This is a genomic window from Acidovorax sp. M14 (assembly GCF_049331375.1).
Classification (GTDB): Bacteria; Pseudomonadota; Gammaproteobacteria; order Burkholderiales; family Burkholderiaceae_C; genus Acidovorax.
The window spans coordinates 4,320,001-4,375,176 of the sequence record NZ_CP186263.1 but is presented as its reverse complement, the minus strand read 5'-3'; the positions used below and the strand labels follow the sequence as shown (position 1 = coordinate 4,375,176).

Annotated in this window: 57 protein-coding genes (1 of these 57 only partly in view); 34 read left to right on the top strand and 23 right to left on the bottom strand. The window is 62.5% G+C overall.

Going from position 1 to position 55,176, the window contains the following annotated elements; genetic code table 11:
* The 7 genes in view from ACOYR4_RS20410 to flgB are tightly spaced (at most 49 nt apart) and all read right to left on the bottom strand, a layout consistent with a single transcriptional unit that may run on beyond the window.
* Positions 1–24, bottom strand: the 5' end (the start) of a protein-coding gene (locus ACOYR4_RS20410; protein WP_238990898.1) for a flagellar basal body L-ring protein FlgH. It extends 699 nt beyond the left edge of the window; 24 of the gene's 723 nt are visible here — the first part of the coding sequence; it begins with the start codon at positions 22–24; its stop codon lies beyond the left edge, outside the window.
* Positions 25–62: 38 nt separating this feature from the next.
* A complete protein-coding gene (gene flgG / locus ACOYR4_RS20405) occupies positions 63–845 on the bottom strand; it encodes a flagellar basal-body rod protein FlgG (RefSeq protein WP_422847861.1) in 783 nt (260 codons plus the stop codon).
* A gap of 43 nt (positions 846–888) precedes the next feature.
* Positions 889–1,629, bottom strand: coding sequence for a flagellar basal-body rod protein FlgF (flgF, locus tag ACOYR4_RS20400; protein WP_015015835.1), 741 nt, complete (start codon positions 1,627–1,629; stop codon positions 889–891).
* Positions 1,630–1,678: 49 nt separating this feature from the next.
* A complete protein-coding gene (gene flgE, locus ACOYR4_RS20395) occupies positions 1,679–2,959 on the bottom strand; it encodes a flagellar hook protein FlgE (RefSeq protein ID WP_116748071.1) in 1,281 nt (426 codons plus the stop codon).
* Between the two features lie 38 nt (positions 2,960–2,997).
* On the bottom strand, positions 2,998–3,651 hold the full coding sequence (locus ACOYR4_RS20390; RefSeq protein ID WP_209820602.1) for a flagellar hook assembly protein FlgD: 654 nt from the start codon (positions 3,649–3,651) through the stop codon (positions 2,998–3,000).
* Between the two features lie 18 nt (positions 3,652–3,669).
* On the bottom strand, positions 3,670–4,074 hold the full coding sequence (gene flgC / locus ACOYR4_RS20385; RefSeq protein WP_015015832.1) for a flagellar basal body rod protein FlgC: 405 nt from the start codon (positions 4,072–4,074) through the stop codon (positions 3,670–3,672).
* A gap of 36 nt (positions 4,075–4,110) precedes the next feature.
* Complete coding sequence (gene flgB / locus ACOYR4_RS20380; protein ID WP_060987142.1) at positions 4,111–4,581, bottom strand: flagellar basal body rod protein FlgB; 471 nt, start codon at positions 4,579–4,581, stop codon at positions 4,111–4,113.
* Positions 4,582–4,913: 332 nt separating this feature from the next.
* On the opposite strand from flgB, the gene flgA reads away from it, so the two are divergent.
* From flgA to ACOYR4_RS20365, 3 genes are all read left to right on the top strand, one after another.
* Positions 4,914–5,627: a flagellar basal body P-ring formation chaperone FlgA gene (flgA, locus tag ACOYR4_RS20375; RefSeq protein ID WP_060987147.1), complete on the top strand. Its 714-nt coding sequence runs from the start codon at positions 4,914–4,916 to the stop codon at positions 5,625–5,627.
* A gap of 94 nt (positions 5,628–5,721) precedes the next feature.
* Positions 5,722–6,042: a flagellar biosynthesis anti-sigma factor FlgM gene (gene flgM, locus ACOYR4_RS20370; RefSeq protein ID WP_422847860.1), complete on the top strand. Its 321-nt coding sequence runs from the start codon at positions 5,722–5,724 to the stop codon at positions 6,040–6,042.
* Between the two features lie 42 nt (positions 6,043–6,084).
* On the top strand, positions 6,085–6,459 hold the full coding sequence (locus tag ACOYR4_RS20365; protein WP_422847859.1) for a hypothetical protein: 375 nt from the start codon (positions 6,085–6,087) through the stop codon (positions 6,457–6,459).
* Positions 6,460–6,576: 117 nt separating this feature from the next.
* Here the strand turns inward: ACOYR4_RS20365 and ACOYR4_RS20360 are convergent, their stop codons facing one another.
* From ACOYR4_RS20360 to motA, 9 genes are all read right to left on the bottom strand, one after another.
* Entirely contained in the window at positions 6,577–7,293 is a 717-nt protein-coding gene (locus tag ACOYR4_RS20360) for an RNA polymerase sigma factor FliA (RefSeq protein ID WP_015015827.1), read from the bottom strand.
* 166 nt (positions 7,294–7,459) lie between these two features.
* Positions 7,460–8,257 carry a hypothetical protein gene (locus ACOYR4_RS20355; RefSeq protein ID WP_422847858.1) on the bottom strand — a complete coding sequence of 266 codons (798 nt, stop codon included), beginning with the start codon at positions 8,255–8,257 and terminating at the stop codon, positions 7,460–7,462.
* Positions 8,250–9,746, bottom strand: coding sequence for a flagellar biosynthesis protein FlhF (gene flhF / locus ACOYR4_RS20350; protein WP_422847857.1), 1,497 nt, complete (start codon positions 9,744–9,746; stop codon positions 8,250–8,252). Before flhF ends, ACOYR4_RS20355 begins: the two co-directional genes overlap by 8 nt.
* Complete coding sequence (gene flhA / locus ACOYR4_RS20345; protein ID WP_015015824.1) at positions 9,743–11,824, bottom strand: flagellar biosynthesis protein FlhA; 2,082 nt, start codon at positions 11,822–11,824, stop codon at positions 9,743–9,745. The genes flhF and flhA overlap by 4 nt, the downstream gene beginning before the upstream one ends.
* Positions 11,821–12,975 (bottom strand): EscU/YscU/HrcU family type III secretion system export apparatus switch protein, encoded by a 1,155-nt coding sequence (locus ACOYR4_RS20340; RefSeq protein WP_422847856.1) that lies wholly within the window; start codon positions 12,973–12,975, stop codon positions 11,821–11,823. Before ACOYR4_RS20340 ends, flhA begins: the two co-directional genes overlap by 4 nt.
* A gap of 222 nt (positions 12,976–13,197) precedes the next feature.
* Positions 13,198–13,824: a protein phosphatase CheZ gene (locus ACOYR4_RS20335; RefSeq protein ID WP_110961869.1), complete on the bottom strand. Its 627-nt coding sequence runs from the start codon at positions 13,822–13,824 to the stop codon at positions 13,198–13,200.
* 4 nt (positions 13,825–13,828) lie between these two features.
* Positions 13,829–14,215: a chemotaxis response regulator CheY gene (gene cheY / locus ACOYR4_RS20330; RefSeq protein WP_015015821.1), complete on the bottom strand. Its 387-nt coding sequence runs from the start codon at positions 14,213–14,215 to the stop codon at positions 13,829–13,831.
* Between the two features lie 72 nt (positions 14,216–14,287).
* Entirely contained in the window at positions 14,288–15,220 is a 933-nt protein-coding gene (gene motB / locus ACOYR4_RS20325; RefSeq protein ID WP_056065694.1) for a flagellar motor protein MotB, read from the bottom strand.
* Between the two features lie 42 nt (positions 15,221–15,262).
* The gene (gene motA / locus ACOYR4_RS20320) at positions 15,263–16,123 is read right to left on the bottom strand and encodes a flagellar motor stator protein MotA (protein WP_422847855.1); all 861 of its coding nucleotides are present in this window, start codon (positions 16,121–16,123) and stop codon (positions 15,263–15,265) included.
* A 394-nt stretch (positions 16,124–16,517) separates the two neighbouring features.
* Here motA and rfbF point away from each other — a divergent pair, with 394 nt between their 5' ends.
* The 7 genes from rfbF (at position 16,518) to ACOYR4_RS20285 (ending at position 22,817) form a co-directional block, all read left to right on the top strand.
* A complete protein-coding gene (gene rfbF / locus ACOYR4_RS20315) occupies positions 16,518–17,288 on the top strand; it encodes a glucose-1-phosphate cytidylyltransferase (protein WP_422847854.1) in 771 nt (256 codons plus the stop codon).
* Positions 17,288–18,361: a CDP-glucose 4,6-dehydratase gene (gene rfbG, locus ACOYR4_RS20310; protein WP_422847853.1), complete on the top strand. Its 1,074-nt coding sequence runs from the start codon at positions 17,288–17,290 to the stop codon at positions 18,359–18,361. Before rfbF ends, rfbG begins: the two co-directional genes overlap by 1 nt.
* Positions 18,358–18,921 carry a dTDP-4-dehydrorhamnose 3,5-epimerase family protein gene (locus ACOYR4_RS20305; protein WP_422847852.1) on the top strand — a complete coding sequence of 188 codons (564 nt, stop codon included), beginning with the start codon at positions 18,358–18,360 and terminating at the stop codon, positions 18,919–18,921. The genes rfbG and ACOYR4_RS20305 overlap by 4 nt, the downstream gene beginning before the upstream one ends.
* A complete protein-coding gene (locus ACOYR4_RS20300; protein ID WP_422847851.1) occupies positions 18,918–20,162 on the top strand; it encodes a methyltransferase domain-containing protein in 1,245 nt (414 codons plus the stop codon). The genes ACOYR4_RS20305 and ACOYR4_RS20300 overlap by 4 nt, the downstream gene beginning before the upstream one ends.
* Positions 20,159–21,277 (top strand): DegT/DnrJ/EryC1/StrS family aminotransferase, encoded by a 1,119-nt coding sequence (locus ACOYR4_RS20295; protein ID WP_422847850.1) that lies wholly within the window; start codon positions 20,159–20,161, stop codon positions 21,275–21,277. Before ACOYR4_RS20300 ends, ACOYR4_RS20295 begins: the two co-directional genes overlap by 4 nt.
* Positions 21,267–21,938, top strand: coding sequence for a NeuD/PglB/VioB family sugar acetyltransferase (locus ACOYR4_RS20290; protein ID WP_422847849.1), 672 nt, complete (start codon positions 21,267–21,269; stop codon positions 21,936–21,938). Before ACOYR4_RS20295 ends, ACOYR4_RS20290 begins: the two co-directional genes overlap by 11 nt.
* Positions 21,939–22,013: 75 nt before the next feature.
* Positions 22,014–22,817, top strand: coding sequence for a cephalosporin hydroxylase family protein (locus ACOYR4_RS20285; protein ID WP_422847848.1), 804 nt, complete (start codon positions 22,014–22,016; stop codon positions 22,815–22,817).
* Between the two features lie 111 nt (positions 22,818–22,928).
* Here ACOYR4_RS20285 and ACOYR4_RS20280 read toward each other — a convergent pair whose 3' ends face one another.
* Together ACOYR4_RS20280 and ACOYR4_RS20275 are read right to left on the bottom strand one after the other, a co-directional pair.
* Positions 22,929–25,034, bottom strand: coding sequence for a tetratricopeptide repeat protein (locus ACOYR4_RS20280; protein ID WP_422847847.1), 2,106 nt, complete (start codon positions 25,032–25,034; stop codon positions 22,929–22,931).
* Positions 25,035–25,221: 187 nt separating this feature from the next.
* Entirely contained in the window at positions 25,222–26,730 is a 1,509-nt protein-coding gene (locus tag ACOYR4_RS20275) for a flagellin (protein WP_422847846.1), read from the bottom strand.
* Between the two features lie 428 nt (positions 26,731–27,158).
* Between ACOYR4_RS20275 and ACOYR4_RS20270 the strand changes: the two genes are divergently transcribed.
* The 4 genes from ACOYR4_RS20270 (at position 27,159) to ACOYR4_RS20255 (ending at position 31,184) form a co-directional block, all read left to right on the top strand.
* A complete protein-coding gene (locus ACOYR4_RS20270; protein WP_422847845.1) occupies positions 27,159–28,670 on the top strand; it encodes a flagellin in 1,512 nt (503 codons plus the stop codon).
* Between the two features lie 263 nt (positions 28,671–28,933).
* Entirely contained in the window at positions 28,934–30,367 is a 1,434-nt protein-coding gene (gene fliD / locus ACOYR4_RS20265; RefSeq protein WP_422847844.1) for a flagellar filament capping protein FliD, read from the top strand.
* A 65-nt stretch (positions 30,368–30,432) separates the two neighbouring features.
* Positions 30,433–30,882 (top strand): flagellar export chaperone FliS, encoded by a 450-nt coding sequence (gene fliS, locus ACOYR4_RS20260; protein ID WP_422847843.1) that lies wholly within the window; start codon positions 30,433–30,435, stop codon positions 30,880–30,882.
* A gap of 2 nt (positions 30,883–30,884) precedes the next feature.
* Complete coding sequence (locus ACOYR4_RS20255; protein ID WP_007860919.1) at positions 30,885–31,184, top strand: flagellar protein FliT; 300 nt, start codon at positions 30,885–30,887, stop codon at positions 31,182–31,184.
* A gap of 309 nt (positions 31,185–31,493) precedes the next feature.
* Here the strand turns inward: ACOYR4_RS20255 and fliE are convergent, their stop codons facing one another.
* Complete coding sequence (gene fliE, locus ACOYR4_RS20250; RefSeq protein ID WP_015015813.1) at positions 31,494–31,805, bottom strand: flagellar hook-basal body complex protein FliE; 312 nt, start codon at positions 31,803–31,805, stop codon at positions 31,494–31,496.
* A 175-nt stretch (positions 31,806–31,980) separates the two neighbouring features.
* Between fliE and fliF the strand changes: the two genes are divergently transcribed.
* The 13 genes from fliF (at position 31,981) to fliR (ending at position 43,169) form a co-directional block, all read left to right on the top strand.
* The gene (gene fliF, locus ACOYR4_RS20245; protein ID WP_295943547.1) at positions 31,981–33,675 is read left to right on the top strand and encodes a flagellar basal-body MS-ring/collar protein FliF; all 1,695 of its coding nucleotides are present in this window, start codon (positions 31,981–31,983) and stop codon (positions 33,673–33,675) included.
* A gap of 21 nt (positions 33,676–33,696) precedes the next feature.
* Positions 33,697–34,692, top strand: coding sequence for a flagellar motor switch protein FliG (gene fliG / locus ACOYR4_RS20240; protein ID WP_060984674.1), 996 nt, complete (start codon positions 33,697–33,699; stop codon positions 34,690–34,692).
* Positions 34,679–35,413, top strand: a complete 735-nt coding sequence (locus ACOYR4_RS20235; RefSeq protein WP_422849691.1) for a FliH/SctL family protein — start codon at positions 34,679–34,681, stop codon at positions 35,411–35,413. Before fliG ends, ACOYR4_RS20235 begins: the two co-directional genes overlap by 14 nt.
* Positions 35,403–36,797, top strand: a complete 1,395-nt coding sequence (gene fliI, locus ACOYR4_RS20230) for a flagellar protein export ATPase FliI (protein WP_422847842.1) — start codon at positions 35,403–35,405, stop codon at positions 36,795–36,797. Before ACOYR4_RS20235 ends, fliI begins: the two co-directional genes overlap by 11 nt.
* A gap of 21 nt (positions 36,798–36,818) precedes the next feature.
* On the top strand, positions 36,819–37,268 hold the full coding sequence (locus ACOYR4_RS20225) for a flagellar export protein FliJ (RefSeq protein ID WP_422847841.1): 450 nt from the start codon (positions 36,819–36,821) through the stop codon (positions 37,266–37,268).
* A 941-nt stretch (positions 37,269–38,209) separates the two neighbouring features.
* Positions 38,210–38,599, top strand: coding sequence for a flagellar hook-length control protein FliK (locus ACOYR4_RS20220; RefSeq protein ID WP_422847840.1), 390 nt, complete (start codon positions 38,210–38,212; stop codon positions 38,597–38,599).
* 193 nt (positions 38,600–38,792) lie between these two features.
* Positions 38,793–39,386 carry a flagellar basal body-associated FliL family protein gene (locus ACOYR4_RS20215; protein ID WP_110961877.1) on the top strand — a complete coding sequence of 198 codons (594 nt, stop codon included), beginning with the start codon at positions 38,793–38,795 and terminating at the stop codon, positions 39,384–39,386.
* Positions 39,387–39,408: 22 nt separating this feature from the next.
* Positions 39,409–40,413 carry a flagellar motor switch protein FliM gene (gene fliM / locus ACOYR4_RS20210; RefSeq protein ID WP_015015805.1) on the top strand — a complete coding sequence of 335 codons (1,005 nt, stop codon included), beginning with the start codon at positions 39,409–39,411 and terminating at the stop codon, positions 40,411–40,413.
* Positions 40,403–40,843: a flagellar motor switch protein FliN gene (gene fliN, locus ACOYR4_RS20205; RefSeq protein ID WP_110961878.1), complete on the top strand. Its 441-nt coding sequence runs from the start codon at positions 40,403–40,405 to the stop codon at positions 40,841–40,843. The genes fliM and fliN overlap by 11 nt, the downstream gene beginning before the upstream one ends.
* Before the next feature lie 7 nt (positions 40,844–40,850).
* On the top strand, positions 40,851–41,216 hold the full coding sequence (locus ACOYR4_RS20200) for a FliO/MopB family protein (protein ID WP_422847839.1): 366 nt from the start codon (positions 40,851–40,853) through the stop codon (positions 41,214–41,216).
* Complete coding sequence (gene fliP, locus ACOYR4_RS20195) at positions 41,209–41,991, top strand: flagellar type III secretion system pore protein FliP (protein WP_422847838.1); 783 nt, start codon at positions 41,209–41,211, stop codon at positions 41,989–41,991. Before ACOYR4_RS20200 ends, fliP begins: the two co-directional genes overlap by 8 nt.
* Before the next feature lie 11 nt (positions 41,992–42,002).
* Positions 42,003–42,272, top strand: a complete 270-nt coding sequence (fliQ, locus tag ACOYR4_RS20190; RefSeq protein WP_015015801.1) for a flagellar biosynthesis protein FliQ — start codon at positions 42,003–42,005, stop codon at positions 42,270–42,272.
* 126 nt (positions 42,273–42,398) lie between these two features.
* A complete protein-coding gene (fliR, locus tag ACOYR4_RS20185; RefSeq protein ID WP_295943561.1) occupies positions 42,399–43,169 on the top strand; it encodes a flagellar biosynthetic protein FliR in 771 nt (256 codons plus the stop codon).
* 9 nt (positions 43,170–43,178) lie between these two features.
* On the opposite strand, the gene ACOYR4_RS20180 is transcribed toward fliR, so the two are convergent.
* Together ACOYR4_RS20180 and ACOYR4_RS20175 are read right to left on the bottom strand one after the other, a co-directional pair.
* Entirely contained in the window at positions 43,179–43,808 is a 630-nt protein-coding gene (locus ACOYR4_RS20180; RefSeq protein WP_260668601.1) for a response regulator, read from the bottom strand.
* Positions 43,805–44,914 (bottom strand): ATP-binding protein, encoded by a 1,110-nt coding sequence (locus ACOYR4_RS20175; RefSeq protein ID WP_422847837.1) that lies wholly within the window; start codon positions 44,912–44,914, stop codon positions 43,805–43,807. The genes ACOYR4_RS20180 and ACOYR4_RS20175 overlap by 4 nt, the downstream gene beginning before the upstream one ends.
* Before the next feature lie 188 nt (positions 44,915–45,102).
* Between ACOYR4_RS20175 and ACOYR4_RS20170 the strand changes: the two genes are divergently transcribed.
* The 7 genes from ACOYR4_RS20170 to ACOYR4_RS20140 all read left to right on the top strand — a co-directional run bounded on the left by ACOYR4_RS20170 (position 45,103) and on the right by ACOYR4_RS20140 (position 51,600).
* Entirely contained in the window at positions 45,103–45,549 is a 447-nt protein-coding gene (locus tag ACOYR4_RS20170; protein ID WP_056065760.1) for a hypothetical protein, read from the top strand.
* Between the two features lie 49 nt (positions 45,550–45,598).
* On the top strand, positions 45,599–45,961 hold the full coding sequence (locus ACOYR4_RS20165) for a response regulator (protein WP_015015796.1): 363 nt from the start codon (positions 45,599–45,601) through the stop codon (positions 45,959–45,961).
* Between the two features lie 40 nt (positions 45,962–46,001).
* Positions 46,002–48,146, top strand: coding sequence for a chemotaxis protein CheA (locus tag ACOYR4_RS20160; RefSeq protein WP_422847836.1), 2,145 nt, complete (start codon positions 46,002–46,004; stop codon positions 48,144–48,146).
* Between the two features lie 54 nt (positions 48,147–48,200).
* Positions 48,201–48,689, top strand: coding sequence for a chemotaxis protein CheW (locus ACOYR4_RS20155; protein ID WP_015015794.1), 489 nt, complete (start codon positions 48,201–48,203; stop codon positions 48,687–48,689).
* A gap of 103 nt (positions 48,690–48,792) precedes the next feature.
* A complete protein-coding gene (locus ACOYR4_RS20150; protein ID WP_043565699.1) occupies positions 48,793–49,698 on the top strand; it encodes a CheR family methyltransferase in 906 nt (301 codons plus the stop codon).
* 30 nt (positions 49,699–49,728) lie between these two features.
* On the top strand, positions 49,729–50,478 hold the full coding sequence (cheD, locus tag ACOYR4_RS20145) for a chemoreceptor glutamine deamidase CheD (RefSeq protein ID WP_422847835.1): 750 nt from the start codon (positions 49,729–49,731) through the stop codon (positions 50,476–50,478).
* 15 nt (positions 50,479–50,493) lie between these two features.
* Positions 50,494–51,600 (top strand): protein-glutamate methylesterase/protein-glutamine glutaminase, encoded by a 1,107-nt coding sequence (locus ACOYR4_RS20140; protein WP_422847834.1) that lies wholly within the window; start codon positions 50,494–50,496, stop codon positions 51,598–51,600.
* A 72-nt stretch (positions 51,601–51,672) separates the two neighbouring features.
* Here ACOYR4_RS20140 and ACOYR4_RS20135 read toward each other — a convergent pair whose 3' ends face one another.
* Positions 51,673–53,574 carry an ATP-binding cassette domain-containing protein gene (locus ACOYR4_RS20135; protein ID WP_422847833.1) on the bottom strand — a complete coding sequence of 634 codons (1,902 nt, stop codon included), beginning with the start codon at positions 53,572–53,574 and terminating at the stop codon, positions 51,673–51,675.
* A 125-nt stretch (positions 53,575–53,699) separates the two neighbouring features.
* A complete protein-coding gene (gene ribD / locus ACOYR4_RS20130; protein ID WP_422847832.1) occupies positions 53,700–54,797 on the bottom strand; it encodes a bifunctional diaminohydroxyphosphoribosylaminopyrimidine deaminase/5-amino-6-(5-phosphoribosylamino)uracil reductase RibD in 1,098 nt (365 codons plus the stop codon).
* Between the last annotated feature and the right edge of the window lie 379 nt (positions 54,798–55,176).

Sequence of the window (55,176 nt, the reverse complement as noted above, 5' to 3'; positions counted from 1 at the left end):
AAGGGAGCGTGTGAAAGTGCGCATGGCGAAGATCCTGGGCAAAAGCGCGGGGCGTGTTCCGGTCACAGCTGGGCGAGCTTGGCCAGCATCTGGTCCGAGGTCTGGATGGCCTTGGAATTCATCTCGTAGGCGCGCTGGGTCTGGATCATGGTGACCAGCTCTTCCACCACGTTGACGTTGGAGGCTTCCAGAAACCCTTGCTTGATGATGCCCAGGCCGTTCGTGCCGGGGGTGCCTTGCTGGGGCTGGCCGGACGCGGCGGATTCCTTGAAGAGGTTCTGTCCGATCGGCTCCAGGCCGGCCGGGTTGATGAAGCTGGCCATGGCCAGGTTGCCCACGGTCTGCGGCTGTGTGTTGCCCGGCACCGTGACCGCCACGGCACCTTCGGCGCTGATGGTGAGGCTGGTGGCGTTGGCCGGAATGGTGATGCCGTTGACCACAGGCAGCCCGCTGGATGTGACCATGCGGCCCTGGGCATCGACCTGGAACGAGCCGTCGCGGGTGTAGCCAACGGTGCCATCGGGCATGGTCACTTCAAAGAAGCCGTTGCCGTTGATGGCGACATCCAGGTTGTTCTTGGACTCCTGCAGGCTGCCCTGCATGAAGTTACGGCTGGTGGCTACGGTGCGCACGCCCAGGCCCAGGTGCAGGCCGGTGGGCAGCTGGTTCTGCTCGGTGGTGTTGGCGCCCACCTGGCGCAGGTTTTGGTAGATCAGGTCTTCGAACACCGCGTTGTTGCGCTTGTAGCCGGTGGTGGAGACGTTGGCCAGGTTGTGCGAGATGACGTCGAGCTGGGTCTGCTGGGCAGACATGCCGGTCTTGGCGATCCAGAGGGAGTTGATCATGGTGCTTCCTTTTGGCGGGTGCGTGCAGGGTGGGGCAGCGGCATCAGCCGTTCATGCTCAGCAACTGGCTGGCGGTCTTGTCGTTGGTTTCGGCGGTCTGCAGCAGCTTCATCTGCTGCTCGAACTGGCGCGATGCAGCGATCATCCCGACCATGCATTCGACCGGGTTCACGTTCGAGCCCTCCAGCGCGCCCGACAGCATGCGGGCGTTGGCGTCGTTGGGCATGGGGTCGCCCGAGGTGGTGCGAAACAGCCCGTCGTCGCCGCGTTTGAGCGGGTCTTCGGGCGTGGGCGTGGCCAGCTTGAGGCGGCCAATGGCCTGGGCGGGCTGGCCCGGAATCTTGGAAGTCACGGTGCCGTCTGACCCGAGCGATACATCGGCTCCGGGTGGCACGTCGATGGGCGCGCCGCCGTCCGACAGCACGGGCAGTCCGGTCGGTGTGAGCAGCTGGCCCGTGGCCGACACTTCAAAGCTGCCGGCGCGGGTGTAGGCCTCGGTGCCATCCAGTCCCTGCACCGCAAACCAGGCATTGCCTGCGGCCATCGCGTCGAGGTTGCGGCCGGTGCGCTGCACGGGGCCGGGGGTGTTGACGTAGCCCGAGGTGGCCTCCAGCGCAAACACGCGCGTCTTGGCGCCGTCGCCCTGCAGCGGCACCGAGCGGAAGGTGGACATCTCGGCGCGGAACCCGCCGGTGGACACATTGGCGAGGTTGTTGGACAGCACCGCCTGCCGGTGGGCAGCGGCGTTGGCGCCTGTCATCGAGGTGTAGATGATGCGGTCCATGGGGGCTCTCCGGGGTCCTGTGCGGGTTCAGTATGGGGCGGTCAGCCGATCAGCGCAGGTTCACCAGGGTGGACATCACCTGGTCTTGCGTCTTGATGGTCTGTGCGTTGGCCTGGTAAGCGCGCTGGGCGGTCATCATGTTCACCAGCTCGGCGGTGAGGTCCACGTTGGAGTCTTCCAGGGCGCCCGAGCGCAGCGAACCAAAGCTGCCGTCGGTGGCCGTACCGACCACGGGCTGGCCCGACTCGAACGTGGCCACCCAGTTGTTGCTGCCCACCGATGCCAGGCCCTGCGTGTTGCGGAAGCTCGACAGTGCGAGCTGGCCCTCGGCACGCGTCACGCCGTTCGAGTAACGGGTCATGATCATCCCGTTGTTCTCGATGTTGATGCCGGTCAGCTCGCCCGAGGTGTAGCCGTCCTGGCTCAGGTTGGACACCGCGAACTTGGTGCCGAACTGGGTCACCTTGTCCAGGCTCACTTCCACGGTGTACGCAGGCAGGTTGTTGGGGTTGGGCGGCGTGGGGTTGACGGTGAGTGGCAGCGAAAAACCGGTGGCGGGTGGTGTGGCCACCGGGCCGGTGATGGCGCCGTTGTTGTCAAACGTGATCTGGCCGATGGGCGTGGCCACCACGGGCGGAACGGCCGTGGGGTCGTCCAGCGCGTCGTACACGTCCCAGGTGTTGTCGGTGGCGGTCTTCTGGAAGTACAGGCTCACTGGCTTGGCCACACCTTGGCTGTCGAACACGTTGATCGATGTGCCATAGGTGGCGCGTGGCGTGGCCGGGATGGGGGGCGTGGCCGTGGGGTCGCCAGCTGCATCGGTGGCGCGGGCGTCCAGGTTGAAGGCGGCTGTGATCTTGGTGGTCTGCTTGGCGGGGATCGGCTCGGCTGTCGGGAACACCATGGGAATGGGGTCGGTGCCCGTGCGCAGGCCCGTGACCGGGTCCACCGGGAAGCCCATCACCTTGGCGTTGTCGTTGGTGATCATGTTGCCTTCCTTGTCCAGCTTGAAGTTGCCGGAGCGGGTGTAGGCGGCGGTGCCATCGGGTAGCGTGAGGGTGAAGAACCCGTTGCCGTTGATGGCCACGTCCAGGCTGTTGCCGGTGATGGTCAGGTTGCCCTGCGTGAATTGCTGCGCCACGGCCGCCACTTCCACGCCAATACCTGCGTTGGAGCCGCCCGCAGAGCCAATGGCCGAAGCCACCATCTCTGCAAACTCCGCCCGCGAGGCCTTGAATCCGACGGTGTTGGAGTTGGCAATGTTGTGCCCGATGACATCGAGGTTCTTGCTGGCGGCGTTCAGGCCGGACAGGCCCTGCTGAAAACTCATGGTGTTCTCCTGTTGACGCGATACGAAGCGGGCTGGTGTTACACCAAGGCCTTGATCTGGCTGTAGTTGATGGTTTTGCCGTTGGACAGGCTCAGCACCAGTTGTCCGTCTTCGGCACCTGCGGCGGTGACCTTGGACAGGCTCAACGGGGTGGAGTCCAGCTTGGTGGAGCCGTTGACGGCCGTCACGCGGAACTGCAGTGCATCGGTGGAGCCGGTGTACTTGCTGGCATCCCAGTCAAAGGCATGGCGGCCTGCGGCCTTGGCGCCCAGGTCGATGGTGTCCACCACCTGGCCGCCTGCAGTCGTGACCTCGATCTTCACGTTGGTAGCCGCCGAGCCCAGCTCGAAGCCACCCTTGCCCGTCTTGTCCGCCACCGCGAGGCTGGAGCCTTCGGTCAGCACACTGCGGCCCACCAGGGCCGTGCCCTGCATGACTTGCAGCGAGTTGAACTGCGACGCCATGCTCTGCATGGTCTGGTTCAGTTGCTGGATGCCGGTCACCGTGTTGATCTGCGCGATCTGCGAAGTCATCTGGGCGTTGTCCAGGGGGTTCATCGGGTCTTGATTGTTCAACTGCGCCACCAGCAGCTTCAGGAAGCGGTCCTGCGCGGCCGAAGGGTCGCTGGCCGCGTTGGCTTTGGTGGACGCGTCTGTGGTGGTCGTGACGGCGTTGGTGGCACTGAGAATCATGGTGGGGTCTCCCGGGAATTACTGGCCCATCTGCAGGGTCTTGAGGAGCAGCGACTTGGCCGTGTTCATGACCTCGACGTTGTTCTGGTACGAGCGCGAGGCGGAGATCATGTTGACCATCTCTTCCACGGCATTGACGTTGGAGTGGGTCACGTAGCCCTCGGCGTCTGCTGAGGGGTGGCTGGGATCGTGCACGCGGCGGCCTGGCACATTGCTTTCGCTGATGCCGCTGACCTTGACGCCCGCAGAGCTGTCGGCGCCCATCGGCGCTGTCTGGAACACCACCTGGCGTGCCTTATAGGCCTGACCGTCGGGACCGGCCACAGCATCCACGTTGGCTAGGTTGCTGGCCACCACGTTGAGCCGCTGCGACTGCGCACTGATGGCGCTGCCGGACACATTGAAGATCGAGAACATGGACATGGGGTGGCTCGCTTTCTGCGCTGCTGGGCTGCGTGGTTATTGGCCCTGAATGGCGCTGAGCATGGTTTTGGCGTTGCCGTTGATGAACCGGAGCGTGGCTTCGTAGCGCACGGCGTTGTCCACGAAGTTGGCACGCTCGCGGTCCAGGTCCACCGAGTTGTTGTCCAGGCTGGGCTGCGTCTGCACGGCGTAGCCGAGAGCGCCTTGCCGGTCGATGCTGGTGCTGGAATTCACGGTGGGGAGCGGAATGTGGTGCGGATCGGTGGTGCCTGCGGTTCCGTACGAGCCGCTGGTGGCCAGCCGCGTGACAGCTGCGCCGGGCGTGCCGGTGGCCGAAGAGGTCACGCCTGTGGCCTCGCGCAGCGCATCGCCAAACTTGAAGTCCCGAGCCACATAGCCCGGCGTGTCGGCGTTGGCAATGTTGCTGGCGATGGCGCGCTGGCGTTCACCGCGCAGCACCAGGGCGTTGCCGTGAAAATTCAGCTGGTTGGTCATCTTGTCAAGCATGTGTGCCTCACACCGTCGGTTGCAAAGTCGCCAGCCCAAGGGGCCTTTTTGGCGTGGTTCGATTATGGAAACCGCGCCTTTTTTCTAAAGCGCGAAGAAGTGGCAAATGGATGCGCAGTTCCGGGTTTTGCGTTCAAGGCGCGTGCCTATAGTTCCAGGGGTGAAATGGCCTCTGCCTTCCTCTGCGCACTGTGCGCGGGCAGTCTGGCCCGTCGATGCCCAAGGAGGCCCACATGTCCACCCCTTCCCTTTTGATGCATGCCCGCCACGGCGCTGTACTGCACGGCGCGACCCGATCGCCCCTGGTGGCCCGTGCCCGCGCTGTACTGCGCATGCTGTGCTTGGTTGGTGGCGTGGCTGGGGCTCTGCTGGGTACTGCCGGTGTCGCTCACGCCCAGTCGGCGGCGGACCCTGCGGCAGACCTTGGCCCGCTCACCCAGCGCTGGCTGGACGATGCTTTGGCTCGCAACCAGTCCTCCGCACTGCCGCTGCGCATGGAAGTGAGTGTTGGCTCACTGGATTCGCGCCTGCGGCTGGCGCCCTGCGCGCGCGTTGAACCTTATCTCCCTGTGGGTGCTCGCCTGTGGGGCCGTACACGCCTGGGGCTGCGCTGTGTGGAAGGCGCGACCGCATGGAATGTGTTTTTACCCGTCACCATCAAAGCGTTTGGGCCCGCCTGGGTGCTGACGAACAATGTGGCGCCGGGCGCAGTATTGACTGCCAACGACGCCACCGAGGCCGAGGTGGATTGGGCGGCCGATGCCTCCCCCGTCCTGGCCAACCCCGACCTGTGGGTGGGTCAGACCGCCGCCCGGCAACTGGTGGCGGGCCAGGCGGTGCGCCAGGCCATGGTGCGGGCCCCGCTGCTGTTCAAGGCGGGTGCGCAGGTCAAGGTGGTGGCCCAGGGGCCCGGCTATGCAGTCAGCTCGGCGGGACAGGCGTTGACGGCGGGCTCGGCTGGACAGACTGTGCGCGTACGCATGGAGAATGGACGTATCGTGAGCGGAACTGTGAACGATTCTGGGACGGTGGACGTCACTCTGTGATGACGCCCCGGTAATAAATGGCTAAAGTCCGGGCCAAATGGGTCGAAAACATTGCTACTGATGCCCTACATCCAACGGGGTGGTGGAGAGAGCGATGAAGATAGGTCAAACACCGGAACTGCCGGGCGGGTTGCCGCCAACGGGGCTTGCCAAGCAAGCCAAGGCTCCCGCCAGCCCTGCGGAAGGAGCCACGAAGGACGCATTGGTTGCGTCATCCGCCGGTGTGCCCGTCACGGTGTCCACCGCAGCCCGTGCGCTCAGCCCCGCCACCCGCAGCACGGCCGATTTTGATGCGGGCAAGGTCAAGGCCGTGCGCGCTGCCATCGAGAAGGGTGAATTTTCGGTCGACGCGGAAGCCATTGCCGACAAACTGCTGTCCAATGCCCAGGAGATCCTGTCCCGCTCCCGGGGCTGATCTGCGTTTTGTTAGAGGGCGCAATCCATCGCACAATGCGCCATGACTCTGGAAGAATCTCTCTCAGCTGTTGAACAGCGGATCGAACAAGTCTCCGCCGCACTTCTCGCGGCAGATCCCCTCTCTCTGGAAAAACACAGTACGGCCTTGCGCGATGCAGCGGCCGATTTCTCGCGTGCGCTCGAACAAGCCGCTGCGCGTGGCATGCCGCTACCGGCTTCGCTACAGAAGCGTGTGGATGCCATCCGCACCATGCTGACTTTGCACCGTGACAGCCTGGCCCGGTTGGCCGCCGTCACCGACCGCCAGGCCGCGGGCTTGTTGCCTCCGTCCAACGCAGCTTCTACCTACGGGGATGGCCTGGGCGCGCGCGGAGCTGCGCCAGGCGTGGCGCGCATCTACCGCTCTGCGGGCTGAGCACCCAAGACTTTTCTGAGGGAGGGGCGGGCCGGGGCGCAAGAGTGCCCAGCACCCGTCCGATCTGTTGGCGCCGCAGTGCCTTTTGTTGCCCGGCTTGTGGCCCGACGCGCGGGCTCAGTGTGCGCGCATCTTGGCGCGCAGGCGGGCAATAGACTGGCTGTGCAACTGGCACACCCGAGACTCGGTCACACCCAGCACGGCGGCAATTTCCTTGAGGTTCATGTCATGTTCGTAGTACATGCCCATGATGTGCTGCTCGCGCTCCGGCAGGGTCTTGATGGCGTTGACCAGTGACGTCTTGAGCCGCTGATCACGCAGCAACTCCACCGGGTCGGCTGCGCTGTCGGCGACGTGGCGGTCCAGAAACCCGTCCTCGTCGTCGTTGCCATGTGTCATGTCTTCCAGGTACACCAGCTGGGTGCCCCGTACCTTGCCCAGCAGGTTCTGGTAGTCCGCCAGGCTCATGCCCATTTCGCCGGCTATTTCAGACTCCAGCGGGCTGCGGCCCAGCTTTTGTTCCAGCCGGTGCACGGCGTGCTCGATGTCTTTCTGGCTCTTGCGCGAGCTGCGGCTCATCCAGTCACCCTCACGCAGCTCGTCGAGCATGGCGCCCCGGATGCGCTGGGTGGCAAAGGTTTCAAACTGCACGCCCTGTGCCACTTCGTAGCGCGACAGGGCTTCGGCCAGCCCCATCATGCCGACCTGGATCAAGTCATCCAGCTCGACATTGGGAGGCAGCTTGGCGATCATGTGGTGCGCAATTCTCCGCACCAGCGGTACATGCTGGCGGATCATGGCATCGCGATCAAGCTGGCCTTTGGCGGTGTACATAGAGAGGGTGTTATGCACTGGTAGGGCGGGTATGCGATCTTGTTCTGGAGCCGCTTGGGGGTGCCGTCGCCCGATTTTTTTCCGCCTCCATGGGCCAGCAACTTGCCAGACCGTGGGAAGCTTTTCGGGTCAACGTGCGTACGTAGAGGTGCATCACAGGCTCTGGTCAGTGGCTCCGGACAAAATGCGCAGGCATGCCTGTCAAGTTGCTGGGTGTCAGCGCAGCCAGCGCTCCGTTCATGGTGCCCGCATTTTCCAGCAGTTGCAAGGCCAGACGCTGAAGCTCCTGGGGGTTCTGCGTGGCAATGGTGGTGGTGCGGATGGGGCCGCCCAGATGGCGTTCGGCGCAGGCCTGCAGTGTCATCAATTGGGACTGGGCCTTGCGGCGTTCGGCGGCCGTGTTGCTGTGCAGCAAGGCGGCCACCATGCAAGGCAAGCCCGTGTGCAGTGCAATCTGCTTGAGGCTCTTGTAGCTGGTCATCACGCCCGCTGCGCCACTGCCCATGACCACCAGCGGCACCGTGGCCGTGTGGGTGAGCAAGGGCCCCAGGGTGGACGCCGGTGCGTGAATCACCATCAGGCCGTAGGTCCTGAAGTAGGGCAACAGGCTTTCCATGGGGGATCGGGCGGTGTCACCGGCCTTGCGGCTCAGGTGTTGCAGCCCCTTGGCCGCCGGAATCACGGCGAGCGAAGACGCAGTGGCGCCCAGGTTCAGGCTGGCACCGTCATTCCATGTGGCGTGTTGCAGCAGGTGCAGCAGCCCGGGGCTGTCGTCGGACTCTTGTGCTGTACCGTCGAGCACTACCACCGGGTAGCCCAGCCGCTGCAGGCTGGCGCAGATCTGCCACAGCGTTTCGAGACCATTCGCCGTGTTGCCCTGGCTGGCGACCGCCAGCAGCCGCAGCTCCGCCTGCGGGGTGAGGCTGTGCAGGCTGGCGGCCTGGTGAAAACCGAGATCAAGCATCGACCAGCCCTCCCTCCGTCACGGTGTCGGGAGAGTGCGAGAAAAAGAAGTTCAGGTCGGTGGCCTTGGGGTCGAAGGCCGACTTGGCGGGCGACCGCATGGAGGCGCTGATGAGCTGGTGGGCGTTGGCACGCTCCCAGTCCTCGGGCACGCGCTGGCCGTTGGTCACGCCGCGCAGCACCATCTGGTGGCGGATCAGCGCGTCGATGGCGGGGCCCAGCTTCACGGCTTCGTCCACTTTGGACAGGATGGCTTGCTGCGAGCCGTCGGTCTTGAAAGCGGTGAGCACATCATCCAGCGTGTCGCCATGGCAGCCGGCGTTGAGCACCAGCAGGCGGTTGACATGGGGCAGGTCCAGCACGTCCAGCATATCGCGCTTGCGCGGGTCGCGCGGGGCCACGCCGGTGGTGTCGATGAGCACCATCTTCTTGCCAGACAGCAGGCCCAGCAGGTCTTGCAGCGCGGCACGGTCGTGCGCCAGATGCGCCACGATGCCCAGCATGCGGCCATACGTGCGCAGCTGCTCGTGGGCACCCACACGGTAGGTGTCGAGTGTGATCAGGCCCACGCTGCCCGGGCCGTGGATGCGTGCACACATCGCTGCCAGCTTGGCCGTGGTGGTGGTTTTGCCCACGCCGGTCGAGCCCACCATGGCGAATATGCCGCCCTGTTCATACAGCGGGGGATCGGTCTGGTCGGTCTTGAGGTTGCGTTCCAGCACCTCCATCAGCCAGCGGACCGATTCGCCCGCCGACAGGTCTTCGGGCATGCGTTCGAGCACGGCGCGGGCCAGCGACGGGGAGTATCCGGCACGGATCATCTTCAGCATCAGGTTGGACTGGATCGGGTTCTGGCGCGCCTGCCCCAGCCAGGCCAGCGTGTTGAAGCGGTCTTCGATCAGCTCTTTCATCGCGTGCAGCTCGTTCATCACGCTCTGCTGGTTGTTCGACTGGATCAGGTGGGCGCTGGGAGCTTCCTGTCGACGGCGCGGTGGCTCGGGCGGCATGTCCATCGGGATGGTGCGCAGCGGGTTGTGGCGCGCCACCGAGGGCGCGGGCATGCGTTCACGTTCTGGTTCCTGGTCGCGGCTGCGTTCAGACAGTGTCTGGGGTTCCGAGGGACCATTCAGTGCCTCGTGGCGGCGGCGCAGCATGCGTTCGCGCACATAGTCCTGGAACGACAGCGTGCTCATGGCCAGCTGTTCGGTGTCTTCCTCGACCGGGTTGCGGCCCAGGCCCGACGCTGCTGCCGGCTGGCTGGCGCGCTGTGCGGTGCTGCGCGGGGTGCCGGGTGCCAGCAGGGGCGCATTGGACGAAGAGGCGGGGGCACCACCATCCAAGGCCGACAGCGTGTCTTCGGCCGTGGCCACCACTTCCACGCCGTTGGCCGTGGGGCGGTTGGACAGGATCAGCGTGCCGTCGCCAAAGGCCATGCGCGCCTTGGCCAGAGCCTCCCGGGAGGTGGGGGCGGTAAAGCGTTTGATGTTCATGCTGATGCACCTTTAAGGATCGGCCCAATACGGATGGTGTGGGTCTCTGGAATTTCACTGTGTGCCAGCACCTGCAGGCGGGGCGCCACGCGGCGCACCAGACGGGAGATGGCATTGCGGATCTGGTCGGGAACCAGCAGGCAGGCGGGCAGGCCCATCTCTTCCTGCTTGAGGGCCACTTCGGCGGCCTTCTGTGTGAGGATGTCGGCCACACCGGGGTCGAGCGCAGGGCCCGCCGTGTTGCCCAGGGCCTGCACCAGAAGGCGCTCCAGGCCGGGTTCGATGGCGATGACGTTGAGCTCGCGGGTGGGACCGTAAATCTGCTGAACGATGGCGGGCGAGAGCGCAATGCGCACGCGGCGGGCCAGCTCGACGGGGTCGGAGACCGCACCGGCATGCTCGGCCAGCGTCTCGATGATGGTGCGGATGTCGCGGATGTGCACAGACTCTTCCAGCAGCAGCTGGAGGACCTTCTGGAACGTTGCGATGGAGACCATTTTCGGGACCACTTCTTCGATGAGCTTGGGAGCCAGCTTGGCCACGTGCTCCACCAGCTGCTGCGTTTCGGTGCGGCTGAGGAGCTTGGCGGCTTGCACTTGCATCAAGTGTGACAAATGGGTGGCCATCACGGTTTCGGAATCAACGACGGTAAAACCCGCCATTTGTGCGGCTTCCTTCTGCCGATCGTCGATCCAGTGTGCTGGCAGGCCAAAGGCGGGGTCGGTGGTGGCCGTGCCGATCAAGGGCGTGGTGATGCCGCCGGGGTTGATCGCCAGGAACATGCCGGGGAAGGCTTCGCCTTCGCCCACCACCACACCACGCAGCGTGATGCGGTAGCCGCTGGGTTTCAGTTCGAGGTTGTCGCGCACGTGCACTGCCGGGGGGAGGAAGCCCACTTCCTGCGCAAACTTGCGGCGCACGCCCTTGATGCGGGTGAGCAGGTCGCCCTGGCGGCTCTTGTCCACCAGGCTGATCAGGCGGTAGCCCAGCTCCAGGCCCAGCAGGTCCACGGGTTGCAGGTCGTCCCAGGTGGCTTCGCCGTCGGTGACCGGTGGCGGAGGGGCCTCGACGACGGGCGGTACCTTCTGGCGCTCGTACATCATCCAGGCGCCATACCCCAGCAGGCCGCCCATGGTCAGGAACACCACATGCGGCATGCCAGGAATCAGGCCCAGCAGGATCAAGATGCCGGCCGTGACACCCAGCACGCGCGGCGACATGAACAGCTGCTGCACGATCTGGCGGCCCATGTCGTGGTCCTTGCCCACGCGGGAGATCACCATGGCGGCGGCCACCGAGATCAGCAGGCCCGGAATCTGCGCCACCAGCGCATCGCCAATGGCCAGCAGGATGTAGCTGTCGGCCGCCTGCTTGGCCGACAGGTCGTGCTGCAACACGCCAATCGTGAAGCCGCCAATGATGTTGATGAGCAGAATCAGAATGCCCGCCACGGCGTCTCCGCGCACGAACTTGGAGGCACCGTCCATGGAACCGAAGAAGTTGGCTTCTTCCGCCACTTCGGCGCGGCGGCGCTTGGCTTCCTTCTCGTCGATCAGGCCGGCGTTCAGGTCGGCATCCACCGCCATCTGTTTGCCCGGCATGGCGTCCAGCGTGAAGCGGGCCGACACTTCGGCAATGCGCTCCGCACCCTTGGTGATCACCACGAAGTTGATCACCACGAGGATCGCAAACACGATCAGACCAACCGCGAAGTTGCCGCCGATCAGGAAGTGGCCGAAGGCCTCGATCACCGCACCGGCAGCACCCGGGCCCTGGTGGCCTTCGAGCAGCACCACGCGCGTGGAGGCCACGTTCAGCGACAGGCGCATCAGGGTGGTCAGCAGCAGCACCGAAGGGAAGGCTGCGAAGTCCAGGGGGCGCAGCATGTAGGCCGCGACCATCATCACCATCAGCGCAACGGCGATGTTGAGCGTGAAGAAGGCATCCAGCAGCCACGGCGGGATGGGCAGCACCATCAACGCCAGAATCGCCACCACCAGCAGGGGGGCCGACAGGCCCTGCAGGGCGCTGGCGTTGGTGCCCGCCCATTGCTGCAAAGACTTTACGGAGGTGTTCATACGGCAGCACCTTGCACCGTGGTGCGGTTCAGCGGATCGAGTTCAGGCGGCACAAAAGGCTCCACCAGGCTGTCGGGCATGCGGCCTTCGCCACGCAGCGCGGCCTTGAGGCGGTACACATACGCCAGCACCTGGGCCACGGCGGTGTAGAGCGTGGCGGGGATGGCCTGGTCCAGCTCTGCATGGGCATACAGCGCGCGGGCCAGCATGGGCGACTGCAGCACGGGCACGTTGTGCTCCCGGGCCACATCGCGGATCTTCATGGCGATGAGGTCGGTGCCGCGCGAGATCACCTGGGGCGCACTCATGGTCTTCTCGTCGTACTTGAGGGCCACCGCATAGTGGGTCGGGTTCATCACCACAAAATCGGCCTTGGGCACGGCGCTCACGCTGGCGCGGTCGGCGATTTCGCGCTGCTTCTGGCGGATGCGGCCCTTGATGTGGGGGTTGCCGTCCGACTCCTTGTGCTCCTGCTTGACTTCCTCGTGCGACATCTTCAGCCGCTCTTTGAAGAAGAACGCCTGCAAAGGCACGTCCACCAAAGCGGCCAGAAACACGACCAGCAACAACAGGCTCATGCCCGAAGTCAGCCAGTCGGCAATCTGGCGAAGGGCCATGGGTGAGGGTTGCAGCACCAGCATGGCAACGGTTTCGATGCTGTTGCCCAGGAACTTCCAGGCCACATAGGTCAGGATGGCCGTCATCAGCACCATCTTGGCCACGTTGGCCATCTGCTGCTTGGAAAACAGGTTGGCCAGCCCCGAGATCGGGTTGAGGCGGCTGAACTGGGGGGTGATGGGCTTGGCGCTGAGGATCCAGCCGCCCGCTCCGATGGCGCTGATCAGGGCCGCCGCGCTGGTCAGCGTGGCGAACACTGTGCTCGCGATCACGCCCACGATGACCATGTCCTGCAGCCGCGACAGCATGGTGCCCGGCGCCATCACCGTGGCCGCATTGAACGCCAGCTGCTGGCTCATGGCCCACTGCATGCGGTCCATCAGCTGCGGGGCCAGCAGCAGCATGCATACGGCGCCCGCGCCCAGAATGGCCAGGTGCGACAGGTCGCGCGAGCGTGCCCCTTGGCCGTCTTCGCGCGCTTTTTGCAGCTTGCGCTCTGACGCGGGGAGGCTTTTTTCTTGGCTGGATTCCATGATGGCATGACGGCTGGGGTCATGCCATTGTCGTGAGCGACCTGGAAATCTAAAGGTGGATAAGGGGGCTGCCGCCCCCTCTTTTCGGTGAGGCCCGGGGTGTTTTCAGTCGCGGGCGGGCGTCTGCCCGCTACGGCCGATGGTCATCAGTATTATCAAAAATGATAGCGGCTAGGGCATATTGCACTAGCGCTTGAAGCACATTGGGCTGAAAACAGCGTGTCAGAAGCCGAGACTGGCCAGCAGATCGTCCACCTGGGACTGGTCGGTGACCACGTCGGGCGTGTTGTCCGGGTCCACCACCGGGCCTTGCAGGTGGGCCGGGCGGGCGGGCTCGGCGGGTACCTGGGCGTTGGGCGGGGCCGTCTGGATGAGCAGTTGCACCAATTGCTCTTCAATAGTGGCTGCCAGATTCACCACGCGCGCAATCACCTGGCCGGTGAGGTCGTGAAAGTCCTGGGCCATCATGATTTCCGTGAGGTGCGTGTCGGCCTCTTTGGTCACACGCTCCACGTCGGTCAGGAAGTTGAAGATCTCGCCCTTGGCCACGGCAGCCACCGGGTCGGCGACCAGCGAATTGACGACCCTGCGTGTTTCCGCCGCAATGTAGTCGTGCTGCGCCTTGGCTTGCTCGACTCGGTTGAGTACCTTCTCGGCGGCCTCGCCCGTCAGCCGGGCGATGTACGACAGTCGGCTCTGGGCGTCGGGCAGTTCGCCCATGGAGCCGCGCAGCTTGTCGGCGTACCCCAATTCATTCAGTGAATCGTGAAGCTGGCGGGTCAGCAGGCCAATCTTGTGGTGAACATCGGCTTCGGCGGCCGGCTGGCTGTTGTCCGGTGTGTCGTCCATGGTGTCATAGCCCCATCTTCTTCAGAATCAAGGTCACCTTCTCTTCCAGAGTTGCCTTGGTGAAGGGTTTGACGATGTAACCCGCCGCGCCGCCCTGGGCGGCAGCAACGATGTCTTCCTTGCGCGCTTCGGCGGTCACCATCAGGACGGGCAGGTGCTTGAGCTTGTCGTCCTTCTTGATCTCGGCCAGCAGCTGGAAGCCGTTCATGTTGGGCATATTGATGTCGGTCACCACAAAATCAAACTTGCTGTTGCGCAGCTTGTTGAGTGCGGCGACACCATCCTCGGCCTCGTCAGCGTCTGAGAACCCGCTCTCCTTGAGCAGGTTGCGAACGATGCGTCGCATGGTGGAGAAGTCGTCAACGATCAAAAAACGAAGGGCTGTGGTCACTTGGGACCCTTTCAGTCGAGATTTACTGTAAGCATTGTCATGGGCGGCAGGTTTGGTGACAAGTCGTAACTGTTACCTGCTTGGGGGGGGATTTTCCCGCTTTTCAGTCAACAGTTCTGTGGACGTGATTTCGGGAATCCCTTTGCCCATGAGCCGTTCTTCGGCCTCCCGGGTCAACACCGTGATGGTGATGCGCCGGTTGGAGGGGGAGCGTGGGTTCTTGGGGTCCAGCAGATCGCTGGCGGCCAAGCCCACCACGCGGCCCAGTTTAGCGTCTGGCATGCCGGCAGAGACCAGCTCTCGGCGCGAGGCGTTGGCCCGGTCTGCTGACAGCTCCCAGTTGCTGTACCCCTTTTCGCTGTTGCCATAGGGCACGGCGTCGGTGTGGCCTGCCAGACTGATTCGGTTTTCAACGCCGCCGAGGGCCGCGCCAATTTCGCGCAGGATATCGCGCATGTAGGGTTTTACCAACGCGCTGCCGCTGTCGAACATGGGGCGGTTTTGGTCGTCAATGATCTGGATCTGCAGCCCGTCGGGCGTGATGTCGATGCGGATCTGCGATTTGTACTCGTTCAGGCGCGGGTTTTCGGTGATCAGCGCATCGATCTTGGCCTCCAGGGCCTTGATGCGTTCCTGGTCCTGCTTGGCGCGTTCCGCCCGCGCGGCATCGATGCTCATGCGGCGCTGCTTGGCCTCTTCCACATCGGAGCGGCGCACCTGGCCGTGCACCTTGGCCAGATCGTTGCCGCCGCCGGGGATGACGCTGGAGCTGTTGCCCGCGCCGTCGCCGCCGGTCATCGCCACTTTGAGCGGCGACGCGAAATACGCCGCAATGCCCTGCAGCTCCCCTTTGGCCGTGGAGCCGAGCAGCCACATCAACAGGAAGAACGCCATCATCGCCGTCACAAAGTCGGCATAAGCGATCTTCCAGGCGCCCCCATGCACCGCGTGCCCGCCTTTCTTGACGCGCTTGATGATGATGGGCTGGAGCTTCTTTTCTGCCATGGCGATGGGGACGTTGTGGCGCAGCTACTGCATTCGCGGCGTCTACTTCTTGCCCTTCACATGCCCTTCCAGCTCTGAGAAGCTGGGGCGGACGTTGGAGAACAGCACCTTGCGGCCAAACTCAATGGCCGTGGCCGGGTTGTAGCCCTGCATGCTGGCCAGCAGGGTGGACTTGATGCACTGCAGTTCCTTGGCGGCGTCCTCGGTCTTTTGCTCGACGAGTCCGCCCAAGGGCTCGACCACCCCGTAGGCCAGCAAAATGCCCAGGAACGTGCCCACCAGCGCCGAGCCGATCATGCCGCCCAGCACGGAGGGCGGCTGGCCCACCGAGCCCATGGTGTTCACCACACCCAGCACGGCGGCCACGATCCCGAAGGCGGGCAGGGCGCCCGCCAGCCGTGCCAGCGCAGCCACGGGAGCATGGGCCTCCTGGTGGTGGGTGTCGATCTCGCTGTCCATCAGCGCCTCAATTTCGTGGGAGTTGAGGTTGCCCGACACCATCATGCGCAGGTAATCGGTGGTGAATTCGATCACATGGTGGTCGCTGCCCACCGTGGGGTATTTCTTGAAGATATCGGATTCGTGGGGCGCTTCCACATCCTTCTCAATGGCCATCAGGCCTTCCTTGCGGGCCTTCTGCAGGATGTCATAGAGCATCGCCATCAGCTCCATGTAACGCTCCTTGGTGTACTTGGAGCCCTTGAGCGCCATCGGTAGCGCGGCCATGGTGGCCTTGATCACCTTGGGCTGGTTGTTCACTACAAAAGCACCCAGCGCGCCCCCCAGGATCGTGATGATCTCAAACGGCAGGGCCTTGAGGATCACGCTGATGTTGCCCCCGTGCATGATGTACACACCAAAGATGCAGCCCAGGCAGACGACGTAACCGATGATGACAAACATGCTTTAGACGTGTAGAGCGGCGGCAGGGGGCGACTGCAGGCCAGGGCTGCAATCCACGGATGAACCGAAGGTTACTGCAAATGTATCGGATTGCAGAACGCGAAATGCCCCATGAGAACGGTCAACAGGGGGCTTCTTGACGGAATGCCTCGAGCGTGATGCATGGTCGGAAGTCAGACAGTCAAGGAGCCAGTCTTAAGACTTGATATCGTTGAGGGTGTTTGGGTTTGAAAAATATTAAATATCTGCTGTTGAACGCGCAGCGTTTTGACTTCTGCGCTGCTCTGCAGCTTTGCGCTTCGAACGAGTGTCTTTAGGCCAATCTCCACATTTGGCACGCTTTTCTGTCGCCGTAACACCTTTTTTCGCGCAACGGCTGGTCTATGCTGTGGCTATGAAAGCTGTATTGCTCGCCGGCGGACTCGGAACCCGCATTTCCGAAGAGTCGCATCTCAAGCCCAAGCCGATGATCGAGATCGGCGGGCGTCCCATTCTTTGGCACATCATGAAAATCTACGCTGCGCACGGCGTCAATGAATTCATCATCTGCCTGGGCTACAAGGGCTATGTGATCAAGGAGTATTTCGCCAACTACTTCTTGCACATGTCCGACGTGACCTTTGACATGGCCAACAACCGCATGGAAGTGCACCACCGCCATGCCGAGCCCTGGCGCGTGACGCTGGTGGACACGGGCGAGAGCACCATGACCGGCGGGCGCCTGCGCCGCGTGCAGGAATACCTGGAGCCCGGACAGCCGTTTTGCTTCACCTACGGCGACGGCGTGGCCGACCTGGACATGGCGGCGCAATTTGCCTTCCACCGCGCCCATGGCCGCCAGGCCACCGTGACGGCCGTGCAGCCCCCGGGCCGCTACGGCGCGCTGGTGCGCAACGGCGATACGGTGGCGGGCTTTGAAGAAAAGCCCCGGGGCGATGGCGGCTGGATCAACGGTGGTTTCTTTGTGCTGCAGCCCGAGGTGATTGACCTGATCGACGGGGATGCGACGCCCTGGGAGGCAGAGCCCATGCAGCGCCTGGCCCAAAGCGGCCAACTGCAAGCGTTTGAGCACGCAGGCTTTTGGCAGCCCATGGACACTTTGCGCGAAAAGAATTTCCTCGAAGAGCTGTGGCAAAGCGGGCAAGCCCCGTGGAAGTGCTGGTAATGACAGCTGCAGCCAAGCCCGCCCCCTCTTTTTGGCACGGCAAGCGCGTGCTGCTGACCGGGCACACCGGCTTCAAAGGCAGCTGGCTGGCCCTGTGGCTGGCGCGCATGGGGGCGGAGGTGACGGGCCTGGCCTTGGCCCCCGCCACCGAACCCAATCTGTTCACTTTGGCTCGCGTGGCCGATGGGCTGCACCCCAGCCACGAGTGCGATGTGCGCGACGCCCAGGCCGTGGCCGCCCACGTGCAGGCCGCTCGCCCGCAGATCGTGCTGCACTTGGCCGCGCAGGCGCTGGTGCGCGCAGGCTATGCCGACCCACTGGGCACCCACGCCACCAACGTCATGGGCACGGCCCATGTGCTGGATGCGCTACGGGGCCAGGCCGATGTGCGCGCCGTGGTGGTGGTAACCACCGATAAGGTCTACCGCAACCGCGAGTGGGCCTACCCCTACCGCGAGGACGACCCGCTGGGCGGCCACGACCCCTACAGTGCCAGCAAGGCAGCAGCTGAGATCGTCACCGCCAGCTACCGCGATGCCTTTTTGGCCGTGCAGGGCGTAGCTGTAGCCACGGCGCGGGCAGGCAATGTGATTGGCGGGGGCGACTGGGCGGCCGACCGCCTGCTGCCCGACGCCGTGCGCGCCTGGAGCGCCGGGCAGACTTTGCACATTCGCCACCCCGAGGCCACGCGCCCCTGGCAGCATGTGATCGAGCCGCTGGCCGCCTACCTGTGCCTGGCCGAGCGGCTGTGGGCCGACCCCACCCGCGCCGGGGCCTACAACTTTGGCCCGCTGCCGCACGAGGCGGCCACCGTGGGGTATTTGGTCAAAATGGCCTCTAGCGCTTATCCAGAAAGCGCAACAAGCTATGAAAATCATAGTAAAGGCCCGCACGAGGCTGGCTGGCTGGCGCTGGAAACCGCCCACGCCCGCCAAACGGTGGGCGTGGCCCCCCGCTGGGGGCTCGACACCGCCGTGGCCCGCACCATGGCCTGGTACCGCGCCCAGCAGGGCGGGGCCGATGCCCGCGCCCTGTGCTTGGCCGACCTGGATGCCTGGGAGGCCGCGCAGTGAGTTCGCGTTTTACCAGCACCCCTTTGCCCCTGCACGGCCTGGTGCGCGTGCAGCGCCAGCCCTTGCAGGATGCGCGTGGCTTGTTTGAGCGCATGTTCTGCGCCGATGAGCTGGCCACCGTAGGCTGGACGCAGCCCATCGCCCAGATCAACCACAGCCTCACCCGCCAGCGCGGCAGCGTGCGCGGCTTGCACTACCAGCGCCCGCCCCATGCCGAGATGAAGCTGGTGAGTTGCCTGCGCGGCGAGGTGTGGGACGTGGCTGTGGACCTGCGCGCAGGCTCGCCCACCTTTTTGCAATGGCACGCTGAGCGTTTGTCTCCTGACAACGCCTGCGCGCTGCTCATCCCGCCCGGCTTTGCGCATGGCTTTCAGGCGCTGACCGACGACGCCGAGCTGCTGTACCTGCACTCTGCCGCCTACGCGCCGGGCGCAGAGGCGGGCCTGAACCCGCTGGACCCGCGCTTGGCGTTGCCCTGGCCGTTGCCTGTGGGCGAAATGTCTGAGCGCGACCGCAGCCATGCGCTGCTGACAGCATCGTTTGAAGGAGTGCCTTTGTGAAGTGCCGACACTGCGGCCAGCCGCTGCACCTGCCGTTTTTAGACCTGGGCAGCGCGCCACCCTCCAATGCCTACCTGAGCGAGGCCGCCCTGCGTGCGCCCGAAGTCTGGTTCCCCCTGCGCGTGCTGGTGTGCACACAATGCTGGCTGGTGCAGACCGAAGACCACGCCGGGCGCGAGGCGCTGTTCACGCACGACTACGCCTACTTCAGTTCGTTCTCCTCGTCGTGGCTCGCCCACGCCAAGGCATATGTGCAGACCATGCAGCAGCGCCTGGGTTTGGGCGCAGGCAGTTGTGTGGTCGAGGTCGCATCGAACGACGGCTACCTGCTGCAGTACGTGCAGCAGGCGGGCATTCCTTGCTACGGCATCGAGCCCACAGCCAGCACGGCCAAGGCGGCGTGGGCGCTGGGCTTGGAGGTGGTGGAGCGCTTTTTTGGTGTGGCCCTGGCCGATGAGCTTGCCAGCGCTGGCCGCCAGGCCGACCTGATCGCCGCCAACAACGTGCTGGCGCATGTGCCAGACATCAACGACTTTGTGGCCGGGTTCACCCGCCTGCTCAAGCCCCACGGCGTGGCGACGTTCGAGTTTCCGCACCTGCTGCGCATGGTGCAGGGCTGCCAGTTCGATACGGCTTACCACGAGCATTACTCGTATTTGTCGCTCACCGCCGTGCAGCGCATCTTTGCGGCCAACGGCTTGGTGGTGGTGGATGTGCAGGAGCTGCCCACCCACGGCGGTAGTCTACGCGTGTTCACCGCCCGCGCTGATGCGGTGGGTCACCCTCAGGTCAGCACGGAGGGGGCTGCCCGCGTGCGGCAGCTGTTGGCCACGGAGGCGTCAGCTGGCTTGCTGGATGCTGGTTTCTACAGCGGTTTTCATGCCCAGGCCATACGGGTCAAGCGCGAGCTACTCACTTTTTTATTGCAATGCCAAGCTCACGGCATCACAGTGGGCGCGTATGGTGCTGCAGCCAAGGGCAACACTCTGCTCAACTTTGCCGGCGTGAGGCCCGATTTGCTGCCGTATGTGGTGGACAAGAACCCCGCCAAGCAGGGCCAGTACCTGCCCGGCAGCCACATTCCGGTCGTCAGCGAAGCTCATTTGCGCGCCCACCGGCCCCAGCGCATACTGATCTTGCCTTGGAACCTGCGCAGCGAGGTGGCCGAGCAGCTGGACTATACGCGCAGCTGGGGCGCGCAGTTGGTGGTGGCCGTGCCGCGCCTAGAGGTACTTGAATGACTGCACTCTCTCGAATTATCTTGTCCCGGCCTTCCATCACGGAGTTGGAAGTGTCGTTGGCAGAAGATGCTGCCCGCAATGGCTGGGGCGAACACTGCTATGACTACATCCTCCGGTTCGAGAAGGCGTTTGCCGCTCATGTCGGGGTCCGGCATGCCATTGCGACGTCAAGCTGCACGGGCGCCTTGCACATGGGGCTGGCAGCCCTGGAGATTGGTGAAGGCGACGAAGTCATCCTTGCCGATACCAACTGGGTCGCGACGCTGGCGCCCGTCTTGCACTTGGGCGCCACGCCGGTGCTGGTTGATATCCTTGAGGACACATGGTGCATAGACCCGCAAGCCGTGCGCGCGGCCATTACGCCCCGCACGCGCGCCATCGTGGCGGTCCACCTGTACGGCAATCTGTGCGACATGGATGCATTACTCGCCATCGGCCGGGAGCACGGAATTCCGGTGATCGAGGATGCTGCGGAAGCTATCGGGTCCAGTCACCGTGGGCGAACAGCCGGCTCGATGGGCCTGTTTGGAGGTTTTTCGTTTCACGGATCAAAGACCATGACCACTGGCGAAGGGGGCATGTTCGTGACCGACGACTCAGACCTCTACGAAAAGGTGCTGACGTTGTCCAATCACGGCCGTTCGCGTCGGCAGACCCGGCAGTTCTGGCCCGATGAGCTGGGCTTCAAATACAAGATGTCCAACCTGCAGGCGGCGCTCGGATATGCACAGCTGCAGCGCGTGGGCGAGCTCATTGCCCGCAAACGCGCCATTCTGGAAACCTATCGACAGGCGCTGGCTAGCGAGCCGGCCCTGCGCATGAACCCCGAGCTGCCCGGTACGGTAATCGGAGCTTGGATGCCCACGGTGGTTCTACCGGACTCGCACCGCCTGACTGCAACATCGCTGCTGCGCTCGTTCAAGGAAAACAACATCGACGCCCGTCCCTTCTTCTACCCGCTTTCGATGCTGCCCTGGATGCAGGGGCATCCTTGCGGCCGCAATGCACTGCGTATCGCAGAGCGTGCCGTCAACCTGCCAAGTTACCACGACATGACCGAAGGCGACATCGCTCGCGTGGCTGGTGTCGTTCGCGAGGCGCTGCATGCGGTGTGACCAAGGTAGTCGGATAGAGGCACGCGGCTCCTGGGTACTCTGGGGCTGCTCGGGGCACGGTCGCGTACTGCTGGACGTGATCGCAGCGCATGCGGGGAACGTTGTCGCCTTCGTGGATGCGCGCCCCCTGCCGCCGCTGGTAGGCGGACGGCCAGTGTTGCCGGGCGAAGATGGTTTTGTCGCCTGGATGGCAAGCATCCCGCCATCCTTGGCTGAAGATTTGTGCGGAGCCGTCGCTATCGGCCGCCAAGGCCCAGACCGTCTCCGCGTCCTTCGAGAGTTTATTGGTCGTGGACTACGGGTGCCGGTGCTCTTGCATCCCGCCGCCAGCGTCAGCCCCTCGGCCGTGCTGGGGCGGGGCTCTCAGGTTCTTGCCCATGCCGTGGTTGCCGCTGGCGCTAGGCTGGGGGATGCCTGTATCGTCAACCATAAGGCATCGGTAGACCATGAATGCCACCTGGCCGACAGCGTGACGGTGGCACCCGGCGCTACCCTGTGTGGCAACGTCCAGGTAGGCCAGGACGTATTTATCGGTGCTGGCGCCACCATACTGCCGCGCATCACTATCGGCGCGGGCGCCATGGTGGGGGCGGGTGCTGTGGTCACGCGCGATGTCCCCGTCGGGGCTGTAGTGGTTGGCAACCCCGCGCGCGTGGTCTAACTGATTTCCTAGGCCTGACGCGCGCCCTCAGTGCGTCGCTAATCCATATTTTCCATCTTCCAGCAGGAGCAACCCATGTCAATCTCCAACGCAAAAGGCCCTGTCGAGTTGTTTCTTCAAGAAAGAGAGGATAGGCTTCAGCGCTATGCGGAAGATGTGTCCTTCCAGGCCCTCTCGGCCGAATGGCTCCAAGCATCCATGCAGCGCCAGTACGTCTACAACTTCGATTGGTTGGGCAGACCCATCATCCAGTATCCGCAGGACATCGTGGCTATGCAGGAGCTGGTGTGGCGCGTGCGACCCGACCTCATCATCGAGACGGGAATCGCCCACGGCGGATCACTGGTGCTCAGTGCATCGCTGCTGGCCATGCTCGATATGTGCGACGCCATTGAGGGGGGGGTCGCGCTGGATCCTCGGCAATCGAAGCGCAAGGTGCTCGGGGTCGACATCGATATCCGTCCTCATAATCGGTCTGCCATCGAGGGTCATCCCATGGCCAGTCGCATCGAGATGATTCAGGGCTCTTCCATCGCACCGGAGGTCGTCGCGCAGGTCCGTGAGTTCGCCAAGGGGTATGAGCGTGTGCTGGTGTGCCTGGATTCCATGCACACGCACGCCCACGTAGTTGCCGAATTAGAGGCTTACGCGCCTCTGGTGTCCGTAGGTAGTTACTGCGTGGTGTTCGACACCTTTGTGGAGGACATGCCTGCCAAGTTCTTTTCAGATCGCCCCTGGGATGTGGGTAACAACCCCAAGACCGCCGTGCGGGAGTGGCTCCAGGGGCATCCGGCGTTCGAGACCGATCCGCACTGGCCCGGCAAGCTAATGGTGACCGTTGCGCCGGAAGGATTCCTGCGTCGCTCCGCGAGGGACTAGTCCACTGAATCGGATAAATCGGCTGAATGTGAGGGGCTGGCAAAGCCGCAATCTAGCCACTGGGCGTTGCGGGGGCGTGTCCGCGACATCCGCAGCGTCCGGGCTTGCGCTTCAGGCTGAAGGGCCTTGGCTCAATGCCTGGGCCGCGTATCGCATGTAAGTTACAGCAAAATCCGTGTGCCCGTGGGCGAGTTCCACCTCCGCTAGGCAGGCGAGGGCTACCGGGTCGTGCGGAACGGCGCAAAGCACCATCTCGGCCAATTCCGTCACGTTGTACCAGAGCCGGTTTTCGATCTGCCCGCTCTCCGTCACTTGGCTGGCGGGCACTTCCCTGGCGCGGGCCAACAAGGTCTCAAGACGCTGGTGTGCTTCGTGGATCGTCACGCGCTGCCCCGGGGCTATGCCGACTCCCCGGATGGGCGGGCTCTCCCATTCGCGAGGCATGCTGGAGAGGTAACCTTGCATGACGCCCAGCTGTGCATCGAAATGCTCCTGGGTATTGCCTGGATGCTGCTGTTGGGCGAGCCACTGCAGCCACATGGTGCGCAAGCCTTCGCCAAAGTAGTGGCAAAACACGTCTTCCCTCATCAGCACGGAGGCTTCCAACTGCTGACGCAATTTCATCCGCGTCTCGTTGAGCCGATGGACATTGCTGGCAAGATCGACTGCGATGTCCACGTAGACGTTTTGTGTTTTTGCAAGCCACTGCGGCCTGCCCAGGTGCAGCAGAATGCCGGAGGTGAGCCGGCTCTTGAAACTAGTGCCTTCCAATCCGACTAGCGGAACACCCATCCAGAGAACGTCCATGGAGGTGGTGCCTCCATTCAACGGGAATGGGTCCAGTGCGATGTCGATTCGGTGGTAGGTGAGGTATTGATTGCTGGTGCTGAGTCCTACCAGTTCGACCCGGTCCGCCGGGAGTCCGAGTCGATTGCAGCGCTGCATGTACTCATGGGCAAAGTCCGGGTTGCCTAGGTTTTTACCTTCGATAAGGATCCGGGAGCCAGGAACCCTGCGGAGTATCTCCGCCCAGGTAGCAAGAACCGTGTCGGTGATTTTTCCGAGGTTGTTACAGGATCCGAACGTGATGTGCCCGTTTTCCAGCGCGGGCGTGGGACGCACGAGGTAGATCGGTTGATAGCGCCACAACGGGTTGCGGCTCATTGGTCGGTAAACGCAAAGACGAGTGGGCAGGCGAAACAGATGTTCGGTGTATTGAGGCTCCACGCCCGGTGGGTCGGTGATCTCGTCGGTAATCAGGTAGTCGATGGCAGACAGGCCAGTCGTGCCCGGGAAGCCGATCCAGGTCGCCTGCACAGGCGCCGCTTTGTGTGCCATCGCCATCAGGCCGTTGTGGCCGGTGTGGCCCGCCAAGTCGATCAGGATGTCGATCTGGTGGCTGCGGATAGTTTCCGCCTGGCTTTTGGGGGGCAGCCCAGCCAGATGGACGAAATGGTCTGCGTGCCGCTGAACACGTTCTGTGATGTAGTCGCTCCTGGGGAACAGGTAAAATGCGTACACCTCGAACTGACGACGGTCGAGCTGTGCGAGCACCCCTTCCATGAAATACATGACCGAATGCACCCGGAAGTCAGGGGAGAGGAAGCCAATGCGCAGCTTTTTCCACGGTCCTTGGTCGTGATCGGAGAAAGTGGGCCAGGAGGGTTTCAACGGTGGCTCGAAAACGGCGGCGTAGTCCCGTGCCGCAGCCGCCAAGCTTGAAGCATCAGCGTCCGGGTCGGCTAACATGAAGAGCAGCCGATTGGTGTGATTGGAGGGTTCGGCTGGCGTGAGGGCGATGGCGGCTAGGCAGTCCTGAACGGCCTCCTTCACCTGGCCAAGTTCGCGACGGTGGATGGCCTTTTGCGTCAACGCTGCCGATTTCTCGGGGATGGTGGATGCCAGGGCGGCGGCGCGCTCTGCAGCCTTGAAGCCCTGTTCATGCCGGGCAATGAGATAACAGCATTGCGAAAGGATCAGCCAGCACACAGACTGGTCGGCGCGCAGCTCGCACACTCGCTCCAGGATGGGCAGGGCTTCTGCGTTGCGCGCCAGACTCAGCAGCAGGTTACCGTAGTTGATCAGCAACTCAGCATCGCCCGGCGATTGTGCGGCTGCACGCTGGTAGACATCGACTGCCTCATCCTTGTGGCCCAGGCAGTCCAGCGCATGACCCAGGAAACGTTGAGCCTGCAGATGGCGGGAATTCTTGCGCAAGGCCTGTTTGCACAACCGTGCGAGAAGTTCCCACTGGCCCGACTCAAGCGCCTCCCGAAGCCTTGGGTCTGCGCGTACGTGCCCGTGTCCTTGCTGTTGTCTAACGCTCACATCGGTCCTTGCATCGTTTGCGCATGTTTACACGCGGGGCGCGCTGCGCCGGCCGATGCCCCGCGGATATCATGCCTTACTGCAGCAGCTTGAGCACGCCTTGCGGGATCTGGTTGGCCTGGGCCACCATTGCGGTGCCCGCTTGCTGCAGGATCTGCGCGCGCGACAGGTTGGCGGTTTCGGCCGCGAAGTCGGCGTCCAGGATGCGGCTGCGCGAGGCAGAGAGATTCTCGGACGTGATGTTTAGCGCGGAGATCGCCGTCTCGAAGCGCGCCTGCAGCGCACCCAGCTTGGCGCGTTCGCCGTTGATGAACGCCAGCGCCGAGTCTACCGTCTTGAGGGCTTCGGTCGCCTTCTTGAAGGTGGTCACATCCAGGTTGGCCACTTCCTGCAAGTCCGAGGCGGAATCGGCGGGCGCAGCAGTGCTGAACGCGTTGGTCGTGGTGGCCACGGTCGAGAATGACTTCTCGGAGTCGAGCACCACATAGCCGCTCGTGGTCGAGGCATCGGCGCCCGACGCGGCAGCCAGGGTGTCGGCAGCGCCGGTGGCGGTGCCGTCGGCCTGCAGCTTCTGGATGGTGATGGCGCCCGCGTTGGCACCCGAGGCTGCGCTTTTGTACAGTCCGATGTCCTGCCCCGTGGCGTTGGACAGCACGATGCCCGTGCTGGTGGCGTTCAGCGAAGCCGTCACGCCGGTCTTGGCCGATTGTTCGTTGATGGCAGAGATGGCATTGGAGAGGCCGTCCGACGTGTTCAGTGCCGACACGTTGAACGAAATCGACTGGCCCAGAGCTGGCGCGGTGGGCGTGTTTTCCGAGCGCAGCTCGAAGGTGTAGGAGCCGACGGAGGTGAACGAGAGGTCCAGTTCGGTCCGGGCCGAGGCGGTCACACCCGTGTTGGCCGTCTGCAGATTGATCTTATCTGCCATGGCCTTGGCGGTGTCGTTGGCCACGAGCGTGATGTTCTGCGAGCCCAGTGCGCCATTGACGGCCAGCGTGCCGCCGGTCACGCCGTTGGTGCCCCAGCTGGTCGCGCTGGCGGCGGCACCAGCGCCGTTGGCCGACGTGTTCTGGTTGTTGCCGTACACGCTGGTGCGCAGGTTGGCAGTGGCCGCCACGATGGTCTGGTTGGCATTCGCGCCCACCTGGAACTGCTGGGTGCCAAACGTCCCATTGAGCAGCTTGGCACCGTTGAACTCGGTGGTTTGCGAGATGCGGTCCAGTTCCGCCACCAGCTGACCTACTTCCTGGTTGAGCGCCTGACGGTCGCTGGGGCTGTTGGAGGCATTGGCCGATTGCACGGCCAGCTCACGAACGCGCTGCAGGATGTCGCCGGCCGCCTTCATGGCGCCTTCTGTCACCTGCGCCAGGGAGATACCGTCATTGGCGTTGCGTGCCGCCTGGTTCAGGCCGCGGATCTGGCTGGTGAAACGCTCGGAAATCGCCAGACCGGCAGCGTCGTCCTTGGCGCTGTTGATGCGCAGGCCCGACGACAGGCGCTGAATGGAGGTGTTGAGCGAAGTCTGGCTGGTGCCCAGATTGCGCTGGGCCGTCAGCGAAGCGACATTGGTATTGATGGTGGCCATGGAGTTGCTCCTTGGGGGCTCTGGATGGACATGGGTGCCTGTTCAGGGACTACCGTCCGCCAGGCAATGCGGGAACGATGGGTAATTGTGTGGAGGACCGCACTGCCGCGTTGCCGGGATAAAGCGTGGAAAAGCCGGTCAACTTGCTGGTTCGCGTGCCGAAACACCCTAAACACCCGAGTCGAGCCGGGGGGCGGCAGCCGTTTCGCGGGCTGAGCGCGGGGAGGGGACCACATGGTTGCGGATTTCGTGCAGAGCAGCCCTAAAGTTTCCAAATGCCTGGCCGAAAACATGTGCAACGGAAGGTAAATGCCTCCGCCGTCACCAGAGAGCCTGTCGGCGCTGTGGACCGTATAGCCGGGTGCCTTGCCTGGCACCCAGGTTGGCGGAAACGCCATATTCAGTGAGTTCTTTTCAGGAGATTTGCCATGGCATCCACCATCAACACCAACGTCGCCTCGCTGACGGCCCAGCGCAATCTGGGTGCAAGCCAGACTTCGCTCAACACCTCCATTCAGCGCCTGTCGTCGGGCCTGCGCATCAACAGCGCCAAGGACGACGCTGCCGGTCTGGCGATTTCCGAGCGTTTCACCAGCCAGATCCGCGGCCTGAACCAGGCGGTGCGCAATGCTAATGACGGCATCTCGCTGGCGCAAACCGCTGAAGGCGCGCTGAAGGCGTCGGGCGACATCCTGCAGCGCGTTCGTGAGCTGGCGGTGCAATCGGCCAATGCCTCCAACAGCGCTGGTGATCGCCAAGCCCTGCAACAGGAAGTGGGGCAGTTGGTGTCAGAACTGGACCGCATCTCGCAAACTACCGAATTCAACGGCGCCAAGCTGCTCAATGGCACCTTTGGCACCCAGCAGTTCCAAGTGGGCGCCAACGCTAATCAGACCATCGTGGCGGCCACGGCCAATCTGCGCACCAGCGTGTACGGCAACAACCAGAATACGTCTGCCAATGGCGCTGGCAGCGGCGCAAGCGCCACTAGCTGGGGTACCAATGGTGTCACGGCGGGTACGCTGGCCGTCAATGGCTCCCTGGGCTCCAAGAACATTACCATTGCGGCCAACGACACGGCCAAGGCCATGGCTGACAACATCAACTTGCAGACGGCCAACACAGGCGTGACGGCCTCGGCGCGCACGGAAGTGGAGCTGACGTTCGGTTCTGTGGGGTCTTACACGTTCGAATTGCGCTCGGACAACACGCCTACCGGTAGTGCGCTGGGTCAGTCTGTGTCGTTCAACGTGACCGCCCTCAATACAGCCGACGGCCTATCTGGCGCGGTGTCCGCCATCAACGAGCAATCTTCGAAGACGGGCGTGACTGCACGAGTGAATGACACCAATACCGGCGTGATTTTGACGAACGCTTCCGGCCAAGACATCACCTTGGCCAAGGGTGCCACCTCGGGTGCAAACTCCGGCGCGGTCAACATTCAGAAGCTGCAGGCGGACGGAACTGCCATCGGCGCACAAGACACGTTGGCCGCGGCATCAGGTGCCGATGCATCGACCATCAGCGGCTACGTGGTCCTGGATTCCGAAAAGGCTTTCTCGACCGTGGCCACAACGACCAACGCGTTTAACACGACTGCAGCGGCCGATTCGGCCTCCGATTTGCAGGAAGTGGCAAAACTAGACGTGACCACGTTCAAGAAGGCTACCGAAGCGCTGAAGACCGTAGACTCTGCTTTGTCATATATCAACGGTGAACGCGCTAAGCTCGGCGCTCTGCAATCGCGCTTCGAAACGTCGATCAGCAACCTGCAAGTGACGTCCGAGAACCTGTCTGCATCGCGCAGCCGTATTCTGGACGCTGACTTCGCGGCTGAAACCGCCAACCTGTCACGCTCGCAGATCCTGCAGCAAGCCGGCACGGCCATGGTGGCCCAGGCCAACCAGCTGCCGCAAGGTGTGTTGGCCCTGCTGCGTTAATTGCAGCAGGTGCGGGCGGCCGGGGCGTTGCAGCGTCCCGGTCGGACCTCGGCGGCGGCAGAAGCTTTCTGTCGCCGCCCTTTTGACTTTCAGAGTGTATTTACGATTTTCCTTTCGGCGCGCGAAAAAGAAATCGCAAGTACGTTCTCAGAGCCGGCGGGTGCCAGGACCGCTGGATAAGACGGGTTTCCTGGTGCGAATACGGACGATCCTGGCAGCCATTGCGCGCCATAATTTCCGCTGATCCAGTTCAGGAGGTTGCTATGGCCACGATTTCATCACCAGGCGTTGGTACCAACGGACTCGATGTCAAGAACATCATTTCTCAGTTGGTGGCCTTGGAAAAAAAGCCTCTGGACGCACTGAAGCTGCAGGCGGCCACCGTCAGCACCAAGATTTCCGCCTACGGACAAATCAAGTCGCTGGTGTCCACCTTGCAGGATGCTGCCAGTAAGCTGACCAGCGTGACGGGCTGGAACGGCGTCACCACCACTTCGTCGGATTCCAAATTTGTATCGACCTCGGCGATTGGTGGCACTTTGCCGACATCCTTCAGTGTCGAGGTGCAGGGCTTGGCCAAGGCACAAGCCACGGCGTCAGCGGCTCTGCTGCCTGTGGGTGGCGCGCTGGGGGCGGGGACGTTGCGGCTGGAACTGGGCAAGTGGAGCGTTGCGCCGGCATCCTTCACACCATCGAGCGGCCAGCCCGTGGATATCACCATCCTCGCTAGCGACAAACTTTCCGACGTGGCCAGCAAGATCAATGGCGCCAACGCGGGCGTGACCGCCTCCATCCTGACCGACGCTTCAGGCGAGCGCCTTCTGCTGCGCGGCAAGAACACCGGTGAAGAAGCTGGCTTCCGGTTGAGCGTGATGGAGGGCGGCGACACCGACCCCCAGAGCGCTGGCAACACCGACGCCACGGGTCTGTCTCGGCTGGTGGCGGGCACGACGGTTTCGCAGGCGGCCGCCAATGCCAAGGCGACGGTGAACGGCATAGCCGTCACGTCCGCCACCAACACCTTTGCCTCCACGGTGTCCGGCGTGACCTTCAAGGCCGAGCAGATCACCACGGCCCCGATCGAGATCACGGTCGCCAAGGACGAGGCGGCCATTCGCGCCAACATCGACGGCTTCGTGAAGGCCTACAACGCCATCAACGAAATCCTGCAGGACGCCACCAAGTACGATGCCAAGACCCAGTCGGCGGGCCTGCTGCAGGGCGACTCGACCGCGGTGGCGCTGCAGAACTCGCTGCGCAACGCCGTCCAGTCCATCACTACCGGCGGCGGGGTCTTCAGTCGGCTGGCCGACGTCGGCATCACCCAGCAGTTGGGCGGCAATCTGGCGGTTGACTCTGCCAAGCTGAGCAAGGCGTTGACCGAAAGCCCTGAAGACGTCAAAAACCTGTTCCGTAACACGGGTGGCGGCAAGGCGGACGGCATTGCCGTGCAGCTCAAGGCGCTGACCACCAACCTGCTATCCAGCGACGGCTTCTTCAAGTCCAAGGACGACACCCTGCAGCTCAATCTCAAGCGCAACGCACAGGACCAGAACCGCGTGAACGACAAGGTCGATGCGTTCGAGAAGCGCATTACCCAGCGCTACAACGCGCTGGACAAGCAGATGGCAAGCCTCAATGGCCTGAACGCCTACATCGCGCAGCAAGTGACCGCCTGGAACAAATCAAACGGTTAAACCGGGGCTTCAGTTTTCTGAGCGCAAGCCGATAACTTAAGCAATACCTCGGAAGGATTGACAGCATGTTCAGCGCCTACAGCCCCCGTGCAGCCAACGCATACCAGCGCATCAACGTAGAGACCAGCATGCACACGATGGACCAACATCAGTTGGTCAGCCTGTTGTATGAAGGCGTTCTCAACTCCATTGCCACGGCGCGTGGAGCGATGGCGCGTGGTGACGTGCTGGGCAAGGTGAACGCAATTTCCAAGGCGGTACGCATCCTTGAAGAGGGACTGAGCACTTCACTCGACAAGGTCGATGGTGGGGAGTTGGCTCAGAACCTCGGGGCTTTGTACGACTACTGCATCCACCGCCTGATCCTGGCCAATGCGCGCAACGATGACGCCTTGATGCAGGAGGTCATGCGACTGATTGAGCCCGTGGCAACCGGGTGGAACGAAATCAAGAAATCGGGTGCGAGTGCAGCCGAAACGCCTACGTCGGGCCTGCCAGTGCTGGTGGAGGCCTGACCATGTCCCACATGCTGATTGACTATTACAAGGCGATTGAAGACAGCAGCGCCAAGATGCTGGAGGCTGCCAAGCTGAAGGACTGGGATGGCGTGGTGCGCTATGAAGGCGCCTGCGCTGTGCTCATCGAGCAACTGCGCTTCAAGTCCCAGGAGCACGAACTGCTGCCTGAGCACCGCCGTGAAAAGACCCGCATCATGCAGCGCATCTTGCGCAACGATGCGCAAATCCGTTGCTTGGCTGAGCCTTGGCTTGCCCAATTCGAACATCTGTTCGAGGGGCAACCTCAGATGATGCATTGAGTGCAGTTGCCGGCGTGCCCGAGTTTTTCGATGGCGATGACCTGATACGAGGCATGGCTTGGTAGAGGGGGCAGTCGGGTAAGGGGGCTCCGGCCCTCTCGGGAGCTGATCGGTGCTTTGCCGAGGGGTTCTGCACACAGCAGGTGGGGTGTGGCAACCTGAATGAGCCCAAATTTCAGGAATTTGGATCCAATTGGCATCAAGCGCTAGCGCGATGTGCCTTTCAAGCTATTGAAAAGATAGCGATCGCGTGGGACTAGCGCAGTGCCACGCTTTTTAGTCGGGAGGCGCGGCAACATCTGTCCGCTGTTACACCTGCATGTTCATGATGTCGGTATACGCCTGCACCATGCGGTTGCGCACGTGCAAGGTGGCCTGAAAGCCGATTTGCGCCTTCTGGATGGCCACCATGGTTTCTTCCAGGCTCACGGAGGGGTTTTCCATTTGCACCTCCCTTTGCATCTCTGAAGACTTGTTCTGAGCGGCACTCACCGACTGCAACGCGCCCTTGAGCGCGCCAGAGAAGCCGACTTCATTGCCCGTGGTTTGCGGCGCTGCGGCACGGCGCGCGACGCCAGCGCCCGTCAGCGGGGCGGTTGAGCTGGAGATGCGAAGGTCCATGGCGGTATCCGTAGGGGAATGGCGGTATGCTGCGTATCCTAGCTACCGGCCCAGGATGCATCGCGCTGAATAGATGGCCAAACGGACGGCTTATCCAGCGAACATTGTGGGGGCGTGACCGAATAATCGACCCCACGCTAGGTCTGTTGCAGGGCCTGCTTTAATGGAAAGCAAGATGTCTGCTGTTGCTGAAGTCCCTCTCAATCCGCTCCCGACGCCGGCCAGCCCCAACTGGCTGCAGCGGCTGTCCGCCCTCGACCGGGCACAGCGCATGCGGCTGGGTGCGGGCGTGGCGCTGCTGGTGGCTGCTGCCGTTGCGGCCGTCGTGATGGGGCGCCAGCCCGACTACCGGGTGCTGTTTTCCAACCTGGGCGACAAGGATGGCGGGGCCGTGGTGGCCCAGTTGTCTCAGATGAACGTCCCCTACAAGTATTCCGAGGGTGGCGGCGCCATCCTGATTCCTGCAGAGCGCGTGCACGATGTACGTCTGCGGCTGGCCACGCAGGGTTTGCCCAAGGGCTCCGTCGCGGGTTTCGAACTGATGGAGTCCAACAAATTCGGGATGACGCAGTTTCAGGAGCGTCTGAACTTCCAGCGCGGGTTGGAGGGGGAACTCACCCGGTCCATCCAGGCACTGTCGTCGGTGCAAAGCGCTCGTGTGCACCTGGCCTTGCCCAACCAGAACGGCTTTTTCCGTGAGCAGCAAAAGCCTTCGGCCTCGGTGTTGGTGAGTCTGCATCCCGGGCGCATTCTGGATCGCGCGCAGCTCGCGGGCATCGTGCATCTGGTGGCATCCAGCGTTCCTGAGCTGGCACCGTCCGCCGTGAGCGTGCTGGACGACACTGGCAAACTGCTCTCCCAGTCGCCCGACAGCACGGCCGGCGCTGAAATCAATGCCCAGCAGTTGCTGTACGTGCAGCAACTGGAGCAGCAGTATTCCCGCCGCATTATGGACATCCTGGAACCCGTGGTCGGCCGCGACAACGTCAAGGCGCAGGTCACGGCCGAGGTGGATTTCTCGCAGACCGAATCCACCTCCGAGCAGTTCCGCCCCAACCAGACACCGGATTCGAGCGCCGTGCGCAGCCAGCAGGTGCTGGAGAGTCGCGGTAGCTCGACAAAGACAGCCACGGGCGTACCCGGCGCTGTCGCCAACCAGCCTCCCGCACCCTCTGCCGCTCCTATCAACGGTGCCAACCCCGCGCCCAACGCAGGTGGCCAACAGGGGGCTGAGGAGCAGACCAATAAGCGCGAGTCCACCACCAATTACGAAGTGGACAAGACCGTCAAGGTGGTCCGTGGCAGCACTGGCGCCGTCAAGCGCCTCAGCGCTGCCGTGGTGGTCAATTACCAGTCGGCCGAGGACAAGGGTAAGACCGTGACCAAGGCGCTCACGCCCGAGCAGATCGAGCAGATGACCGCACTGGTGCGTGAAACCATTGGCTTCAATCGGGAGCGTGGAGACTCGGTGAATCTGATGAATACACCGTTCCAAGTGACTGCGGTGCCAACGACGGACACCCCGCTGTGGAAGCAGCCTGAGGTGGTGGACTTGGCCAAGACCTTTGCCTGGCCGGTGGGTGCTGTTCTGTTTGCTGCGCTGGTTTTGATGGGGCTGGTGCGTCCCGCGCTCAAGGGCTCCGCGCCTGCCAAGGCCACGGCCGCCAAGCCGGTAGCGGGTGGCCAGCTCGACGCCCTGGAGGCCGAGACGCCCGAGCGCCCGGCCTTGGCTGCGCCCAGCCGCAAGGACGAAGTGTTGCCTGCGACCCCGGAACAGCTGCGCCTGGAAGACGCCCGCGTGCTGGCCAAGGAGAACCCGGTCGCCGTGGCGAACATTCTCAAGACCTGGCTGAACGGCGATCCCGCCTGACCCCCATTCAGGACGACAACCATGGACGAGCAAGGACTCAACGACGCCGCCATCATGCTGATGTCGCTTGGCGAAGAGGAGGCGGCAGAAGTCTTCAAGCACTTCTCGCCCAAGGAAGTGCAGAAACTCGGCGAGACCATCGCGCGCATGCGCACGGTGTCGCGCGAGAAGGTGGACGAGGTCATCAACAAGTTCTCCAACGCGGCGGCGGCACAGAGCCTGCTGGTGTCGGATACAGGCAATTATGTGCGCGCCGTGCTCAAGCGCGCGCTGGGCGAAGACAAGGCCGGATTGCTCATCGACCGCATCTTGCAGGGCGGCGATGTCTCCGGCATTGAGAGCCTCAAGTGGATGGACCCGCTGTCGGTGGCTGAGCTGTTGCGCAACGAGCATCCACAGATCGTTGCTGCCATCTTGGTCCATCTGGACAGCGACCAGGCCTCGGGCATCCTGATGCACCTCACAGACCGCCAGCGCAGCGAAATTCTGCTGCGCGTGGCCACGTTGGAGGGCATTCAGCCCACAGCCCTCAAGGACCTGAACGAGGTGTTGTTCAAGGTGCTGGCCGGTGGTGACAAGATCCGCAAGAGCTCGCTGGGCGGCGTCAAGGCGGCTGCCGAAATCATCAACCTGCTGGGCGGCAACATGGATGCTGTGGTGCTCGAGTCCATTCGAGGCTACGACCCCGACCTGGCCCAGAAGATCATGGACAAGATGTTCGTGTTCGAGGACGTTCTCAAGCTCGACGACAAGGCCATCCAGACGGTGCTCAAGGAAGTGGCGTCCGAAACCCTCATCGTGGCCCTCAAGGGCGCTGTGCCCGAACTGCGCGAGAAATTCCTGTCCAACATGTCTTCGCGTGCGGCAGACGCATTGCGCGAAGACCTCGAATCGCGGGGTCCCATGCGGCTGTCCGAGGTCGAAGCGCAGCAGAAGGAAATCCTCAAGACGGTGCGTCGCCTGTCCGATGAAGGCCAGATCGTGATTGGAGGCGGTGGTGATGATGCCTTCGTCTAACCAACGGTCGTATTCGCGATTCATTCCCAGCGAGGAGGTCGGCGACTTCAAGCAATGGAAGTTTTCTGCCGTCGATGGTTCCGACCTGGTGGAGCCTGAGCCCGAACCGGAGCCGGTGGCGGAGCTGCCCGTCGAACTGGATGAAGCGGCGCAGCAGGCCCTTGTCCAGCAAGCCTGTGACGATGCATATGCAGAGGGCTTCGCCCAGGGACAAGCGCAGACGGCGCTCGAATGGCAGCGCCGTATGGATGAATACATTGCCCAGCAGGGGCAGGAGGCGGCGCAGCGTTTGCAGAGCGTGCTGCAAACACTCGATGCGAGCCTGATTGACATGCAGCAACAGATGGCGCAGCAGGTACTGGAGCTCGCATGCGACATCGCGCGCCAGGTGGTACGCCAGGAACTGTCGGTTAACCCCAATGCCTTGTTGCCCGTGGTGCGAGAGGCTGTTGGCATGCTCGTGACCGAGGGGCGCCCTGCCACGGTGCGGCTCAATCCTGAGGACATGGAGGCCATGGCCGAGCCCTTGCGCGAAGAGGTCAACGCACCGGGTGTGCAATGGATGGCGGATGCCGCCGTACCCGCAGGGGGCTGCCTGGTGGAGTCTGCGGGCACCGTCGTCGATGGCAGCATTGACAAGCGTTGGCAGCGTGCCATTGCGTCCTTGGGGCTGCAGTCGCCTTGGGATGACGAAGCGCGTGGGGATGGCGATGACCATTGACACGCCCTTGGCCTGGACTCGGTTCATGGACGACGCGCGAGCGCGCGTGGCCGAAGGTGCGCCGCTGGAGACGCGCGGCACACTCACGCGGTTGACGGGGCTGGTGCTGGAGGCCGTGGGCATCCGTGTGCCCGTGGGCTCGCAGTGCATGGTGCAAATGCCAGGGCATGCGCCGGTGTTGGCGGAAGTGGTCGGGTTTTCTGCCGACCGCGCATTTCTGATGCCTGCGGGCGACATCCATGGGCTGTCCAGTGGCGCCAGTGTGGTGCCGGCTGCACCGTACATCCCCATGCCCCGTTTGGGCGAGCCTCCCCGGCCTGTGCAGCGCGCCGGGGTGCTGCGTCTGCCTATGGGTGATGGATTGCTGGGGCGCGTGGTGGATGCCCAGGGCCTGCCTCTTGATCATGGCGGGCCGGTGCAGGATGTCGTGTCGGAGCCCATGGGGCGGCGGCAGATCAATGCCATGGACCGGGACCCGGTGCGTGAGCCTCTGGATACCGGCGTGCGCGCCATCAATGCTTTGCTGACGGTTGGGCGAGGTCAGCGCCTGGGGCTGTTTGCGGGCTCTGGGGTGGGCAAGAGTGTGTTGCTCGGCATGATGGCCCGCTACACCCGGGCCGATGTGATTGTGGTCGGGCTCATCGGTGAGCGGGGCCGTGAGGTCAAGGAGTTTGTGGAGGACATCTTGGGCGAGGAAGGCCGTGCGCGGTCGGTGGTGGTGGCGGCTCCCGCCGATGCGCCGCCTTTGTTGCGCATGCAGGGCGCCGCTTACGCCACGGCAGTGGCAGAACATTTTCGCGACAAGGGCCAGCACGTGCTGCTGCTGATGGATTCACTCACCCGCTACGCAATGGCGCAGCGAGAAATTGCCCTGGCGATTGGCGAACCGCCTGCCACCAAGGGATATCCCCCGTCCTGCTTTGCCAAGCTGCCCCAGCTGGTCGAGCGCAGTGGCAACGGCCTGCATGGCGTCGGCTCCATCACGGCGTTCTATACGGTGCTGTCGGAAGGTGATGACCAGCAGGACCCCATCGCGGATGCGGCGCGTGCCATTCTGGACGGGCACATTGTGCTGTCGCGGGCCTTGGCGGAGACCGGACATTTCCCGGCGATCGACATCGAGCAATCGGCGTCGCGGGTGATGCACAACGTGGTGTCTCGCGGGCATTTTGACCTGGCGCGGCGGTTCCGTGCGGTGTATTCGCGCTACCAGAAAAGCCGGGATCTGGTGCAGGTGGGCGCTTACATGAGCGGCTCCGATCCCGCGTTGGACGAGGCCATTCGCCTGCAGCCACAGATGGCGGGCTTTCTGCAGCAGGACATGTTTGAGGCAGCGTCCATGGACCAGAGCTTAGGCGCCATGGCCGCGGTGCTGGAGCATTGACGACGAACTGGGTAACCCGCCATGTCCAGTCTCAACGCCCTCTCCGTCGCGGTCGAAGTGGCTTCCCGCAAACGGGACGATGCCCGCAAGGTTTTGCAGGACACGCTGGCTGCCGAGCAGGCGGCGCGTGCCCAGCTCGATCAGCTGGAAGATTACGCCCGCGAGACTGAGTCACGCTGGGGCATGAAAGCTGATACAGCCATGCAGCCCGAAGTGATGTACCACCACTACCAGTTCATGGACAGACTGGGCCATGCGGCCAGCATTCAGAACGGTGTGGTGGGTGATCAATCCGCCCGAGTACAAGCTGCGCAGCGCGCGCTGCTGGATGCCGAGCTCCGCTTGGCCAGCCTGCGCAAGGTGGTGGAGAAGAGGCGCAACGACCTTGCTCTGCAGCAGCAGCGCAGGGATCAAAAACAGACCGATGAGCACGCCGCGTTGCAGTATCGCAATGCGAGCCAGGAGAATTGAACATGGAACCGACCAAAGTAGCTTCCTCGCAGAGCACCCAGCCCGCCCACGCTGCCCGCGCGAAATCGTCGTCTCATCCCGCAACTGCGGAGGCAGGCGATCCCGCAGCGGGAGGCGGCTTTTTGGCACTGCTGGCGGCGTTGGGCGACGCGGCGCAAGACGGGGAAGGGATGGGCACGGCGGGAGCGGATACCCTTGGCGCTGATGGCTTCTCTGGCGCAACCTCAACGGCTGTAGACGCTTCGGCTGTGGCCGCATGGCAAGGGTTGCTGGGCAAGGTGCCTGGCGATGGCATGACTCCCTTGGTTGCCGGGAAGGATGCAGGTTCAACTCTAAGTACAGCCCAAGGGGTGGGGGGCGCGTCGTCCGCAAATTGGGGTGGGGAGTGGACACCCTTTGGACGCCCTCAAGGCTTGGTGGCTGAGACCGCAATGCTGGATTCGGCCGCAGACCTGAAGGATGGGCAGCCGTCGAGCGCATTGTCTGTCGCTGGGCGTGCGTTCTCTCGGGTGCAGAGTGGGGCGGCTCTTCGGCCTGGTGTTTTAGGTGGGGGTGACGCCAGCTCGGGGCCAGGCACACTGGGTGAACTGAAGCCTCAACCCTCTGGACACCCGTCGGCGTCGACTGCGCTTTCACAGGTCGTATCGGAGCGCGCCGCGCTGGCCTCATCGACGGGGGCACAAACTCCGGAGCGCTCGGGGGGGCCGTCCTCAGCGGCTGCCAGTATCGATGGAACCACGCCTTTGACTGACGGCATGTTGGCCGCCGCCGCTTCGGTGAGAGCACCCGAATTCTCGGCTGGAGGGCGGTCCAGTGGTGAGAGTTCGGGCCATAGCGGCTCGTGGGCAGAAGGTGCATCCCCGTCATCACCGGTGGAGGCTGGCAACTTTGCCGATGCAACCGTCTTCGCGGACCCGAATGCAATGGGTGCGGAGGACCGAGTGGCCGAGCAGGTAGCCTACTGGGTGAACCAGAAGACGCAGAACGCCGAGTTGACGCTGCAGCGAGATGGCCACCCCGTGGAGGTGTCGGTGTCCCTGTCGGGCAACGAAGCGCATGTGTCGTTCCGCAGCGATCAGCAACAGACGCGGGAACTGCTGGACCAGAGCATGGCGCAGTTGAGCGACTTGTTGCGCAGCGAGGGTTTGGTGCTGTCTGGCATGTCGGTGGGTACTTCGGCGCGTGACAGTGCCGGTGGTAGAGAGGCTGGACAGCAGCGTTCCCGCGAAGGAGCGCGTCAAGCGCAAGTGGTGTCCGCTGTTCCGGCCGGGGCTACCTCTCTGGCGCGCGGTGGCGGGACTTTGGACCGCGCGGTGGACGTCTTCGTTTGATTTGCGGGGTAGTGTGGTCAGTCCGCAGTTCCTTCCGCCATCCGCGCGGGCAGGGAGCTCGGTGAATGCCATGGTTTTGGGCTTTTATTCTGGCTATTATTGGTTACACCCCCGACCAATAATGGGCTACCCGGTCATGCTCGCACATTGATAGTGCCCGTATCACCTGCTCCATACCGCAAGGAATTCCATCGTGTCAGCCAATACTCCCGCAGCAGCACCCGCCAAGAGCAAGAAGATGCTGTTGATCATCATCGGTGTGGTGGTGGCTGTGCTGGTGATTGGAGGGGGGGCAGCCGCATGGTTCATCTCCAGCCGGTCCCACGCCGCTGAGGACGAAGAGGGCGGTGGAGCACCTGCAGCGCACAAGGAGTCGCCCAAAGTCGCACCCACCTTCCTGCCCATGGAAAACATGGTGGTCAATCTGGCGGACCCCGGGGGGGATCGTTTTGCGCAGATTGGCATCACCTTGGAGGTGGATGACGCCAAAACTGCAGAGCAGGTCAAGCAGTACCTGCCTTCGATTCGCAGCGGCATTTTGATGCTGGTGTCCCAGCGCACTTCCTCGGAGCTGCTACAGCGCGAGGGCAAAGAGAAGCTGGCAAACGACATATTGCGTGAGGTCTCGCGACCCTTGGGCTACTCCGTTCCGTCGGAGCGCGAGCGTGCCAAGGCGGCAGCGGCTGCCGAACAGGACGGAGATGCCGAGGAGCGCCCCGCAGCGCGCAAGCGTGCCGAGCGCAATCCTGTGCGCAGGGTGCTCTTTTCGAGTTTCATCATCCAATGAGCCCACGGGTTAAGGACCAGCCATGAGTGATTCATTTCTTTCGCAGGAAGAGGTCGACGCCCTTCTGGAAGGGGTCACGGGCGAGAGCCAGAAGTCCGTGGAGGAAGTGGCGGAGGCAGGGGCCGTCCGCAACTACGATATTTCCAGCCAGGAGCGCATCGTCCGTGGCCGCATGCCGACGATGGAAATCGTCAACGAGCGGTTTGCGCGCAACTTCCGCATCGGCCTGTTCAACTTCATCCGGCGCAGCCCGGAAATATCGGTGGGCACCGTGTCCGTTCAGCGCTACAGCGCGTTTCTGCGCGAGCTGGCGGTCCCTACCAATTTCAACATTGTGGCCATCCGCCCCTTGCGTGGCAGCGGGCTCATCGTGTGTGAGCCCTCGCTGGTGTTCGGCATCATCGACACGCTGTATGGGGGTGTCGGCAAGTTCCAGACCCGGATCGAGGGGCGCGATTTTTCACCCACAGAACAACGGGTCATTAACCGGCTGGTTGATGTTATCTGCGCTGAGTACAAGAAGGCATGGCAGGGCATCTATCCGCTGGAGCTGGAGTACCAGCGCTCGGAAATGCAGCCCCAGTTTGCCAACATTGCTACGCCAAGCGAAATTGTGGTGTCTACGGCGTTCCAGCTGGAAATCGGAGATCTCTCCGGTGCGATCCATGTCTGCATGCCGTATGCCACGCTGGAGCCGATCCGCGATGTGCTGTATTCGTCCACGCAGGGCGATTCCATCGAGGTGGATCGCCGCTGGGTGAATGTGCTCAAGCGCGAAATCCAGTCTGCAGAGGTCACGTTGGTGGCGGAGCTGGCCAAGGCCGATGCCACTGTGGAGCAATTGCTTGCGATGAAGCCTGGTGACTTCATTGAGCTGGACCGTGAGCCCCGCATCCGTGCGTCGATCGGAGGGGTTCCAATTTTTGAATGCCAGTATGGAACCCACAATTCCAAGTACGCCATCCGCATTGAAGAGTGCCTGCGTACGTCGGACATGAGCTGGCTGGGAGAGAAAAATGGCAACTGAAGAAGACAACAAGGATGCTGGTGCGGACGACCCGTTTGCGGGTTGGGCGGAGGCGCTGGAAGAGCAGAAGCGCACGGATGAAAAGCCTGCCGATGCAGAGCAAGGTGGTCCGCTGTCTGGTGAGCCTGTACGGCCGTTTTCCGGCGCCACGGGTGGCGACACGGTCAACGACATCAACATGGTGTTGGACATCCCGGTGCAGCTGTCCGTGGAACTGGGGCGCACCAAGGTACCAATCAAGTACATCCTCCAACTGGCGCAAGGCTCGGTGGTGGAACTGGATGCGCTGGCGGGGGAGCCCATGGACGTGCTGGTCAATGGCTACCTCATCGCCCAAGGCGAAGTGGTGGTGGTCAACGACAAGTTCGGTATCCGCCTGACTGATGTGGTCACACCTTCGGAACGTTTGCGTCGGGTGAGCCGTGGATAGTGGGAGCATGACCCAGACGCTGTTGGTCGTGGTGCTGTTTGTGGGGGCCATGGCTTTGCTTCCCTGGGCTGTGCGCCGGCTTCAGCAACGACATTCCTCGGGAGCGCTGGCGGCCGGAGGGGCATCACGCGTGGTGTCTGCGGTGGCCGTCGGACCCCAGCAGCGGGTCGTGACGGTGGAGGTGGGGCCTGAAAACGCGCGGACCTGGCTGGTCCTGGGGGTGACTGCACAGCAGGTCAGCTGCCTTCATGTGCTGCCCGTGGCCGGCAAGGCGGCCGAGGACGCGAGGGGCGCGTCACTACCGGCAAGCCCATCATTTGCCCAGGAGATGCGAGTTGCGTCGGCTGATGCGGGGAAGTCCGCCCATGTCTAAGCAGGTCTCTCTACGGATAAGGCGCGGAGCTCGGCGGCTAGGTCCATGGGCAGTCGCCGCGGTGGGCTTGATGGCGCAAGGCGCAGTGTGGGCTCAAAATGCCGGCGCGCTGCCGCTGGTGGTGGGCAGCGGGCCTTCCGGGACCAGCTACTCGGTGCCCATTCAGACCCTGCTGTTTTTTACGGCACTGTCTTTTTTGCCGGCCGTGTTGCTGATGATGACGGGTTTTACCCGGATCGTGATTGTGTTGTCCCTGCTGCGCCAGGCCTTGGGAACGCAGTCGGCACCGCCCAATCAGGTCATCATTGGCTTGTCACTGTTCCTCACCTTTTTTGTGATGGGGCCGACGCTTGATCGTGTGTACCAGGACGCCTACGTTCCCTACACCAACAACACGATCAGCTTTGAGCAGGCGCTGGACAGGGCGGAGGCACCCATGCGCAGCTTCATGCTCAAGCAGACGCGACAATCGGACTTCGCGCTGTTTTCCCGGCTCGCGCGCCTGGACCCAAAGGTGACGGCCGAGACTGCACCTATTCGTGTGTTGGTGCCGGCCTTTGTGACCAGTGAGCTCAAGTCGGCGTTTCAGATCGGTTTCATGATCTTCATCCCGTTTCTCGTCATCGACATGGTGGTGTCCAGCATCCTCATGTCATTGGGCATGATGATGTTGTCGCCGGTGCTGGTGGCATTGCCGTTCAAGCTCATGTTGTTCGTGTTGGCGGATGGCTGGAACCTGCTGATTGGCTCGTTGGCCGCCAGCTTCGTCACCTGAGGGATTCCGCCATGACTTCACAAATGGTGCTGACGATTGGGCGCGATGCCCTCACCTTGCTGCTGATGATTTCCATGCCTGTGCTGGGCGTGGTCATGGCGGTGGGCTTGCTGGTGAGTATTTTTCAGGCGGTCACGCAGATTCATGAGGCAACGCTGGCCTTTGTGCCCAAGCTGATTGCGGCGATGGTGGTGTTTGCCATTGCGGGGCCCTGGATGCTCAGTACCCTGGTGGACTTCATTCGCAGGACGATCGAATCGATCCCGTCCATGATCGGATAGCGCCATGGCAACTGGGGCACCAGCTTGTCTGTGGATGACGGCGGACGGCTTGGGTCTTGGTTCGGCGTGCAGGGCGCAGGAAACTGGGCCTGCAAAGCACCATAGCCAAATCATGGGAGGAGGAGCGTGATTACCTTCTCCGAAGCGCAGATCATGGCGTGGCTGTCTCCCATCCTGTGGCCCTTTTTGCGCGTGCTCGCGTTGTTCTCAGTGGCGCCGGTGTTCTCCATGCGCGTCGTCCCCATGCGGGTGAAGATTGGCTTGGCGTTCTTGGTGGCGCTCTGCGCGCAAGGTGTTCTGGGTGAGCAGCCTGTCATCAGCGTGAACGGTCGTGAGGCGCTGGGCACGGTGGCGCAGCAGGTGGCCGTGGGGCTGGCGATTGGCTTTTCGGTCCGCCTTGTGTTCACGGCGGTCGAACTGGCTGGCGAAATCATTGGGCTGCAGATGGGGCTCAACTTTGCTTCATTCTTTGACCCTACCTCCAACGGACAGATCAGTGCTGTGGCGCGTTTTTTTGGCCATATGTCCATGCTGCTGTTCATTGTCATCAATGGTCACCTGTTGATCTTGATGGCTGTGGTCAAGAGTTTTGACCGCTTTCCTGTGGATGGCAATTTTTTGCAGGCGCTCGGGCATATGCGCTTGCATGAACTGGGAGCTTCTCTGTTTTCCAGCGCTCTGTGGATTGCCATGCCTATGATCGCGCTGCTGCTGTTCGTCAACCTGACCATGGGCATCATTTCGCGCGTAGCGCCGCAAATGAATATCTACGCAGTGGGCTTCCCCGTCACGCTCACGGTGGGGATGCTGGGGATTGCAGCAACACTGCCGATGCTCGAGCAACCGGTGTTGGCGTTGATGCAGCAGGCTGTGGATCTGTTCTCTGCCGGCAGGTAGTCAATCCAGCTACACCAGCTGGTTACGGATCGCGTAGACCGTCAGTTCCGCGTTGTTCGAAAGCTTCAATTTTTCGAGAACCCGTGATCGGTACACGCTCACCGTTTTGGGGCTCAGCATCAATTCTTCGGCAATGTCCGACAAGCGCCGACCGGAGGCGATCTTGACCAGGGTCTGCAATTCGCGTTCTGACAGCGCCGCGTGGGGGGCCTCGGGCATGGGCTGGGCCAGGCTGTCGGCCAGCATCTGGGCCACTTCGGCGGTGAGGTACTTGCGCCCTTGCATCACCGTGCGTACAGCCGCAATCAGCTCCACCGGGTCGCCAGCCTTGTTGGCGTAGCCTTGGGCGCCTGCCTTGAGGCAGCGCAATGCGTATTGATCCTCGGGGTACATCGACACCACCAGCACTTTGATGGTGGAATGGGTTTCGCGCAGGCTGGCCAATACTTCCAGCCCACTGCGGCCAGGCATGTTCAGGTCCAGCAGCAGAACATCGCAGGCGGCTGTGCGCAGAACTTCCCGCAGCTCGGAGTACCCGCCTGCTTCGCCGGTCACCTGAATGTCCGGTGCTTCGGCAAGCGTGTCGCGAATGCCACGCCGCAAAACGGCATGGTCGTCGCACAAGACGACATGAATCACTGAGCGTCTCCTGATGCGGATGTATCTGGAGATGGTAGCGGGACGGAGAGGATGACCGACGTGCCCTGACCCGGGCGACTGCTGATATCCAGCCAACCCCCGACGGTACGTGCACGCTCTTGAAGGCCCTTCAGGCCGAAGGCCTTGGGTTTGTCGCGAACTGTGGCATCCATGCCACGGCCGTTGTCTGCGACTTCCAGGGTCAGAACGCCTTCCTTGTCAGACAGCTCAATGTCCACTTTGCCAGGCTGTGCGTGCTTGGAGATATTGGTCAATGCCTCCTGGGCGGTGCGATAGGCCACCAGCTGAATCTCGGGAGGGCAGTCTATGGTGTCGCTGCTGCTCTGCAGTTTTGTGGGAATGCCGGTCCTGCGCTCAAAGCTGGACGCCAGCCACTGGACAGCCGCCACCAGCCCTTGTTCCAGGATGGGCGGGCGCAGGTTCATCATGATCCGCTGGCTGGCTCCAATCGCGTGTTGCAGCATGTCTGCCGCCGATGTGGCATGTTCTTGCATGACCGGGTCGGTGCTGTGACGCCCGATCCATGCCACGTCAAAACGCACTGCGGTGAGGGCTCCGCCAATGTCGTCGTGGATCTCGCGGGCAATGGCGGCGCGCTCTTGTTCGATGGATGTTTGCAGATGCTCGGCCAGTTCGGCCAGGTGACGCTGTGATATCGCCAGCTCGGCAATGGCCTGTTCGCGCGCATTGCGCGCCTCGTGCACTTCCAAAGCCCGGGCAATGACGTGGGGTAGTCGCTGGATATCGTCTTTGAGCAGGTAGTCCGCCACCCCCAACCGCATCGCATCCACGGCTGCAGCTTCGCCGATGGCGCCCGACAGCAGCACAAACGGTGGGTGATGCGGCTTTTGTGCCACATGGGCCCATGCATCCAATGCAGTGAAGCCGGGCAGGCGGTAATCTGCCAGGATGATGTCAAAGTGGCCGCTATCTGTCAGTTTTTGGAATTCTGCGAGAGTGTCCACCCGCTGGAGGTGGCATTGAAGCCCGGATCGACGCAAAGCACGCGCTGCCAATTCGTGATCGGCCGGTGAATCTTCAAGATGCAGGATTTCAAGGGTCTGGTCTGATGCTGCAAGGCCCATAGGAGCGCTATCATAGGATACAAATTGGAACAAACAAGGGTGTTTGTCCGGTTGGGAGGGGTGGGGCGTCAGCGTCCAATGGTCGCGGATGCTCCGGTTTGCACGGAGGCCTTGGCAGGTTACTGATGCATTTATCGTAGTCCTGTGTATTTGCGTGTTTTGCTGCTACGTGCTGCGATGGAGAAACGATGCAATCTACGCTAACAACGCCTGGAGGACCTGCTGTCCAGGTTCCCGTCATGGTGGCGGCAGAGCTGCAGGACTCCTTGCTGGTCGTGATGCATGACTTGCACCGCCTGGAAGGCTTGCTGAACCATGCCACCGACAATCTGCTGGAGCGGTTTGGTGAGGCCAACGCCATGTTGACAGACGCCGTGGTGGCCGATTCACCAGAGCTGGTGGCCGCGCGGACAGCGCTGCGCAGCGCTGTGACCGAGCTGCAGTTTCAGGACATGGCCTCCCAGCTGATATGGCACACCACCAAGGTGCTGCAGGGCTGTGCCTTCCGCCTGGCCTCGGAAGCCATGGGGCACGAAGAGGGTGAAGATGCCGCGCCCTTTGCAGAGATGGCGCCTGACAGGCCGAACCCTGTCACCCAAAGCGAGATGGATGCAGGTTCGGTGGACCTGTTCTGACGTTCACATCACTGGTTACCTTATATATTCAAGTCAGTTGGAGCCATACATGCAATCGATCCTTGCCGTTGATGATTCACCTTCCATGCGCAAAATGGTGTCGTTCACCCTGACTGGTGCCGGCTATCACGTCGTGGAGGCAGTGGATGGGCAAGATGCCCTCGAAAAGGCTGAGACGCACAACATCGACTTGGTGCTTGCCGACCAGAACATGCCGCGTCTGGATGGCATTGGGTTGACCCGCAAATTGCGCGAGCACCCCAAATTCAAGACCATCCCCATCCTGATCCTGACGACAGAGTCGAGCGATCAGATGAAGCAGGCGGGCCGCACGGCGGGCGCCACAGGATGGCTGGTGAAACCTTTTGATCCGAATCGCCTGATCGAAGTCATCCAGAAAGTGATCCGCTGAGCCGGGTTGACTGAGATCATTTAGTACACAGGAGCCCACCATGGCGGAAACCTACCAAGAAGGATCAGGTGCAGGCGCTGACTTCGACCTCAGCCAGTTCTATCAGATCTTTTTCGAGGAAGCGGGTGAGAACCTCGACCAAATGGAGCAGATGCTCCTGAATCTGGACCTGAGCAGTGCCAACGACGAAGAGCTCAACGGCATTTTCCGCTGCGCTCACTCGATCAAAGGCGGCTCCGCCACTTTCGGGTTTTCGGATGTGGCCGAACTGACCCATCAGATGGAGTCTCTGCTCGATCGTCTGCGCCGTCATGAATTGCAACCCATCCCTCAGATGGTGGATGTTTTGCTGGAATCTGCGGATGCTTCGCGCAGCCTGCTGGCACGGCATCAGGCGGGTGGGCAGGGTGAGGCGGTTTCCACCACCTCCTTGGTGCGTCGCATCAGTGATCTGGCTGCGGGTTTGGTCCCCGACGACGCCGCGCCTGTGGCTGCCCCTCCGCCTCCCCCTGCGCCCGCGTCTGTCGCGGTCGCCCCGGCTCCGGCACCCAAGGCTTCTGCGCCTGCTGTGCCAGGGCAGGCGCGGCAGCTGGAAATCCAGATTGGCCCATTGGACCGCCCTGAGCAGGCCGATGCGATCAAAGAATTGTTCAGAGATATCCCCGGTCTGGGTGCGATCCGCGATGTTCCGGGCGGCCAAGCCAATACGCGGGTCTTTGCGGTAGAAACCACATCCACCAACGACGATTTGCTGGACCTTTTTGCGTTCCATGTTGCCAAAGAGCAGGTGCTGATTCGTGATGCAGCCGCCCCTGGCGAGGCTGCCGCCGCAGAGGTAGACGACGAGCCGGTGGTTGCCGTAGATACCTCCGGGGGCGAAGCGCCTTACGGATTCTTCAATGGCGCGCCTGGCGCACCCCATGGTGAGGCTGCAGCGGCTGCTCACGCGCCTGTCGCACAAGCTCCCAAAGCTGCTCCCAAGGCGAGCGCCGAGCCCAAGGTGGCGATGCAGGCGCAGATGGAGTCCACCACCATCCGCGTGGATGTGAAGAAGGTCGATCAACTGATCAACCTGGTGGGTGAACTGGTGATCACGCAGGCCATGCTGGCGCAGAACAGCCGGGGTCTCGATGCTGGGGCTTACCAGCAATTGCTGGCCGGGCTGGCCGATCTGGATCGCAACACGCGCGACTTGCAAGAGTCGGTGATGTCGATCCGCATGATTCCAATGTCCATCGTTTTCAGCCGCTTCCCACGCATGCTGCGCGATCTGGCGAACAAGCTGGGCAAGAAGGTGGAACTGGTGACCCTGGGTGAAGCGACCGAATTGGACAAGGGCTTGGTCGAAAAGATCACCGACCCGCTGACCCACCTGGTGCGCAACAGCTGTGATCACGGCATCGAAATGCCGGCCGATCGTCTGGCCAAGGGCAAATCCGAGCACGGCACCATCACCTTGTCTGCGTCGCACCAAGGGGGGTCGATCGTGATCGAGGTGCGTGACGATGGCCGTGGCCTGTCGCGCGAAAAAATTCTCAGCAAGGCCCAGGAGCGCGGCATCGAGGTGTCCGATCAGATGAGCGACGCCGACGTCTGGCAGCTGATTTTTGCTCCAGGCTTTTCCACGGCCGACGAGGTGACGGATGTGTCCGGCCGTGGTGTCGGCATGGACGTGGTCAAACGCAATATTGCAGCGCTCAATGGCTCGGTGGAGATCGATTCGGCAGAGGGCTACGGCATGAAGGTGTCCGTGCGCCTCCCGCTGACGCTCGCCATCATGGATGGCATGTCGGTGGGCGTGGGCGAAGAGGTGTACATCCTTCCCCTGTCGTCGGTGGTGGAATCGTTCCAGGTCAATGCGGACGATGTCAGCACCGTGGCGCAAGGCTCGCAGCTGGTCAAGGTGCGCGACGAATACATGCCTGTCATCGCGCTGGAGAAGATCTTCCAGGTTCCGCGTTTTGACCTCAACAAATCCAGCAACATCATGGTGGTGGTTGAGGCGGACGGAAGCCGTGTGGCCTTGCTTGTGGATGAGTTGCTGGGCCAGCACCAGGTGGTCGTCAAGAACCTGGAGTCGAACTATCGCAAGGTGCCCAATGTGTCGGGCGCCACCATTTTGGGTGACGGCACCGTAGCCTTGATTTTGGACACGGGTGGTTTGGTGCGCCGGGCGCGCCACTAGATACAGGTGTGAGCGCCTCAAAGGCGCTGCGCCGCCATGAAAGGAGAATGCACCATGAGTGTGATCGGTAAAACTGCAGACGCTGCACCCACGGGGGCGCGTGAATATCTGACGTTCCGCCTCGACCAGGAAGAGTACGGCATTGACATCCTGAAGGTGCAGGAAATCCGCGGCTACGAACCTCCGACCCGCATTGCGAACGCTCCGGACTTCATCAAGGGCGTGGTCAATTTGCGCGGCACGATTGTTCCTATCGTGGACATGCGCATCAAGTTCAACTGTGCGCAGGCGGACTACAACAGTTTCACGGTGGTCATCATCCTCAACCTGCGCAACCGGGTGGTAGGTATCGTGGTGGACTCGGTGAGCGATGTGATGGAGTTGACGCCAGAGAGCATCCGGTCGGCTCCCGATATCGAGAGCGCGATCGATAACAGCTGCATCCTGGGCCTGGGGTCCGTAGGCGAGCGCATGCTGATCTTGCTGGATATTGAAAAGCTCATGTCCAGCGTGGACATGGGTCTGGTTACAGCCAACGAGTAAGGCGCCGCAGTCAGCAGCCCGTGGTGGCGCAGGCGCACCTCAGGCTGTGAGCGAGGCTTGCAGACCTTTTGGAGCGAACAGGACTTCCCCTCGGACGATCAATATGGCCCAAACCACCAGTGCTTCGGCGTCAGTCCGGTCAGGCCCAGCCAGGGTAGATCCTGCATATGCCGCAGCGGCGGCGCCCTCTGGCCCTTTGGCTCAGGGGCGTGAATTTGTCTGGACCAATGCAGACTTTGCCCGTGTGCAGGCGCTGATCTATCAGCGCGCTGGCATCAGCTTGCACGATGGCAAGCACGCCATGGTCTACAGCCGCCTGTCGCGGCGGCTGCGCGATACGGGGCACACCAGCTTTCACGACTACCTGAGCTGGCTGGAGACCCACGACGGGCCAGAGTGGCAGGAGTTCGTGAATGCGCTGACCACGAACCTCACGGCATTCTTTCGTGAGCAACATCATTTCGAGATTTTTGCGTCGCATCTGCGCTCCAAGCCATCCGCCAACTGGCGGGTCTGGTGCAACGCGGCCTCCACGGGCGAAGAGCCGTATTCCATCGTGATCACCGCCCTGGAGGCGCTGGGTGCCAACGCCTCTTTCAAGTTGACAGCCAGTGATATTGATTCGCGTGTGCTGGCCACCGCGGCGCAGGGGGTGTACCGGCTCGACAGCGTCAAGGGTTTGAGTCCGGAGCGTCTGCAGAAATTCTTTCTCAAAGGCAAAGGCGGGAACGCGGGCATGGTCCGCGCCAAGCCGGAGTTGCGGCGTGCCATCGACTTCATGAGCGTGAACCTTATCCGCGACGATTGGCCGTTCAAGGAGCCCTTTGACGTGGTTTTCTGCCGCAACGTGATGATTTACTTTGATGCACCCACGCAGCGGCGCGTGCTCGAAAGAATCCACCGCGTGCTCAAGCCGGGTGGCATGCTGTTTGTGGGGCACGCGGAGAACTTTAGCGAGTCCAAAGATCTGTTCACCCTGCGTGGCAAGACGGTGTACGAGCGCCGCTGACCTGTCCATGTTGTCCTGCACATTGCACCCATGACCAACATTCCCACAGGTTCATCCCTTTCCAGTGCTCCAGCGGTGCCCGGCACGGCCGAAAGACGCCGTGCTCCGCGCATCGCACCGTTGAGCGCGGATATCTACGCATCAGGCAATGGGCCCGCAAGGGAGTCGTCGCTACAGGAACTCAAGGCCCGCAGCCGCAAGCCGGGAGAGGCCTCGTTTTTCTATCTCGATCACCACTTCCAGCACAACGCTGTGAAAGTGCTTCCGGGCGAGTACTTTGTGTCGGAAGAGAACATGGTCATCATGACCGTGCTCGGTTCCTGCATCGCCGCCTGCCTCTGGGACAGTCGCGCACGCGTGGGAGGGATGAACCATTTCATGCTGCCAGACGGCGACCTGGCGGATGCATCGGGGCGTTATGGCTCCTATGCGATGGAGTTGTTGATCAACGAAATGCTCAAGCTGGGGGCCCGCCGCGAAACCATGCAGGCCAAGATCTTTGGCGGTGCCCAGGTGATGCACAACTTCACCACCATGAACGTGGGTGAGCGCAATACGAATTTTGTGTTGAACTATCTGCACACCGAGCGCATTCCCATCGTTTCCGAGGACGTGCTGGACATCTACCCGCGCAAGGTGGTTTTCTTTCCGGTGACCGGCAAGGCGATGGTGAAGCGGCTGGCACATGCCCATCCCGAAGCACTGGTGGCCCAGGAGGTCCGGGGCAACGCGGCCACCGTGGCCAAGACCACATCGGGTGGTTCTGTGGATCTGTTTTGATAAAGGTTGGAGTGAATGAGCAGGAAAATCCGGGTGATCGTGGTGGACGATTCGGCGCTGGTCCGTAGTCTGCTGTCAGAGATCATCAATCGTCAGCGGGACATGGAGTGCATTGGCACCGCCAATGACCCCCTGGTGGCGCGCGAGATGATTCGCGAACTGAATCCGGATGTCATCACCCTGGATGTCGAGATGCCGCGCATGGACGGCATCGATTTTCTGGGGCGACTCATGCGCCTGCGGCCCACGCCGGTGGTGATGATCTCCACACTCACCGAGCGTGGCGCGGAGGTCACCATGAAAGCGCTGGAGTTGGGCGCTGTGGACTTTGTGGCCAAGCCGCGCGTGGGGCTCGCCAGCGGGCTCAATGATTTGGCGGCGCAGATTGTGGACAAGATCCGCGTTGCTGCCGTGGCGCAGGTGCGCCGCGCTCCGGTGCGTGATGCAGCCCCAGCCGCAGGTTCGGCGGGAAGCGCAGCAGTCGCTCACGCCGCACCGGCTGCGGGCCTGCTGGGGCGTCTCTCCACCGAAAAGCTCATCTGCATCGGCGCATCCACCGGTGGCACGGAGGCCATCAAGGAGGTGCTCGTCCAGATGCCTGCGGATTCACCCGCGATCGTTATCACCCAGCACATGCCCCCCGGGTTCACCACCAGTTTTGCGGCCCGTTTGAACGGGTTGTGTCAGATCACCGTCAAGGAGGCGGTGAATGGCGAGCGCATTCTGCCGGGCCACGCCTACATCGCGCCGGGAGGCACCCAGTTCCATGTGGCCCGCAGTGGTGCCAACTATGTGGCGGTGGTGGACGACGGCCCGCCGGTCAATCGCCACAAGCCCTCGGTCGAGGTGCTCTTCAAGTCCGCTGCGGCGGTAGTGGGGCGCAACGCGTTTGGCATCATGCTCACAGGCATGGGCAATGACGGTGCGGTGGCCATGCGGGAGATGAAAGATGCGGGCAGCTACAACTACGTGCAAGACGAGGCAACCTGCATCGTGTTTGGCATGCCGCGCGAGGCCATTGCCCATGGCGCCGCCGATGAGGTATTGCCGTTGGGGCAGATTGCTCCGGCCTTGATCGCCCGGTTGCGCGGAACGACGGACCGTTTGCACCACCGCATCTGAGGACCATCGCCCGCTCCTGACGGGGCTGGGTAATCCCCGCCCCCTTTACTTGACGTTGGGGGCAGAGACTCACTATTCAGAGAGTGCTGTCCAGCGCTCCAACGCCGTCATCAGCTCTTCGTCGATGGCGGCAGCGCGGCTGGTCATGGCGGCTGCGCGCGCCGGATCCGTGCCAAAGAGTGACCCGTCGGCCAGTGTGTCATGGAGGGTTTTCTGCTCAGCCTCCAGCGCACTGATCAAGTCGGGTAGCTGCTCCAGTTCGCGCTGCTCTTTGTAGCTAAGCTTCCTTTTTGATAGCTGTAAAGGCTTATTCGATGTGCGCTCCGGTGGGTTTTTGTCTGAAATTTCCGGGGTGGACGGTTTGGCAGGCACCGCGGCACCGGTTTGAAGCGAGCGGCTTCGCTTGGATTGCAGCAGCCAGTCTTGCACGCCGCCTTCGTACTCGCGCCACAGGCCATTGCCTTCAAAGGCGAGGGTGCTGGTCACCACGTTGTCCAGGAAGGTGCGGTCATGGCTGACCAAGAACACCGTGCCTTCATAGTTGGCAAGCAATTCTTCCAGCAGGTCCAGGGTGTCGATGTCCAAGTCGTTCGTGGGTTCATCCAGCACCAGCACATTGGCAGGCCGGGCGAACAGCCGGGCGAGCAGCAGACGGTTGCGTTCCCCGCCGGACAGTGATCGCACCGGCGAGTGCGCGCGCGCGGGGGAGAACAGAAAGTCGCTCAGATAGCTCTTGACGTGCTTGCGCTGGTTGCCGATCTCGATCCATTCGCTGCCCGGGCTGATGAAGTCCTCCAGCGTGGCGTCGAGGTTCACGGCATGGCGCATCTGGTCAAAGTAGGCGACCTGCAGGTTGGCTCCTTGCCGGATAGTGCCTTTGTCGGCCTGCAGCTCGCCCAGGATCATCTTGAGCAGTGTGGTTTTGCCCGCGCCATTCGGGCCGATCAGGCCTACCTTGTCCCCGCGCAGGATCGTCCCGGAGAAGTTGTGGACGATGGTTTTGTCGCCAAAGGCTTTGCTTACCCCTTGCAGTTCCGCCACGATCTTGCCCTGGTACCCGTTGGAACTACCGGTCGCGACATCCATGCGGACACTGCCCACGACTTCGCGGCGGGCCTCCCGTCGGGCGCGCAACTGCTCCAGGCGGCTGATGCGGCTCTGGCTGCGGGTACGGCGCGCTTCCACACCGCGCCGAATCCACACTTCTTCTTGTGCCAGCAGCTTGTCGGCCTTGGCGGCGATCACCGCCTCCTGCGCCAGTTGCTCCTCTTTCTGGATCTGGTACTGGGCAAAGTTACCCGGGTAGGAGCGCAGCTGACCGCGGTCCAGCTCCACGATGCGGGTGGCTACACGGTCAAGGAACGACCGGTCGTGGGTGATGGTCACGACGCTGCCCGGGAAATCCAGCAACAGGTCCTCCAGCCACTCGATGGAATCCAGATCCAGGTGGTTGGTGGGTTCGTCCAGCAGCAACACGTCAGGGCGTGCCACCAATGCCTGTGCCAGGGCCACGCGCTTTTTGGTGCCGCCAGAGAGTGTGCCCACCACCGCTTCAGGGTCCAGGTGCAGTCTCTGCAGGGTCTCTTCTACGCGCTGCTCCCAGTTCCAGGCATCGTAGGCCTCGATCTCTGATTGCAAAGCGTCCAGATCCAGGCCATCCGCTCCAGACAGATATTGATCGCGTATGGCAATCACGCGCTGCAGCCCTTCAGAGGCTGCTTTGAAAATGGTGGCACTCGGGTCCAGCGTTGGCTCTTGTGCGACGAAGGCAATGCGTACCCCCTGTTGAACTTGCAGCGAGCCATCGTCCGGTTTGGCAAGCCCTCCCAGGATTTTGAGAAGGGAAGACTTCCCTGCGCCATTGCGGCCAATCAGGCCTACCCGCTCAGCAGTCTCCAGGGAAAAGCCGGCGTGATCCAGCAGTGCAACATGCCCAAATGCGAGTTGGGCGTCCAGTAAGGTGATAAGTGCCATAGGGCCGGATTATCCGTGCCGCGCCTCAGCGGGGAGGCGCACCAGCCTGTGACGGCTTAATCATTGGACGGTTTGGACTGCAATACCAGGCCAGTTCTGAAATCAAAAACTGGGTGGAGCTTTCGTCAGAAGCGGTCGCGCCCCTGCAGGCGAGCAAGGATGCGCAAGTCGTCCCCGATCCGGTCCACCGAATGGAAGCTGAGGGCATGTGCCTCGGCCAGTGACGTTAGAGGAGACATCTGAGCCAATCCCATGCCGTCACCCATCAGCTTGGGTGCCAGATAGACCAGCAACTCATCGATCAATCCTTCGCGTAGCAATGAGCCGTTGAGCTTGTATCCCGCTTCCACATGCAGTTCATTGATCTCCCGGCGACCCAGGTCTTGCAGCATCGCGGGCAAATCCACCTTGCCGGCCTTGTTCGGCATGGTGATCACTATTGCGCCCAAGGCTTCTAGCGCGCTGCGCTTCTCTTCGTTGGCAACCGCTGTATAGATATAGGTCCGCCGGCTTGCCCCAAAAAGCAAGGCGTCCAGGGGGACCGCCAATGCGCTGTCGACCAGCACAAGGGCAGGTTGTCGCTCGGTAGGAACATCCCGAACATCCAGTCGCGGGTTGTCGGCGAGTACGGTGCCGATGCCCGTCAGTACCGCGCAGGCCCTTGCGCGCCAGGCATGTCCATCGGCTCGGGCAGCGGGGCCGGTGATCCATTGGCTCGCTCCATTGTGCAAGGCGGTCACACCGTCGAGCGAGGCGGCCGCCTTCATGCGTACCCAAGGCGTCTTTCGAATCATCCGGCTGAAAAAACCCAGGTTCAGCTCTCGGGATGCTTCCGCTCCTGGACCCACCTCTACAGCTACCCCCGCAGCACGCAGGCGGGCGAACCCGTTGCCTGCCACTGCGGGGTTAGGGTCGGCAATCGATGCGACGACCTTGGCGACATCCGCCTGAATGAGAGCATCGCAGCAAGGACCTGTGCGCCCGTGGTGTGAGCAAGGTTCTAGCGTGACGTAAGCTGTGGCGCCTTGAGGGGAGTGGCCTCGTTGCTCTGCGTCCCGCAGCGCCATCACCTCGGCATGAGGCCCCCCGGCGCGTTGGGTGTACCCTTGGCCGATGATGGCGCCGTCCTCGCCGACGAGTACGCAACCCACGCGCGGGTTGGGGGATGTCCTATAGAGAGCTTCATGGGCGAGCTCTAGTGCCGCCTTTGTGTAATCCGTCATGGTGGGTGTCGATGAAATAGCGGCTCGCATGGGTTGTAGCCGAAGCAGCTTACGCGACGTTCGGTAGACCGCGCTTGATGCGATCCTCGGGGTCGCCTCCCGAACGAACGTTGCCTTGCTAAACAGACGCTGTTGAGCCTGTTGTTTGTTGATGAGTCTGTAGGCTGTGCTGATTTTTGGCCCAAACTCCGGGTTTTCCCTGCTGAGTGGTGCGGGGCGTGCTATAGTCGAGGGCTTCGCTACTGAGACCTGAGTGCAAAAGTGTTCAGGTTCTTGGGGTGGTTTGTGATGGCGCTTCGGTGCTGCTGCAGATGGCTCGGGAGGTTGGTGAAGAAAGTTTGGTTTTGTGTTCTGAGTGGGTTAAAAACCGGTATAGAAT

Excerpts from the sequence above, each read along its gene's own strand:
- motA (WP_422847855.1), bottom strand. The coding sequence starts at position 16,123 with ATGTTTGTCATCATCGGTTACGTCGTCTGCCTGGGCTGCATCTTTGGT.
- ACOYR4_RS20365 (WP_422847859.1), top strand. The coding sequence starts at position 6,085 with ATGACTCTGGAAGAATCTCTCTCAGCTGTTGAACAGCGGATCGAACAA.
- ACOYR4_RS20170 (WP_056065760.1), top strand. The coding sequence starts at position 45,103 with ATGCAATCTACGCTAACAACGCCTGGAGGACCTGCTGTCCAGGTTCCC.
- cheD (WP_422847835.1), top strand. The coding sequence starts at position 49,729 with ATGACCAACATTCCCACAGGTTCATCCCTTTCCAGTGCTCCAGCGGTG.
- ACOYR4_RS20355 (WP_422847858.1), bottom strand. The coding sequence starts at position 8,257 with ATGCTTGATCTCGGTTTTCACCAGGCCGCCAGCCTGCACAGCCTCACC.
- flgE (WP_116748071.1), bottom strand. The coding sequence starts at position 2,959 with ATGAGTTTTCAGCAGGGCCTGTCCGGCCTGAACGCCGCCAGCAAGAAC.
- ACOYR4_RS20200 (WP_422847839.1), top strand. The coding sequence starts at position 40,851 with ATGACCCAGACGCTGTTGGTCGTGGTGCTGTTTGTGGGGGCCATGGCT.
- ACOYR4_RS20340 (WP_422847856.1), bottom strand. The coding sequence starts at position 12,975 with ATGGAATCCAGCCAAGAAAAAAGCCTCCCCGCGTCAGAGCGCAAGCTG.
- ACOYR4_RS20235 (WP_422849691.1), top strand. The coding sequence starts at position 34,679 with ATGCCTTCGTCTAACCAACGGTCGTATTCGCGATTCATTCCCAGCGAG.
- fliE (WP_015015813.1), bottom strand. The coding sequence starts at position 31,805 with ATGGACCTTCGCATCTCCAGCTCAACCGCCCCGCTGACGGGCGCTGGC.
- flgC (WP_015015832.1), bottom strand. The coding sequence starts at position 4,074 with ATGTCCATGTTCTCGATCTTCAATGTGTCCGGCAGCGCCATCAGTGCG.
- fliG (WP_060984674.1), top strand. The coding sequence starts at position 33,697 with ATGGACGAGCAAGGACTCAACGACGCCGCCATCATGCTGATGTCGCTT.
- ACOYR4_RS20255 (WP_007860919.1), top strand. The coding sequence starts at position 30,885 with ATGTCCCACATGCTGATTGACTATTACAAGGCGATTGAAGACAGCAGC.
- ACOYR4_RS20135 (WP_422847833.1), bottom strand. The coding sequence starts at position 53,574 with ATGGCACTTATCACCTTACTGGACGCCCAACTCGCATTTGGGCATGTT.
- fliM (WP_015015805.1), top strand. The coding sequence starts at position 39,409 with ATGAGTGATTCATTTCTTTCGCAGGAAGAGGTCGACGCCCTTCTGGAA.
- flgB (WP_060987142.1), bottom strand. The coding sequence starts at position 4,581 with ATGCTTGACAAGATGACCAACCAGCTGAATTTTCACGGCAACGCCCTG.
- flgM (WP_422847860.1), top strand. The coding sequence starts at position 5,722 with ATGAAGATAGGTCAAACACCGGAACTGCCGGGCGGGTTGCCGCCAACG.
- ACOYR4_RS20165 (WP_015015796.1), top strand. The coding sequence starts at position 45,599 with ATGCAATCGATCCTTGCCGTTGATGATTCACCTTCCATGCGCAAAATG.
- flhF (WP_422847857.1), bottom strand. The coding sequence starts at position 9,746 with ATGAACATCAAACGCTTTACCGCCCCCACCTCCCGGGAGGCTCTGGCC.
- ACOYR4_RS20290 (WP_422847849.1), top strand. The coding sequence starts at position 21,267 with ATGCGGTGTGACCAAGGTAGTCGGATAGAGGCACGCGGCTCCTGGGTA.
- ACOYR4_RS20140 (WP_422847834.1), top strand. The coding sequence starts at position 50,494 with ATGAGCAGGAAAATCCGGGTGATCGTGGTGGACGATTCGGCGCTGGTC.
- fliQ (WP_015015801.1), top strand. The coding sequence starts at position 42,003 with ATGACTTCACAAATGGTGCTGACGATTGGGCGCGATGCCCTCACCTTG.
- ACOYR4_RS20155 (WP_015015794.1), top strand. The coding sequence starts at position 48,201 with ATGAGTGTGATCGGTAAAACTGCAGACGCTGCACCCACGGGGGCGCGT.
- flgG (WP_422847861.1), bottom strand. The coding sequence starts at position 845 with ATGATCAACTCCCTCTGGATCGCCAAGACCGGCATGTCTGCCCAGCAG.
- ACOYR4_RS20275 (WP_422847846.1), bottom strand. The coding sequence starts at position 26,730 with ATGGCCACCATCAATACCAATGTCGCTTCGCTGACGGCCCAGCGCAAT.
- fliP (WP_422847838.1), top strand. The coding sequence starts at position 41,209 with ATGTCTAAGCAGGTCTCTCTACGGATAAGGCGCGGAGCTCGGCGGCTA.
- ACOYR4_RS20285 (WP_422847848.1), top strand. The coding sequence starts at position 22,014 with ATGTCAATCTCCAACGCAAAAGGCCCTGTCGAGTTGTTTCTTCAAGAA.
- flgA (WP_060987147.1), top strand. The coding sequence starts at position 4,914 with ATGCTGTGCTTGGTTGGTGGCGTGGCTGGGGCTCTGCTGGGTACTGCC.
- ACOYR4_RS20160 (WP_422847836.1), top strand. The coding sequence starts at position 46,002 with ATGGCGGAAACCTACCAAGAAGGATCAGGTGCAGGCGCTGACTTCGAC.
- ACOYR4_RS20295 (WP_422847850.1), top strand. The coding sequence starts at position 20,159 with ATGACTGCACTCTCTCGAATTATCTTGTCCCGGCCTTCCATCACGGAG.
- motB (WP_056065694.1), bottom strand. The coding sequence starts at position 15,220 with ATGGCAGAAAAGAAGCTCCAGCCCATCATCATCAAGCGCGTCAAGAAA.
- flgF (WP_015015835.1), bottom strand. The coding sequence starts at position 1,629 with ATGGACCGCATCATCTACACCTCGATGACAGGCGCCAACGCCGCTGCC.
- ACOYR4_RS20335 (WP_110961869.1), bottom strand. The coding sequence starts at position 13,824 with ATGGACGACACACCGGACAACAGCCAGCCGGCCGCCGAAGCCGATGTT.
- rfbG (WP_422847853.1), top strand. The coding sequence starts at position 17,288 with ATGACAGCTGCAGCCAAGCCCGCCCCCTCTTTTTGGCACGGCAAGCGC.
- ACOYR4_RS20270 (WP_422847845.1), top strand. The coding sequence starts at position 27,159 with ATGGCATCCACCATCAACACCAACGTCGCCTCGCTGACGGCCCAGCGC.
- fliF (WP_295943547.1), top strand. The coding sequence starts at position 31,981 with ATGTCTGCTGTTGCTGAAGTCCCTCTCAATCCGCTCCCGACGCCGGCC.
- fliN (WP_110961878.1), top strand. The coding sequence starts at position 40,403 with ATGGCAACTGAAGAAGACAACAAGGATGCTGGTGCGGACGACCCGTTT.
- fliS (WP_422847843.1), top strand. The coding sequence starts at position 30,433 with ATGTTCAGCGCCTACAGCCCCCGTGCAGCCAACGCATACCAGCGCATC.
- ribD (WP_422847832.1), bottom strand. The coding sequence starts at position 54,797 with ATGACGGATTACACAAAGGCGGCACTAGAGCTCGCCCATGAAGCTCTC.
- fliI (WP_422847842.1), top strand. The coding sequence starts at position 35,403 with ATGACCATTGACACGCCCTTGGCCTGGACTCGGTTCATGGACGACGCG.
- fliD (WP_422847844.1), top strand. The coding sequence starts at position 28,934 with ATGGCCACGATTTCATCACCAGGCGTTGGTACCAACGGACTCGATGTC.
- ACOYR4_RS20225 (WP_422847841.1), top strand. The coding sequence starts at position 36,819 with ATGTCCAGTCTCAACGCCCTCTCCGTCGCGGTCGAAGTGGCTTCCCGC.
- ACOYR4_RS20360 (WP_015015827.1), bottom strand. The coding sequence starts at position 7,293 with ATGTACACCGCCAAAGGCCAGCTTGATCGCGATGCCATGATCCGCCAG.
- rfbF (WP_422847854.1), top strand. The coding sequence starts at position 16,518 with ATGAAAGCTGTATTGCTCGCCGGCGGACTCGGAACCCGCATTTCCGAA.
- flhA (WP_015015824.1), bottom strand. The coding sequence starts at position 11,824 with ATGAACACCTCCGTAAAGTCTTTGCAGCAATGGGCGGGCACCAACGCC.
- ACOYR4_RS20175 (WP_422847837.1), bottom strand. The coding sequence starts at position 44,914 with ATGGGCCTTGCAGCATCAGACCAGACCCTTGAAATCCTGCATCTTGAA.
- ACOYR4_RS20150 (WP_043565699.1), top strand. The coding sequence starts at position 48,793 with ATGGCCCAAACCACCAGTGCTTCGGCGTCAGTCCGGTCAGGCCCAGCC.
- ACOYR4_RS20390 (WP_209820602.1), bottom strand. The coding sequence starts at position 3,651 with ATGATTCTCAGTGCCACCAACGCCGTCACGACCACCACAGACGCGTCC.